Annotated in this window: 57 protein-coding genes; 14 read left to right on the top strand and 43 right to left on the bottom strand. The window is 59.6% G+C overall.

Features of this window, described 5'->3' with window-relative positions:
* Window positions 1–89: 89 nt before the first annotated feature.
* The 10 genes from AC4FIA_RS11555 to uxaC form a co-directional block, all read right to left on the bottom strand.
* Complete coding sequence (locus AC4FIA_RS11555; RefSeq protein WP_490365968.1) at window positions 90–1613, bottom strand: UxaA family hydrolase; 1524 nt, start codon at window positions 1611–1613, stop codon at window positions 90–92.
* Window positions 1606–2793, bottom strand: coding sequence for a mannonate dehydratase (gene uxuA, locus AC4FIA_RS11550; protein WP_490365967.1), 1188 nt, complete (start codon window positions 2791–2793; stop codon window positions 1606–1608). The genes AC4FIA_RS11555 and uxuA overlap by 8 nt, the downstream gene beginning before the upstream one ends.
* A complete protein-coding gene (locus AC4FIA_RS11545) occupies window positions 2790–4241 on the bottom strand; it encodes a mannitol dehydrogenase family protein (protein WP_490366058.1) in 1452 nt (483 codons plus the stop codon). The genes uxuA and AC4FIA_RS11545 overlap by 4 nt, the downstream gene beginning before the upstream one ends.
* Entirely contained in the window at window positions 4219–4965 is a 747-nt protein-coding gene (kduD, locus tag AC4FIA_RS11540; RefSeq protein ID WP_490365966.1) for a 2-dehydro-3-deoxy-D-gluconate 5-dehydrogenase KduD, read from the bottom strand. Before kduD ends, AC4FIA_RS11545 begins: the two co-directional genes overlap by 23 nt.
* Complete coding sequence (kduI, locus tag AC4FIA_RS11535) at window positions 4962–5786, bottom strand: 5-dehydro-4-deoxy-D-glucuronate isomerase (protein WP_490365965.1); 825 nt, start codon at window positions 5784–5786, stop codon at window positions 4962–4964. Before kduI ends, kduD begins: the two co-directional genes overlap by 4 nt.
* Before the next feature lie 15 nt (window positions 5787–5801).
* Complete coding sequence (locus AC4FIA_RS11530) at window positions 5802–6113, bottom strand: cupin domain-containing protein (RefSeq protein ID WP_490365964.1); 312 nt, start codon at window positions 6111–6113, stop codon at window positions 5802–5804.
* A 12-nt stretch (window positions 6114–6125) separates the two neighbouring features.
* Window positions 6126–7406: a TRAP transporter large permease gene (locus tag AC4FIA_RS11525; protein ID WP_490365963.1), complete on the bottom strand. Its 1281-nt coding sequence runs from the start codon at window positions 7404–7406 to the stop codon at window positions 6126–6128.
* Between the two features lie 3 nt (window positions 7407–7409).
* Window positions 7410–7916 (bottom strand): TRAP transporter small permease, encoded by a 507-nt coding sequence (locus AC4FIA_RS11520; RefSeq protein ID WP_234994823.1) that lies wholly within the window; start codon window positions 7914–7916, stop codon window positions 7410–7412.
* A 67-nt stretch (window positions 7917–7983) separates the two neighbouring features.
* Window positions 7984–8958: a TRAP transporter substrate-binding protein gene (locus tag AC4FIA_RS11515; protein ID WP_103911724.1), complete on the bottom strand. Its 975-nt coding sequence runs from the start codon at window positions 8956–8958 to the stop codon at window positions 7984–7986.
* A gap of 29 nt (window positions 8959–8987) precedes the next feature.
* Window positions 8988–10394 (bottom strand): glucuronate isomerase, encoded by a 1407-nt coding sequence (gene uxaC, locus AC4FIA_RS11510; protein ID WP_490365962.1) that lies wholly within the window; start codon window positions 10392–10394, stop codon window positions 8988–8990.
* A gap of 121 nt (window positions 10395–10515) precedes the next feature.
* Between uxaC and AC4FIA_RS11505 the strand changes: the two genes are divergently transcribed.
* Together AC4FIA_RS11505 and AC4FIA_RS11500 are read left to right on the top strand one after the other, a co-directional pair.
* Window positions 10516–11214: a GntR family transcriptional regulator gene (locus tag AC4FIA_RS11505; RefSeq protein ID WP_103911785.1), complete on the top strand. Its 699-nt coding sequence runs from the start codon at window positions 10516–10518 to the stop codon at window positions 11212–11214.
* The gene (locus AC4FIA_RS11500) at window positions 11211–12107 is read left to right on the top strand and encodes a sugar kinase (RefSeq protein ID WP_490365961.1); all 897 of its coding nucleotides are present in this window, start codon (window positions 11211–11213) and stop codon (window positions 12105–12107) included. Before AC4FIA_RS11505 ends, AC4FIA_RS11500 begins: the two co-directional genes overlap by 4 nt.
* Before the next feature lie 6 nt (window positions 12108–12113).
* Here AC4FIA_RS11500 and AC4FIA_RS11495 read toward each other — a convergent pair whose 3' ends face one another.
* The 8 genes from AC4FIA_RS11495 to AC4FIA_RS11460 form a co-directional block, all read right to left on the bottom strand.
* Window positions 12114–12839: a hypothetical protein gene (locus AC4FIA_RS11495; protein WP_490365960.1), complete on the bottom strand. Its 726-nt coding sequence runs from the start codon at window positions 12837–12839 to the stop codon at window positions 12114–12116.
* A 134-nt stretch (window positions 12840–12973) separates the two neighbouring features.
* Window positions 12974–14119: an iron-containing alcohol dehydrogenase gene (locus AC4FIA_RS11490; protein ID WP_490365959.1), complete on the bottom strand. Its 1146-nt coding sequence runs from the start codon at window positions 14117–14119 to the stop codon at window positions 12974–12976.
* Window positions 14116–15492, bottom strand: a complete 1377-nt coding sequence (locus tag AC4FIA_RS11485; RefSeq protein WP_490365958.1) for an aldehyde dehydrogenase family protein — start codon at window positions 15490–15492, stop codon at window positions 14116–14118. The genes AC4FIA_RS11490 and AC4FIA_RS11485 overlap by 4 nt, the downstream gene beginning before the upstream one ends.
* 52 nt (window positions 15493–15544) lie before the next feature.
* Window positions 15545–16897 (bottom strand): glutamine synthetase family protein, encoded by a 1353-nt coding sequence (locus AC4FIA_RS11480; protein WP_490365957.1) that lies wholly within the window; start codon window positions 16895–16897, stop codon window positions 15545–15547.
* Between the two features lie 68 nt (window positions 16898–16965).
* The gene (locus tag AC4FIA_RS11475) at window positions 16966–17994 is read right to left on the bottom strand and encodes a TRAP transporter substrate-binding protein (RefSeq protein WP_490365956.1); all 1029 of its coding nucleotides are present in this window, start codon (window positions 17992–17994) and stop codon (window positions 16966–16968) included.
* 57 nt (window positions 17995–18051) lie between these two features.
* Window positions 18052–19377: a TRAP transporter large permease gene (locus AC4FIA_RS11470; protein WP_490365955.1), complete on the bottom strand. Its 1326-nt coding sequence runs from the start codon at window positions 19375–19377 to the stop codon at window positions 18052–18054.
* Window positions 19367–19888, bottom strand: a complete 522-nt coding sequence (locus AC4FIA_RS11465) for a TRAP transporter small permease subunit (RefSeq protein WP_287477064.1) — start codon at window positions 19886–19888, stop codon at window positions 19367–19369. Before AC4FIA_RS11465 ends, AC4FIA_RS11470 begins: the two co-directional genes overlap by 11 nt.
* Window positions 19885–20661 (bottom strand): N-formylglutamate amidohydrolase, encoded by a 777-nt coding sequence (locus AC4FIA_RS11460; protein WP_490365954.1) that lies wholly within the window; start codon window positions 20659–20661, stop codon window positions 19885–19887. The genes AC4FIA_RS11465 and AC4FIA_RS11460 overlap by 4 nt, the downstream gene beginning before the upstream one ends.
* Window positions 20662–20777: 116 nt before the next feature.
* On the opposite strand from AC4FIA_RS11460, the gene AC4FIA_RS11455 reads away from it, so the two are divergent.
* The gene (locus tag AC4FIA_RS11455) at window positions 20778–21641 is read left to right on the top strand and encodes a MurR/RpiR family transcriptional regulator (RefSeq protein WP_490365953.1); all 864 of its coding nucleotides are present in this window, start codon (window positions 20778–20780) and stop codon (window positions 21639–21641) included.
* 6 nt (window positions 21642–21647) lie between these two features.
* Here AC4FIA_RS11455 and AC4FIA_RS11450 read toward each other — a convergent pair whose 3' ends face one another.
* Both AC4FIA_RS11450 and AC4FIA_RS11445 read right to left on the bottom strand, forming a co-directional pair.
* Entirely contained in the window at window positions 21648–22340 is a 693-nt protein-coding gene (locus tag AC4FIA_RS11450; protein WP_490365952.1) for a transglutaminase-like domain-containing protein, read from the bottom strand.
* 76 nt (window positions 22341–22416) lie between these two features.
* On the bottom strand, window positions 22417–23823 hold the full coding sequence (locus tag AC4FIA_RS11445; protein ID WP_490365951.1) for an alkaline phosphatase D family protein: 1407 nt from the start codon (window positions 23821–23823) through the stop codon (window positions 22417–22419).
* Window positions 23824–24024: 201 nt separating this feature from the next.
* On the opposite strand from AC4FIA_RS11445, the gene AC4FIA_RS11440 reads away from it, so the two are divergent.
* The gene (locus tag AC4FIA_RS11440; protein ID WP_490365950.1) at window positions 24025–24657 is read left to right on the top strand and encodes a TetR/AcrR family transcriptional regulator; all 633 of its coding nucleotides are present in this window, start codon (window positions 24025–24027) and stop codon (window positions 24655–24657) included.
* 2 nt (window positions 24658–24659) lie between these two features.
* On the opposite strand, the gene AC4FIA_RS11435 is transcribed toward AC4FIA_RS11440, so the two are convergent.
* Window positions 24660–25589 (bottom strand): lysylphosphatidylglycerol synthase transmembrane domain-containing protein, encoded by a 930-nt coding sequence (locus AC4FIA_RS11435; protein ID WP_490365949.1) that lies wholly within the window; start codon window positions 25587–25589, stop codon window positions 24660–24662.
* 223 nt (window positions 25590–25812) lie between these two features.
* On the opposite strand from AC4FIA_RS11435, the gene AC4FIA_RS11430 reads away from it, so the two are divergent.
* The 6 genes from AC4FIA_RS11430 (at window position 25813) to AC4FIA_RS11405 (ending at window position 31250) form a co-directional block, all read left to right on the top strand.
* On the top strand, window positions 25813–26424 hold the full coding sequence (locus AC4FIA_RS11430) for a CDP-alcohol phosphatidyltransferase family protein (RefSeq protein WP_490365948.1): 612 nt from the start codon (window positions 25813–25815) through the stop codon (window positions 26422–26424).
* Between the two features lie 9 nt (window positions 26425–26433).
* A complete protein-coding gene (locus AC4FIA_RS11425) occupies window positions 26434–27645 on the top strand; it encodes an ABC transporter substrate-binding protein (protein WP_490365947.1) in 1212 nt (403 codons plus the stop codon).
* Between the two features lie 15 nt (window positions 27646–27660).
* A complete protein-coding gene (locus tag AC4FIA_RS11420) occupies window positions 27661–29385 on the top strand; it encodes an ABC transporter permease (RefSeq protein ID WP_490365946.1) in 1725 nt (574 codons plus the stop codon).
* The gene (locus AC4FIA_RS11415; protein ID WP_490365945.1) at window positions 29378–30010 is read left to right on the top strand and encodes an ATP-binding cassette domain-containing protein; all 633 of its coding nucleotides are present in this window, start codon (window positions 29378–29380) and stop codon (window positions 30008–30010) included. The genes AC4FIA_RS11420 and AC4FIA_RS11415 overlap by 8 nt, the downstream gene beginning before the upstream one ends.
* Window positions 30011–30187: 177 nt before the next feature.
* Window positions 30188–30541, top strand: a complete 354-nt coding sequence (locus AC4FIA_RS11410) for a CidA/LrgA family protein (protein WP_103911789.1) — start codon at window positions 30188–30190, stop codon at window positions 30539–30541.
* Window positions 30534–31250: an LrgB family protein gene (locus AC4FIA_RS11405; protein WP_490365944.1), complete on the top strand. Its 717-nt coding sequence runs from the start codon at window positions 30534–30536 to the stop codon at window positions 31248–31250. The genes AC4FIA_RS11410 and AC4FIA_RS11405 overlap by 8 nt, the downstream gene beginning before the upstream one ends.
* Window positions 31251–31253: 3 nt before the next feature.
* On the opposite strand, the gene AC4FIA_RS11400 is transcribed toward AC4FIA_RS11405, so the two are convergent.
* From AC4FIA_RS11400 to AC4FIA_RS11370, 7 genes are read right to left on the bottom strand one after another with little or no spacing between them, the layout of a single operon-like run.
* Entirely contained in the window at window positions 31254–31688 is a 435-nt protein-coding gene (locus tag AC4FIA_RS11400; RefSeq protein WP_490365943.1) for a hypothetical protein, read from the bottom strand.
* Window positions 31685–32305, bottom strand: a complete 621-nt coding sequence (locus AC4FIA_RS11395; protein ID WP_490365942.1) for an ABC transporter ATP-binding protein — start codon at window positions 32303–32305, stop codon at window positions 31685–31687. The genes AC4FIA_RS11400 and AC4FIA_RS11395 overlap by 4 nt, the downstream gene beginning before the upstream one ends.
* Window positions 32302–33051: an ABC transporter permease gene (locus tag AC4FIA_RS11390; protein WP_490365941.1), complete on the bottom strand. Its 750-nt coding sequence runs from the start codon at window positions 33049–33051 to the stop codon at window positions 32302–32304. Before AC4FIA_RS11390 ends, AC4FIA_RS11395 begins: the two co-directional genes overlap by 4 nt.
* A gap of 9 nt (window positions 33052–33060) precedes the next feature.
* Window positions 33061–34035, bottom strand: a complete 975-nt coding sequence (locus AC4FIA_RS11385) for an ABC transporter substrate-binding protein (RefSeq protein WP_490365940.1) — start codon at window positions 34033–34035, stop codon at window positions 33061–33063.
* 39 nt (window positions 34036–34074) lie between these two features.
* A complete protein-coding gene (locus tag AC4FIA_RS11380; protein ID WP_490365939.1) occupies window positions 34075–34335 on the bottom strand; it encodes a PepSY domain-containing protein in 261 nt (86 codons plus the stop codon).
* 22 nt (window positions 34336–34357) lie between these two features.
* Window positions 34358–35332, bottom strand: coding sequence for a YVTN family beta-propeller repeat protein (locus AC4FIA_RS11375; RefSeq protein WP_490365938.1), 975 nt, complete (start codon window positions 35330–35332; stop codon window positions 34358–34360).
* Between the two features lie 15 nt (window positions 35333–35347).
* A complete protein-coding gene (locus tag AC4FIA_RS11370) occupies window positions 35348–36520 on the bottom strand; it encodes an ABC transporter substrate-binding protein (protein WP_490366057.1) in 1173 nt (390 codons plus the stop codon).
* Window positions 36521–36644: 124 nt separating this feature from the next.
* Between AC4FIA_RS11370 and AC4FIA_RS11365 the strand changes: the two genes are divergently transcribed.
* The 4 genes from AC4FIA_RS11365 to AC4FIA_RS11350 are packed head-to-tail and all read left to right on the top strand — an operon-like array spanning window position 36645 to window position 39456.
* Window positions 36645–37163 carry a DUF3280 domain-containing protein gene (locus tag AC4FIA_RS11365; protein WP_488049159.1) on the top strand — a complete coding sequence of 173 codons (519 nt, stop codon included), beginning with the start codon at window positions 36645–36647 and terminating at the stop codon, window positions 37161–37163.
* Between the two features lie 20 nt (window positions 37164–37183).
* Entirely contained in the window at window positions 37184–37726 is a 543-nt protein-coding gene (locus AC4FIA_RS11360) for an SRPBCC family protein (protein ID WP_490365937.1), read from the top strand.
* A gap of 58 nt (window positions 37727–37784) precedes the next feature.
* Entirely contained in the window at window positions 37785–38648 is an 864-nt protein-coding gene (locus AC4FIA_RS11355; RefSeq protein ID WP_490365936.1) for a YncE family protein, read from the top strand.
* Between the two features lies 1 nt (window position 38649).
* On the top strand, window positions 38650–39456 hold the full coding sequence (locus tag AC4FIA_RS11350) for a quinoprotein dehydrogenase-associated SoxYZ-like carrier (protein ID WP_490365935.1): 807 nt from the start codon (window positions 38650–38652) through the stop codon (window positions 39454–39456).
* Here AC4FIA_RS11350 and AC4FIA_RS11345 read toward each other — a convergent pair.
* The 15 genes from AC4FIA_RS11345 to fghA form a co-directional block, all read right to left on the bottom strand.
* A complete protein-coding gene (locus tag AC4FIA_RS11345; RefSeq protein WP_490365934.1) occupies window positions 39453–40961 on the bottom strand; it encodes a class I adenylate-forming enzyme family protein in 1509 nt (502 codons plus the stop codon). The two genes, AC4FIA_RS11350 and AC4FIA_RS11345, sit on opposite strands and share 4 nt — an antisense overlap.
* A 30-nt stretch (window positions 40962–40991) precedes the next feature.
* Window positions 40992–42125 (bottom strand): acyl-CoA dehydrogenase family protein, encoded by a 1134-nt coding sequence (locus AC4FIA_RS11340; RefSeq protein ID WP_490365933.1) that lies wholly within the window; start codon window positions 42123–42125, stop codon window positions 40992–40994.
* A gap of 3 nt (window positions 42126–42128) precedes the next feature.
* Entirely contained in the window at window positions 42129–43325 is a 1197-nt protein-coding gene (locus AC4FIA_RS11335; protein WP_490365932.1) for an acyl-CoA dehydrogenase family protein, read from the bottom strand.
* Window positions 43326–43341: 16 nt separating this feature from the next.
* The gene (locus AC4FIA_RS11330; RefSeq protein WP_490365931.1) at window positions 43342–44517 is read right to left on the bottom strand and encodes an acetyl-CoA C-acyltransferase; all 1176 of its coding nucleotides are present in this window, start codon (window positions 44515–44517) and stop codon (window positions 43342–43344) included.
* Window positions 44518–44520: 3 nt separating this feature from the next.
* Window positions 44521–46623 (bottom strand): 3-hydroxyacyl-CoA dehydrogenase NAD-binding domain-containing protein, encoded by a 2103-nt coding sequence (locus tag AC4FIA_RS11325; RefSeq protein WP_490365930.1) that lies wholly within the window; start codon window positions 46621–46623, stop codon window positions 44521–44523.
* A gap of 55 nt (window positions 46624–46678) precedes the next feature.
* Window positions 46679–47527, bottom strand: coding sequence for an IclR family transcriptional regulator (locus AC4FIA_RS11320; RefSeq protein ID WP_490365929.1), 849 nt, complete (start codon window positions 47525–47527; stop codon window positions 46679–46681).
* Between the two features lie 10 nt (window positions 47528–47537).
* Window positions 47538–48875 (bottom strand): TRAP transporter large permease, encoded by a 1338-nt coding sequence (locus AC4FIA_RS11315; RefSeq protein ID WP_490365928.1) that lies wholly within the window; start codon window positions 48873–48875, stop codon window positions 47538–47540.
* 2 nt (window positions 48876–48877) lie between these two features.
* Window positions 48878–49387 carry a TRAP transporter small permease gene (locus AC4FIA_RS11310; RefSeq protein WP_490365927.1) on the bottom strand — a complete coding sequence of 170 codons (510 nt, stop codon included), beginning with the start codon at window positions 49385–49387 and terminating at the stop codon, window positions 48878–48880.
* A 60-nt stretch (window positions 49388–49447) separates the two neighbouring features.
* Entirely contained in the window at window positions 49448–50494 is a 1047-nt protein-coding gene (locus AC4FIA_RS11305) for a C4-dicarboxylate TRAP transporter substrate-binding protein (protein WP_490365926.1), read from the bottom strand.
* Window positions 50495–50667: 173 nt separating this feature from the next.
* Complete coding sequence (locus AC4FIA_RS11300) at window positions 50668–51207, bottom strand: PQQ-dependent catabolism-associated CXXCW motif protein (protein WP_490365925.1); 540 nt, start codon at window positions 51205–51207, stop codon at window positions 50668–50670.
* The gene (locus AC4FIA_RS11295) at window positions 51204–52052 is read right to left on the bottom strand and encodes a quinoprotein dehydrogenase-associated putative ABC transporter substrate-binding protein (protein ID WP_490365924.1); all 849 of its coding nucleotides are present in this window, start codon (window positions 52050–52052) and stop codon (window positions 51204–51206) included. The genes AC4FIA_RS11300 and AC4FIA_RS11295 overlap by 4 nt, the downstream gene beginning before the upstream one ends.
* Window positions 52033–52578 (bottom strand): c-type cytochrome, methanol metabolism-related, encoded by a 546-nt coding sequence (locus tag AC4FIA_RS11290; protein WP_287476915.1) that lies wholly within the window; start codon window positions 52576–52578, stop codon window positions 52033–52035. The genes AC4FIA_RS11295 and AC4FIA_RS11290 overlap by 20 nt, the downstream gene beginning before the upstream one ends.
* Window positions 52579–52660: 82 nt before the next feature.
* Window positions 52661–54460 carry a methanol/ethanol family PQQ-dependent dehydrogenase gene (locus AC4FIA_RS11285; protein WP_490365923.1) on the bottom strand — a complete coding sequence of 600 codons (1800 nt, stop codon included), beginning with the start codon at window positions 54458–54460 and terminating at the stop codon, window positions 52661–52663.
* 145 nt (window positions 54461–54605) lie between these two features.
* Window positions 54606–54986, bottom strand: a complete 381-nt coding sequence (locus tag AC4FIA_RS11280; protein WP_103911764.1) for a c-type cytochrome — start codon at window positions 54984–54986, stop codon at window positions 54606–54608.
* Between the two features lie 20 nt (window positions 54987–55006).
* Window positions 55007–55831: an S-formylglutathione hydrolase gene (gene fghA / locus AC4FIA_RS11275; protein WP_103911794.1), complete on the bottom strand. Its 825-nt coding sequence runs from the start codon at window positions 55829–55831 to the stop codon at window positions 55007–55009.
* Between the last annotated feature and the right edge of the window lie 57 nt (window positions 55832–55888).

Below are 55888 nucleotides of genomic sequence, written 5' to 3'. Positions count from 1 at the left end.
TCCTGATTGATTTAGTAGGATTTGTCAAGGCGGGATTCCCGATGCCCCCAAAACAGACAAACGCGAAGGTTTCCCTTCGCGTTTCGATCCTACATCACAGCGCCGATTTGCCATGGCACGGTTTCGTTGTCGCCCAGCCCCAGCTCTTCGCTTTTGCTGGGCTGGCCCGAGGCGACGGCAAGGAAATGCTCTAACATCTCGCGGCCCTTATCCGGGATCGACACACCTTGGCTCAGGATATCGCCGCAGTTGATATCCATGTCCTCGGACATCGACTGATACAGCCGGTCATTTGTGGCGACCTTGATCGTCGGCGCAGGTTTCGATCCGAACGCCGATCCACGCCCCGTGGTAAACACAATCAACTGCGCCCCACCGGCGATCTGGCCCGTCACAGACACAGGATCATATCCGGGCGTGTCCATAAAGATCAGACCTTTGCTGTCGATCTTCTCGCCATAGTGCAGCACGTCCGACAGCGGCGCAGACCCCGCCTTGGCCACAGCGCCCAAGGATTTCTCAAGGATCGTGGTCAACCCGCCTGCTTTGTTGCCGGGGCTCGGGTTGTTGTCCATCGAACCGCCGTTCATCTGCGTGTACTCTTCCCACCAGCGGATACGTTCGATCAGCTTGTCGGCCACATCGCCATTCACGGCACGCCGCAGCAACAACTGCTCGGCCCCGTAAATCTCAGGCGTCTCCGACAGTACGGTCGTGCCCCCTTGTGCCACCAGCAAATCCGACGCGGCCCCCAAAGCAGGGTTCGCAGTGATACCGGAATAGCCATCAGAACCACCACATTGCAGCCCGATCACCAGATCAGAGGCTGGACAGGTCGTACGCTCAGCCTTGGCCACCTCGGGCAGCAGTTCTGCCACCTTGGCAACAATCGCCTCAATCGTGGCGCGCGTGCCGCCTGTGTCCTGAATGGTCAGGCCGTGAAACCGTTCGCTCCCCTCGGCCCCGAACAGGGTCTTCATCCGTGCGATCTGCATCACCTCACAGCCAAGGCCCACAAACACCGCCGCGCCCACATTGGGGTGCGTCGCATGCCCCCAAAGGACACGCTGAAGGTTGTCCCATCCCGCGCCCTCCGACGCCATGCCACAGCCCGTCCCATGGGCCAGCGCAAAGATGCCATCCACGTTGGGATAGGGCGCGAGCAGGCCACGACGCACAACCTCATCCGCCGCTTTCCGGATGACGGTGGCTGAACAATTCACAGTGGCACACAGCGCGATATAGTTCCGGGTTCCCACACGTCCGTCTTCACGGCGGTATCCCTGAAATGTCATCGGCTTCTGCGGGGCAACAGCCGCCTTGGCGGCCTCCAGATCCGCACCGATCTCATAGCCCCGATCGTGATCCCCGATGGCACAGTTGTGGCTGTGTACATGCTCGCCCGCAGCAATGTCTGCCGTGGCATAGCCGATGATCTGCCCGAACTTCCGGATCGCCGCGCCCTTCACCAAAGCATGCCGCGCAACCTTATGACCCTGCGCAACAGGCGCGTCCAAAGGCGCACCCAGCCCCAAAGGATCATCCCCCGCACCGGCCTTAGCCGTCAGAATGGCCACGTCATCTTTCGGGTCCAGAACAATCGGCTCAGCCATGTGTTGCATCCGCATAGGTCAAACCGGCGATCACACCGCGCAATTCAGCCAATCCGCGCAAACGCCCGATCAGCGGATAGCCCGGATGGGTATTGCGCCCTTCATCAGTCAACAGGGCATGACCATGATCCGGACGGAACGGAATATCCGCATCCCTGCGCGCGTCCTTCCGGCGACGCTTCTCTTCCGCCAGCAAAACCGCAACCAAGGCCGGCATATCCGTGTCCCCATCCAGATGCGCAGCTTCCTCAAACGACCCATCCGGTTCCTTCCGGACATTCCGCAGATGGGCAAAATGAATCCGATCCGCAAACTCCGCCGCGATGGCAGGCACGTCATTGACCGGATTGGCCCCCAGCGAACCAGCACACAGCGTCAGACCGTTGGCCACATCATCCACCATTGCCATGATCGCCGCGATATGATCGCGCGATGAAACGATGCGCGGCAATCCGAGCAACGGACGCGGCGGATCATCGGGATGGATACACATCCGCATCCCCAACTCTGACGCCGTCGGGATAACCTCTTCCAGAAACCGCTTAAGGTTCGCCTGCAAATCTTCGGTGGTAAACCCCTGCCAAGGCGCAAGCGCCGCTCGCAGACCCTCCACATCATACCGCGCATAGGCCCCCGGCAATCCGGACATGATCGCCGTCAACAACCGCTGCCGCTCTGCCTCATCCGCGCCGTCGGCCCACTCGGTGGCCTGATCTAGTATATCCTGAGTATACTCGGCCTCAGCACCTTCGCGCCCCAGCATATGAACCTCGAACCCGGCCATCTCGACCTGCGAAAACCGCAGCGATGTGCCACCATCCGGCAAAGCAGCATCCAAACGGGTCCGCGTCCAATCCAGAAGCGGCATGAAGTTATAGCAAACGGTCGTCACGCCCTGCGACGCAAGGTTCGCCAGCGACTGGCGGTAGTTCTCGAACAACCCATCCAGATCCCCCTGCCCCAGCTTGATATCCTCATGCACCGGCAGACTTTCCACCACAGCCCAATGCGCGCCTGACGCCTCAATCATCGCCTTGCGCTCGGCAATCGCCTCAACCGGCCAGACCTCGCCATAGGGAATGTCGTGCAAGGCTGTCACAATGCCCCGCGCACCCGTCTGCGCAATCTCGGAGAGATCAATCGCGTCCAACGGACCAAACCAGCGCCACGTCTCGATCATGCCACCAACTCCTGCACCATGGCGCGCGCGCCTTTGGCGACCAGCCCCTCATAGCCCCCCGTCACCGCAGCCCGAAAACCGTCATGCGCCGCCAGCTCAGGCGCGAACACGTCCTCAACCCCCAACAGGGCGGCCACCTTCGCAGCGGGCGTTGCCGCGCCTTCCGACAGCTCGCGCAAACGCGCCGCCAAAGGATCACGCACATCAATCATCGCACCGGCTTCATCCACGCCCCCCACGTAACGCATCCACCCCGCCACAGCGAGCGCAAGTCCAGGCACAGACCGACCCGCAGCCAAAGCATCACTTACCGTTCCCAAAATCCGCTGGGGCAGCTTTTGCGACCCGTCCATAGCAATCTGCCACGTCCGGTGACGAATGGCCGGATTGCGATACCGCTCCAACAAAGCCGCCGCATATGCCGCCAAATCCTCACCTTCGGGCTGGGGCACTGTGGGTATGATTTCGTCTGTCCACAAATACTCACATAGCCCAGCGAATGCCGCATCGGACACCGTGTCGGAAATCGTCTCATACCCCGCCAAGTAGCCCAGATAGGCCAGCGTCGAATGGGTGCCGTTCAGACAGCGCAGTTTCATCGTCTCGTGGGCATCCACATCCCGCACGAATTGCGCACCGCCCACGTGCCAGTCAGGCCGCGCGCCGTCGACGAAGTCATCTTCGATGACCCACTGACGGAAGGGTTCATGCTGGACACAGGCCGGATCATAATAGCCCTGCGCCTCTTCCAGCGCGGCTATGTCCGCCTCGGTCGTCGCGGGCGTGATCCGGTCCACCATGGTGGCCGGAAAACGGCCCTCGGACGCGATCCAGTCGCGGAGACCGGCGTCCACTTGCCCCGCAAACTCCAACACCATGCCGCGCGCCAGATGGCCGTTCGACGGCAGGTTATCGCAGCTTAACACCGTGAAGGGCGCAATGCCCGCAGACCGACGCCGCGCCAAAGCACCCACGATAAACCCGAGCGCCGATTGCGGCGCATCCAAATGCGCCAGATCATGCACGATGTCGGCATGATCCAACCGCAGCCGCCCCGTAGACGGCTCGTGGCAGTACCCTTTTTCGGTGATGGTCAATGACACGATCTTCACCGCCGGATCAGCCATCACATCCAGAACCGCAGACGGGCTTTCCGGTGCGACCAGCACCTTATTGATCGACCCGATCACGGTATGCGTAACGCCCTCGGCCCCCAAGGACACGGATGTATAAACACCCCCCTGCGGTTCAAGCTGGTCACGCGCCGTGGGGCTGCGCAGGCTTACAGCCGTGATACCCCAATCGCCGCCCGAGGCCGCCATCGCCTCTTGCGTATAGATAGCATTGAACGCGCGAAAGAACGCGCCGGGGCCAAGGTGGACGATACCAGTTTTCGGCGCGTCGCCTTGTCGGGTCAGTCTCGGGTTAGCGGGCAAGCCAGCCTCCATCCACATTCAGAACCGCACCTGTCACGTATTTCGCAGCAGGCGTGCACAGGAAGGTCACCGCACCAGCGATATCCTCCGCATCGCCCCAGCGACCCGCCGGAATACGATCCAAAATCGCCTGATTGCGCGCCGCGTCGTTGCGCAGCGCTTCGGTGTTGTTGGTTGCGATATAGCCAGGTGCCACGGCATTCACATTGATGCCCTTCGCGGCCCATTCATTGGCGAAAATCTTGGTCAGACCAGCCACACCATGTTTCGACGCGGTATAGGCAGGCACGCGGATGCCGCCCTGAAAGCTGAGCAGCGATGCGATGTTCACAATGCGACCCTCGGCCCCACGCGCAATCGCGGCCTTGGCAAAGGCCTGACACAGCAGGAACACGGCCTTCAGGTTCACATCCATCACATCGTCCCAATCGGCCTCGGAATAATCAACCGAGTCCTCGCGCCGGATGATGCCTGCGTTGTTCACCAGAATGTCCAGATCACCGGCCTTGGCCAGCTGGGACGCGCCTTTGACCGGATCGGACAGGTCCAGCGTCAGCGCCTCGGCACTGCCACCTGCGGCAGTGATCTGCGCGACGGTGTCATCACAGGACGACCTGCCAGCGGCGATCACATGGGCACCGGCAGCGGCCAGACCAATGGCAATCGCCTGACCGATCCCTGTGTTCGCCCCCGTCACCAGCGCGCGCTTGCCTTCGATGCTGAAGGGGTTGCTCATCGCAGGTCCTCCATCGCGACCATGTCCATGTCGGTGAAGTCTACGTTGTCACCGGCCATCGCCCAGCAGAAGGTGTAAGAGCCGGTGCCCGCGCCCGAGTGGATGGACCACGGCGGGGAAATCACGGCCTCTTCGTTGGCCACAACGATGTGCCGCGTCTCGCTCGGCTGGCCCATGAAGTGGAACACGCGCTGGTCTGCCGTCATGTCGAAATACAGATAGGCTTCCATCCGGCGGTCATGCAGGTGGGCGGGCATTGTGTTCCAGACCGAGCCTTCTTTGAACTGAGTGTAGCCCATCAGCAGTTGGCAGCTTTCGCAGACATCGGGGTGAAGCAGCTGAATGATCACCCGCTCGTTGGCCGTCGCGATGGAACCCAACTCGACCCGCTTCGCCTCGGCCAGTGTGATCAGCTTGGTCGGGCATGTGCGGTGCGCAGGGGCGGACAGGATGTAGTAGCGCCCTGCCCCGCTGAAGGTGATCGCGCCTGCGCCCATGCCGATGTACAGCACTTCGCCGTTGGCAATTTCATAGGTTTCGCCACCAACAGACACGGTGCCTGTGTCGCCGATATTCAGAATGCCCATTTCGCGTCGTTCCAGAATGGTGGCGGTGCCCGTTTCCGGAACATGATCCAGCGTCAGGTCCTTGCCCGCAGGCACAGCCGAGCCAAGGATCAGACGATCGTAATGGGAATACACCAGCTTGATCTCGCCCTCGGCGAACAGGCCGCCCACGTGGAAATGATCGCGCAGACCTTGGGTATCCAGCGTCTTGGAGGTTGCGGGATCAATGGCGTAGCGGGTTTCAGCGGTGGTCATGGAAATGGCTCCTGTTCAAAGAAAATCGTCGCGGCGAGGGGTGAAGGTGTCGATCAGCTCGCCCGGCTCAAGGCAGGTGCAACCGTGCTCGGCACCCGACGGGATGACAAAGCTGTCGCCAGGTTTGACGTCAAAGCTGTTGCCAGCCACGGAAAAGCGGAACTTGCCGGTCTTCACATAGGTCGACTGGACATGCGGGTGGCTGTGCAACGCGCCCTTCGCGCCCTCTTCGAAAGCGAAGGACACAACCATCAGTTCAGGACTGTCGGACAACACCTGACGGGCCACGCCCTGATCAGGGTGAACAACCGGAAACGTGCGGATCATCGAAAACTCCAATCAGCGGAAAAGAGAGGGCAGCCAAAGCGACAACGCGGGCACATAGGTAACCAGCAGCAGCACGCCAAAGGCCGCAAAGTAGAAAGGCCAGATCGTGCGCATGGCCTGCCCGATCCCGATCTTGCCCACAGCACAGCCGACGAACAGCACAGCACCCACAGGCGGTGTGCACAGGCCGATGCCAAGGTTCAGGATCAGGATGATGCCGAACTGCACCGGATCGACGCCAAAGGCGGTGGCGACCGGCAGGAAGATCGGCGTGGTGATCACGATCAGCGGGCTCATGTCCATGAAGGTGCCCAGAACCAGCAGGCTGATGTTGATCAGCAGCAGGATCACAATGGGGTTGTCCGACACGCCCTTCAGGAAGGTCACCATTTCGGAAGGCACCTTAAGGAAGGCCAGAAGCCATCCGAAGGCCGCCGCCATGCCGATGACCAGCAGAACCATCGCCGTTGTGCGCACGGCGGCAAAGGTTGCTTCACAGAACTCGGTCCAGTTCAGGCTGCGATAGGCGAAGACTGTCACTAGGAAGGCATAGACCACGGCAATACAGGAACTTTCAGATGCGGTGAAAATGCCCGAACGCACGCCCCCAAAGATGATCGCCACAAGGATCAGGCCCGGAATGGCCGAGGCCAGCAAAACACCCAACATCCGCACACCGGGGAAAGGTTCGGTCGGGTAACCACGCTTGCGCGCCACCAGCCATGCAGCCACCATTAGTGCGAACGCCAGCAGTAGGCCCGGGATGATACCGGCGGTGAACAGATCGGCGATAGACAGACGTCCGCCCGCCGAAATCGAATAGATGATCAGGTTGTGGGACGGCGGCAGCATCAGCGCGATGATCGACGACACGACCGTTACGTTCACCGCATAGTCGGTGTCATAACCCTTCTTCTCCATCTGCGGGATCATCAGGCCCCCGATGGCCGACGCATCCGCCGCAGCCGAGCCGGAGATGCCGCCAAACAACACAGACGCCGTGATGTTCACTTGGCCCAGACCACCGCGTAAGTGGCCGACAAGTCCCCCCGCCAAGGCAACCAGCCGTCGGGCGATATCGCCCCTGACCATCAGCTCGCCCGCGTAGATAAAGAAGGGGATCGCCATAAGCGCAAAGACGGACACGCCCGAGTTCAGACGCTGGAACACCACCACCGGCGGCAGGCCCATGTACAGAACGGTCGCAAAGCTGGACACGCCCAGACAGAAGGCGACCGGCGTGCCGATCAGCAAAAGAAAGGTGAAGGTTCCGAAAAGAATCCAGAGTTCCATAGGTCAGTCGTCCAGTTCTTCGCCAAAGCGGGCGGTCGGCAATCCGGCAGCGCGGCGCGCCAGCCGTTCCAGTGAAAACAGCACCACAAGGACGCCGCCCACCACGATGGGAAGGAAATCATAAGCGCCGGAAATCCCCAGCGACGGGATCTTGTTGCCGGCAGTTTTCATGGCCAGCAGCGTGCCGTACCAAACCATGCCAAAGCCGAAGGCCGTCACAACAATGTCAGAGATCGAATAAAGGATCAGCTTCAGCCGGTCCGGTGCAAAGTGCAAAAATACCTCGAACGACAGGTGATAGCCTTCGCGGATACCGACAGCGGCCCCCAGCAGAATGAACCAGCCCATCACCATGACGGATGCGGGTTCGGTCCAGATGATGCTGTCGTTCAGAACATACCGCCACCAGACCTGCGCCGCGATCATGACGGTCATGGCAACAAGCCCCGCCCCCGCGATCCACAGCCCGATACGGGCAAGTTTCCCTGTGATGATCGCAATCGTTTCCACGGCGCGTCTTTCTGTTAGGAGGGGCGCGCGCGGTAAGAGGACACCGCGCGCACCGATCAGGGTCAGATTACTCTGTCGCCTGAATACGTGTGACGAGGTCTTTCAGCTTGTCGGATGTAACGTGCTTTTCATAGACCGGCTTCATCGCTTCGATGAACGGGGTTTTGTCGATGTCGGTGATCACCTCGACGCCCGCGTCACGGACCTTTTGCTCGGACACTTTTTCACGCTCGGCCCACAGGGCGCGCATGACCGGAACGGCGTCTTTGGCCGCCTGACGGACAATCGCCTGATCGTCGGCGCTCAGCTTGTCAAAGCTGGCTTTGGACATGACCAGAACTTCGGGAACGATCAGGTGCTGGTCCAGCGTGTAGTAGCCAGCAACTTCGAAGTGACCCGAGGATTCATAAGACGGCCAGTTGTTTTCCGCGCCATCGATAACGCCGGTCTGGATAGAGGAGTATACCTCGCCGTAAGGCATCGGTGTCGCGTTCGCGCCAAGGGCGCCAACCATGTCGACAAAGATATCCGACTGCATCACGCGGAACTTCATGCCCGCCAGATCTTCCATCGATGTGATGGGTTTCTGCGAGTTGTAGAAGCTGCGCGAACCGCCGTCGAAGTATGCCAGACCAACCAGATCATGCTGTTCGAACGCCGCAAGGATTTCGTCGCCAATCGGACCGTCCATGACGTTGTGCATATGTTCGACCGAACGGAAAACGTAAGGCAGCGATACGACCTGTGTTTCTTCGATGATGTTGTTGAACGGGCCCATCGAGACGCGGTTCATGTCGATCACGCCGAACTGTGTCTGTTCGATGGTGTCTTTTTCCTGACCCAGCTGCGCCGAGTGGAACACTTCGATGCACAGGCGACCATTGGTGCGCTCTTCCAGCATCTTGCCCATTTCCTGAACGGCAACCACGGTGGGGTAGCCTTCGGGGTGCGTGTCAGACGACCGCAGGGTGACTTCGCAGGCGCTGGCCGCTGTGGCCATCGCGGATGTGGCAAGCAGCGCTGCCATCAGGTGACGTTTCATTCGTAATCCTCCCTTGGATTTTTGGCCTGTCACAGCCGGTATGCCTCTTTGGCGAGGCGATAGGTCAGGTCCTGTGCCACCTCGAACGCCTCGTCCTCTCTCAGGCGTCCAGTCGCGACCAGAGTCGCGAGGTAGGCACAGTCCGACCGCCGCGCGACGTCGTGGCGCGCGGGGATCGAACAGAAAGCACGGGTGTCGTCGTTGAACCCGGCTGTATTGTAGAAACCGCAGGTTTCGGTCGTGGCTTCGCGGAATTTCCGGATGCCCTCGTAGCTGTCAAAGAACCACCACGGCGGGCCCAGACGCAGGGCCGGATAAGCCCCCGCCATCGGCGCCAGTTCGCGGCCATAGGTTGTTTCATCCAGCGTAAACAGGATGACCGTCAGGTCACGCTCCATCCCCACCGCATCCAGCAGCGGGCGCAGCGCGCCGACGTAATCGGTGCGGCCCGGAATATCGAAACCCTTGTCGCGGCCATGGGCGGCAAAGACCGGTGCCGAATGGTTGCGCCGCGCACCCGGATGGATTTGCAGCGTCAGCCCGTCTTCAAGGCTCATCCGCGCCATTTCTGTCAGCATGTGACCACGGAAGGCGTCCGCCTCGTCCGCAGTGCAGGTGCCTTTCAACGCCTTCTGGAACAGCGCATTGGCATCCGCCGCAGACAGGTCTTCGGTCCGCGCGGTGGCGTGGCCGTGATCTGATGCGGTTGCGCCGAATTCCTTGAAATAGGCGCGGCGTGCGCGATGGGCATTCAGATAGCCATCCCACGTTGCGGTATCTTCACCAGTGATCGCGCCCAGTTCGGCGACATTGTCTGCGAACCCTTCGAATTCCGGATCAACCACAGCATCGGGGCGGTAGGTGGTGATCACCCTGCCCTGCCAACCGCTTTCGCGGATTTGGCGGTGCCATTTCAGATCGTCCAGCGCGCCTTCGGTCGTGGCCAGTGCCTCGATCTTGAAGCGGTCAAACAATGCCCGGGGGCGGAAATCATCCTGCGCCAGTTTCGCGTCGATATGGTCGTAATACATATCCGCCGTTTCGGCAGAGAGCGGCACATCCAGACCGAAAACATGTTCAAACGAATGGTTCAGCCACATCGCCGAAGGCGTGCCGCGCAGCAGGTAGTAATGCTCGGCAAAGCGTTTCCAGATCAGGCGCGGATCGGTTTCGGTCGGGCCGCCGTCAACTCGGGGCACACCCAGATCGGTCAGGGGCACACCCTGCGACACCAGCATGCGGAAGACGTAGTGATCGGGGATCACGAACAACTCGGCGGGGTTCGGGAAACGTTTGTTTTCCGCAAACCACTGCGGATCGCAGTGACCGTGAGGCGAAATAATCGGCTGGTCTGCCACGCTTTCATACAGCGCGCGCGTCAAACCACGCAAGCCTGTTTCGACCGGAAATAGGCGATCCGGATCAACCAAAGCCATAATGTCCCCCCACTTTGCGACTCGTCATTTCTCCAAACTAATATGCTAGTTGATTAGTTGTGTCAAAAAAGATTTCGTCTATACTGTCCAAAGCTTGGAAAAACGGGACGACGCCTTGCCTATGAATGACCTTTCCATTGCGCCCCTGTCGGCGATCCAGACTGTCACCACGACAGATCAGGTTTTTGAATCGCTCTACCACGCGCTCATCACGTTCAAGCTGGCCCCCGGCACCAAGGTTTCCGAAATCGAGATCGCCAAAGCGCTCGGCGTTTCGCGCCAACCCGTGCGCGACGCGTTCTTTCGCCTGTCGCAGGTAGGCTTTCTTCTGATCCGCCCGCAACGCGCGACACTGATCACAAAGATTTCCTCGCAAGCCGTGCTTCAGGCCAGCTTTATCCGGACCGCGCTGGAAACCGCCTGCTTCCTTGATGCGGTCAACACCATGACCGAGGATGACTTCGACGAAATCCGCAGTCTGCTCGCACAACAGAAAACCGCCATCGCCGCAGATGAACGATCCAAGTTCCACGAACTGGATGACCGCATGCACCAGCGCATCTGCGAAATGTCCGGTCACGGCTATGCCTGGGCGCTGATCCAGGAACAAAAGGCCCATATGGACCGCGTGCGGTTTCTGTCCTTGTCGTTCGGCCAGCAAACCGCCTTTGACCAGCACCTGTCGATCACCGACGCGCTGTTTGCCCGCGATGCCGATGCCGTTCAAAAACACCTCGAGGAACATCTAGGCCGGATCAAATACATCCTGCCCCAGATCCGAGAAGAACATCCCCAATATTTCGAAGATAGCGACACATGACGCAGACAGTTCTCGCCATTGGCGAATGTATGGTCGAAATGGCCCCGACGGGCGACGGCCATTACACGATGGGCTTTGCCGGCGATACGTTCAACACCGCTTGGTACCTGCGCAAACTGGCAGGCGATGACCTGACCGTGTCCTATTTCAGCGCCGTGGGCGATGACGCGGCCTCGGCCCAGATGACGGCGTTCATGCAAGGTGCGGGCGTGACCCCTGAACTGCGGGTGATCCCGGGCGCGTCGGTCGGCCTTTATATGATTTCGCTGAAAGACGGAGAGCGCAGCTTTTCCTACTGGCGCAGCGCCTCTGCCGCGCGGCAGATGGCGGATGGGCTGAGCGAACTGCCAAACCTGAAGGCAGGCGATGTGGCATTTTTCTCCGGCATCACCCTGGCGATCCTGCCGGTTGAGGGGCGCGAGACATTGCTGTCCGTTCTGGCCAAGGCCCGTGCCGGAGGCGTGCGCATCGTGTTCGACCCGAACCTGCGCCCGCGCCTCTGGGCTTCGGATCAAGAAATGTGTGATTGGATCATGCGCGGCGCGGCAGTGGCGGACATCGCCCTGCCCTCGTTCGAGGATGAAGCCACCTACTTCAACGATGCCGACAAAGCGGCGACAGCCAAACGCTATGCCGACGCGGGCGTAACCCTGTCTATCGTCAAAGACGGCGCAGATGCCGTTCTGATCGACGCCGCAGGCCAACCGCAGGAAACCGTGACCCCGATGAAAGTAACCCAAGTGGTCGACACAACGGCGGCGGGGGATTCCTTTAACGCAGGCTTCTTAAGCGGCTTGATGTCGGGCCAGTCCAACGCCGATGCTGTGCGCGCCGGATGTGCCCTAGCGGCGCAGGTCGTGGGCAAACGTGGTGCGTTGGTCGATCTGGACTAAAGCGCGTTAGTCCTCGACCGAGAACTTGGCGCAATCGCTGCCGAAGGGCATCGAGATGTCGCTGCCTGTAACCCCGCGCAGCAATTCACCCAGTTCGACCTTGGACTTGGCCAAGCGGACCTTGGCGCTCATGATGTTGGTGAAATCGAATTCGTAATCGGAATCCGGCAAACCGGTTTCAAGGAAGGCCTCATTGCAAACCGGCTCTAACAAAGCGGCGGCAGGGTCCGACGCATAAAGGTCGTAACAGACCTTCATGGTCATTTGCTCGGCCTCTTGCGTGCGGGCCAATTTGAAGTTGTCATACTCTGCCTCAAGGCTTTTGACCGACTCTTGCGCAGCAGAGATTTCGCATTCAAGCCGCGCCCGTTCGTTCTGATAATCGATCTGGTTCGAGGCCTTTTTGTTCATCGCCTTGTCGATATAGTCCTGCTCCATATCCGCCTCCATTCCGGTCAGGAAACGGCTTTTGGTGGTGAAATATGTCCACTCGCCCCCTTTGGCGGCTTCAAGACAGGATTTCGCGTCAGCAATGACTTGTGTCGCGAACAAGGCCCGCCAATCGATGATTTCATCCGCCAGACGTTCAGCAGTATCCATGTCATCAGCGCGGACAGCTTCCAGACAGGCAGCGACCGTTTCCTTGTGGGTGTCCGCCTGCGCGCCCGGACCGACAGCATAGGTTACACCAGACAAAACCGCCAAAGGCGCAAATCGGATAATGCCATTCATCGAAAAATCCCCGCAGGTCTTAAAGCGTAAATTCGCGTAAGGCCGCAGATCAATAATGAAACAGCAAAAGCATTACCTGAACGGCCATGCAGTTTAACGAAACAGGGCGGGGATTGTTCCCCGCCCTGAGTGTTTTAGATCACCGCTTCGAACAGCGCCGTGACGTTTTCGGTGGTCAGTTCCACCGGATTGCCACCACAGGACGGATCGGACAGCGCCATGGGCACCAGCACATCCATCTTATCCCCCGTCACGCCGATCTCGGACAGTTTGCGCGGGATGTTGAAGCTGTCGTTGAAGGTCTGAACAAAAGCGCGGAAGCCGTCATAGCCACCATCAATGCCCAGATATCCCGCCGCGCGATCAAACCGGTCGCGGATCATGGGTTCGTTCAGGTCCAGAACCGCAGGCATACAGACCGCGTTGGTGGTGCCGTGGTGCGTGTTGAACACCGCGCCAATCGGGTGGGACAGCGCGTGGATCGCCCCCAGACCTTTCTGGAACGCCGTCGCCCCCATCGCCGCCGCCGACATCATCTGTGCGCGGGCCTCAATATCCGTGCCGTCCTGATAGGCGCGGGGCAGATAATCGATGACCAACCGCATGCCTTCCAGCGCGATGCCTTGGCTCATGGGATGGTAGAACGGAGACGAGAACGCCTCGACACAGTGGGCAAAGGCATCAAGGCCCGTGCCCGCCGTGATCATCGGCGGCATGCCGACGGTCAGCTCAGGGTCACAGATCACCACCGACGGCAGAACCTTGGGGTGGAAGATGATCTTTTTCTCGTGCGTGACCGAATTGGTGATGACGCTGGCTCGGCCCACTTCGGATCCTGTGCCAGCGGTCGTGGGCACAGCCACGATCGGCGCGATGGCGTCGGCATCCGCACGGGTCCACCAATTGCCGATATCTTCAAAATCCCAAACTGGGCGTGTCTGACCGGCCATAAAGGCGACCATTTTCCCAAGGTCGAGACCCGAGCCACCACCGAAAGCGATCACACCGTCATGGCCGCCTTCTTTAAAGGCGGCCACACCAGCGGCCAGATTGATCTCGGACGGGTTCGGATCGACGTCCGAGAAAATGCCACGGCCAAGTCCCGCAGCCTCCATGATGTCCAGCGTCGCGGCTGTGATCGGCAGCGGCGCAAGGCCCTTGTCCGTCACAAGAAGCGGGCGCTTGATGCCAGCGGCTTCGCACGCGGCGGGCAGTTCGGCGATGCGCCCTGCCCCGAATTTCACTGCGGTCGGATAGGACCAGTTTCCAACAAGGCTCATTTCGTCACCTTCTTAAGATGGTAGGATTTCGGACGGGTCAGGTTCTGATAGCCAATCACCGACAATCCCCCGCCACGTCCTGTGTTTTTGCACCCCGTCCAGCACAGACCGGGGTCAAGGTAATCGGCGCGGTTCATGAACACCGTGCCGGTTTCGATCTGGTCGCCCACGCGCTGCGCACGGTCCACATCCGCCGTCCAAAGGCTGGCGGTCAGGCCGAATTCGCTGTCGTTCATCAGCGCAATCGCCTCTTCGTCGCTTTTGACGGACATGATGCCGACCACGGGGCCAAAGCTTTCGTCGCGCATCACGCGCATGTCATGGGTGACATTGGTCAGGATTTGCGGTGTCAAATAGGCACCGCCATCATCCTCGGGGAAGGTGTCGATATGGGTTTTTGCGCCCATCTCGACCGCCTCGGCAATCTGCGCGCGCACCTCTTTCGCAAAGCGGATGTTGGCCATCGGGCCAATCGTGGTTTCCGCATCCAAGGGGTTGCCCAGCTTGTAGCCATTGACCACCGAAACTGCCTTTTCAACAAAGGCGTCAAACAGGCTTTCGTGCACGTAAATCCGTTCGATCCCGCAGCAGCACTGACCCGAGTTGAACATGGCTCCATCGATCAGCGTAGCAACAGCCGCGTCCAGATCAGCGTCTTCCATGACATAGCCGGGATCCTTGCCGCCCAGTTCGGTGCCCACGCCAGTAAACGTGCCCGCCGCCGCGCGCTCCATCGCCTGACCACCGCCAACGGATCCTGTGAAGTTCACAAAGTCGAAGGCCTTTTCCGAAATCAGAGCCGAGGTCGTGTCGTGATCTAGGAACACGTTCTGGAACACATCCGCAGGCACGCCCGCATCGTGGAACGCCTTGGCCATGCGTTCGCCCACTAACAGTGTCTGCGCCGCGTGTTTCAGCACCACGGTGTTCCCCGCGATCAGCGCAGGTGCGACCGTGTTGATCGCAGTCATGTAGGGGTAGTTCCAAGGCGCCACGACAAAGACGACGCCGTGGGGAATGCGTTTGATATAGCGTTTGAAAGTCGCGTCTTCGCCGACCTGAATATCGGCCAGCGCCTCGGACGCGATGTCCGCCATATAAGACGCACGTTCATTAAAGCCGCCGAATTCGCCACCGTAGCGCACGGGACGGCCCATCATATGGGCCAGCTCCGGCACGATTTCTTGGTTCATCGCGCCCACAGCGGCCACGCCAGCCATGACCAGATCGATGCGTTCCTGAAGCGGGCGCGCGGCCCAAGCCGGTTGCGCCGCGCGGGTCGCGCTGACCACATCGCGTGCGGCCTCAAGCGTCAGGGTTGGACGTTCTGCATAAACCGATCCGTCGATCGGCGAGATACAAGTGACGGTCATGCGACCTCTCCATAGTGATTTCGGTTCGCTGGAACCGACGTGTTTGTAAAACTCAGGCCCGTTCGAAATTCCGGCGGATTTCGTAGTCGGTGACGATGCGGTCATAGTCTTCGATCTCGACCTCGGCAGCGCGGGCGTAGTGGGTGATGACCTCAGGCCCGAACGCCTCTTTCAGCATGTCAGAGGCCAAGAGCGCATCACGCGCGTCGCGCAGGGTCGACGGGATTTCACCGGCATCGGCCATTTCATAGGCATCGCCCTTCAGCGCGTCCGACAGGGTCAGCTTTTCCTCGATCCCTTTCAGGCCAGCCGCCAGCATCGCCGCCTGCGCCAGATAGGGGTTCATATCCGCGCCGGGGATACGGCATTCGACGCGCACGCCTTTGGTGCCATCGCCGCACAGACGGAAGGCAGCGGTGCGGTTATCGACCGACCAGACGGTGCGCGTGGGGGCAAAGGTGCCTTTGGCAAAGCGTTTGTAGCTGTTGATGTAAGGCGCCATGAAATAGGTGTAATCGCTGGCATAAGCGATCAGACCCGCCATGTAGTGATCCATCAGTTCGGACTTCGCCAAGGGGCGATCCGCATCATAAAACGCGTTCGAACCGTCCTTCCAAAGCGACTGGTGTACGTGCGCGGCACTGCCGACGCGATCATGATGCCACTTGGACATGAAGGTCGCCGCAGCACCGTTCTGATGCGCGATTTCCTTGACCGCGTGCTTGGCAATCGTGTGGTGATCCGCGCAGGCCAGCGCCTCGGCGTATTTGATGTTCAGCTCTTCCTGACCGGCTTCGGCCTCGCCCTTGGACCCTTCCACCGGCACACCCATCGCGCGCAGGTGGTTCCGGATCGGGCGCATGATGTGCTCTTCTTTAGAGGTCTGGAAGATGTGGTAATCTTCGTTGTAGCGCGAGATCGTCTTCATCTCGCGGAAGCCACCGGCACCGATCTGGTCATGCGTGCCTTGGAACAGGAAGAACTCCAGCTCCGTCGCCATAACCGGTGTCAGACCCAAGGCTGTCGCCCGCGCGATCTGGTTCTTCAGCATCTGACGGGGCGCATGCGCGACAGGCTTATGGGTGTGGTGATCAATGATATCGCACAGCACCATCGCGGTGCCGTCCAACCACGGTGTGGGCCGGATCGTTGTCAGATCAGGCTTCATGACATAATCGCCATAGCCCTGTTCCCAGCTGGTCGATTTGTACCCTTCAGGCGTCGACATCACCAGATCGGTCGCCAGCAGGTAATTACAGCAATGGGTTTCATCCTCGGCTATATCCAGAAACGCCTCGGCGTGGAAACGTTTGCCCATCAGACGGCCCTGCATATCGACCATGCAGGTCAGAACTGTGTCGATGGCACCACTGGCGATCTGGGTTTTCAGGTCTTCGAATGTCATGTCAGCCTCGGAATTAAAGCGCGGGACAGACAGGCACTATGGGCCTGCCCGTCCCGCAAGTGTCAGGATCAGCCGTAGCGGTACGGACGGCCCGCCTTGGTCATGTCGGCGTTGTACTTCTTGAATATCTCGACGACTTTCGCCTTTGTCTCGGACTCAGCCGCGATCTCGTCCCAGAATTTGACGGCCGCTTCTTCGACTGTGGCCCATTCTTCATCAGGAATCGAGGTCAGTTGCAGCTTGTCACCGTTGACACGCAGCGATGCTTCGCCACCCCAATACCACCACTGACGATAGTAGTGCGACTGGTCACAGCAGACGCGGAACAGTGTCTGCAGGTCTTCCGGCAGTTCGTTCCAGCGATCCATGTTAGCAAAGAACGACCCTGCCCATGCGCCCGAGATGTTGTTGGTCAGGAAGTAGTTGGTCACATCCGCCCAGCCGACTGTGTAGTCTTCTGTGATGCCGGACCATGCGATGCCGTCCAGTTCGCCTGTCTGAACCGCGACCTCGATGTCTTCCCACGGCAGTGTGACCGGCACGACGCCGAACTGCGACAGGAAGCGGCCCGCTGTCGGGAAGGTAAAGACACGCTTGCCTTTCAGGTCTTCCAGCGAACGGATCGGGTCTTTGGTGGCAAAGTGGCACGGGTCCCAGGAACCGGCCGAGATATGTTTGACGCCAACCTTGGAATATTCCTCATCCCAGATTTCGTTCAGGCCGTACTGGTTGAACAGCACCGGCACATCCAGCGAATAGCGCGAACCGAACGGGAAGTAGCCGCCGAACACGGTGACTTCTGTCGGCGACGCCATGGAGTCATCGTCAGACTGAACCGCATCGATGGTGCCGCGCTGCATAGCGCGGAACAACTCGCCCGTGGGCACAAGCTGGTCTGCATAGAACAGTTCGATCTGCATGCGGTCGCCAGCAATCTTGTTGAACATCTCAATCGCGGGGTCGATCACGTGGGCGGCCAGTGCGGGGCCCGCGTATGTCTGCATCCGCCATTTGATGGTGCTTTGTGCCAGCGCCGGTGTGGCCAATGCCGCCGGAGCTGTGGCCGCGCCGGCCAGAAACTTACGTCTTGAAGTCATGTCTTCTCTCCTACTGTTGGGTGGACGGGCCAGTTTTCCCAGCCTCTTGGTGATGAATTATTTTCCGTAAACAAGGTCCGGCAGCCAAAGCGCGATCTGCGGGAAGATCATCACAAGCGCGAGCGCGACAATCATCACGGCCACAAATGGCACGATAGAGCGGTAGATATCTTTGATGGTGATTTCCGGCGGGGCCATGGCCCGCATCAGGAACAGGTTATAGCCGAACGGCGGCGTCATATACGCGATCTGGCAGGTGATGGTGTAAAGCACGCCGTACCACACCAGATCAAAGCCAAGCGCACCGACCAAAGGCACATACAGCGGCGCCACGATAACCAGCATCGCCGTGTCGTCCAGAAACGTGCCCATAACGATGAACGACAGCTGCATCAGGATCAGAATGACCCACGGGTTCAGGCCAAGACGTTCGGTAAACAGGTTTTCAATCGCGCGCACAGCGCCCAGCCCATCAAACACCGCGCCAAAGGCCAGCGCCGCAAGGATGATCCACATGAACATGCAGGTGATCGCCAGCGTCTGACGAACCGATGTTTCAAACACCTCGCGCGTCATCCTCCCCTTCAGCACCGCCGCCACAAAGGCTGCAATCGCCCCGATGGCCGAGCTTTCGACAAGGCTGGTCCAGCCGTTCACAAACGGCACCATCATGACGGCGAAAATCCCAACAGGCAGCAGACCCGCGCGCAGCAGGCGCAGCTTTTCGGCCATGCCGATATCGCGTTCCTCGGGCGGAAGCGCCGGACCCAGTTCAGGGTTCAGGCGACACCGGATCGCAATGTAGATGATGAACATCGCAGCCATCATCAGCCCCGGAATGGCCCCCGCCAGCCACAGTTGACCCACCGGTTGCCGCGCGATCATCGCGTACAAAACCAAGACAACAGAGGGCGGCACAAGAATGCCCAGACTGGACCCCGCCTGAATGACCCCTGTCACCATCAGCTTGTCATAATTCCGCTTCAACAGTTCGGGCAGCGCGATGGTCGCACCAATCGCCATACCTGCCACCGACAGGCCGTTCATCGCAGAAATCAGCACCATCAAACCAATCGTCCCGATGGCCAGACCGCCGCGCAAACCGCCCATCCAGACGTGGAACATTTTGTACAGATCGTCGGCAATTTTGGATTCCGACAGCACGTAGCCCATGAAGATAAACATCGGCAGCGTCAGCAGTGGATACCATTTCATCAGCTTCATCGCGGCGGAAAACCCGATGTCATAGCCGCCACGGTCGCCCCACAGGAACAACGCCGCCATCACCGCCACAAAGCCAATCGCCGCAAAGACGCGCTGACCCGTAAACAGCATCAGCATCATGGTCGAGAACATGAGGATGGCGATCAATTCATACGGCATCGCGCATCTCCTCGCCTGTTTTCAGGAACAGGATGTCTTTCGCCAGTTCAGACAGGCTTTGCAGCAGCATCAGAACTATGCCGAACACCATTGTTACCTTGATCGGCCACAGATACGGGCGCCACGCGGTCGGGCTACGTTCGCCACCGTATTGGAAGGAATACATGGTTGAATCGATCCCGCCCCACAGCAGGACGCCCAAGTAGGCGATCAGGAACAGCACCGTGATACAGTCCACCTGCGCCTTCTTTTGCGGGGTGAATTCGCCATAGAACAAATCCATCCGCACATTCGCGCCCATCTGCATCGCGTAAGGCCCGCCAAGGATGTAGTAGCCCACCATCACGAATTGGGCCATTTCCAGCGTCCAGAGCGACGGGGTGAAAAACGCCTTGCTGATCGACGACCACAACAGAATGCCCATCAGAACGAACAGCCCGTACATGACGAACCGCCCGATGGTGCGGTTAAATCGGTCCACGATGCGGATGTATGACCGCAGAAAATTCATCCTGCCTGCCCCTCTGTTTCGGTGATCTGCGCCACGGCTTGGGTCAGCACCTCTTGCAGATGCGCGGCGACGCTGGCGGCGGTTTTGGATGTATCGATCAGATCATTGCGGACCTCGACCATCACATTCTCGCGCCCCTGACTGTCGCCATGCAGAACCAAAGTGTGGGTCACGCCGTCCTTGGGCGCATAGGGTTCGTTCAGCGCCGCCTTGAACTGCCCTGCCCCCTGCTCGGCCGTCAATGCGGCCTCGGCCAGCGCGGGGCGACTGTCGAACAGATAACCGATGTCCAGATCCCGCCGAACGCCGTTATAGACGGGCGTAAAGCTGTGCACGGTCACAAGGATGGGCGGACGCGCCATTGCCTGTTCTTGTGCAAAAAGGATGTTGGCCACCGCCGCATGAAACGGCTGATGGATCAGGTCATAGCGGCGCTGACGTTCCTCATCCGACAGGCCCACGTTCCCCGGCACATCATAGATTTCGCTCTTGGCAGGGATAGCGCCTGCAGATTCCAACGGGCGGTTACAGTCGTAAACCAACCGCGACACGCGGCCCGCGACAAGCGGGGCGCCAAGGCCAGATGACAGGAATTTGGCAACATCCAGCGCCCCGATGTCCCATGCCGCATGGGAACTTGCTGCGTCACGGGTTAAACCCAGCCCACCGAATTCTTCGGGAATGAAAGCCGACGCATGTTCACAGACCAGCACAATCGGGCTCTGCCCAATCGGTCCTGTCACATCGACAGCGATCCAGTCGTCTGTGTCCATTCGTCTTCAATCCCCTTCGGTGTGTGTAAACATCACTACAAAAATTCTTGGAGCGTCAAGGAATTTTCTGTATCTTTTTTTACAACGCTCCAAATTTTGTAACGAATGGAACGAAAATGGACAGGAAGCGGCTGGTCAAAGACCTGATCAAAGACAAGCAATCGGACCTTACCGCGTCCGAGCGAAAAGTGACCGCCCTGCTTCAGGACGATTCGATGGTCGCCGGTCTGCAATCCATCACAAAACTGGCCGAAGACGCCGGTGTGTCCACGCCAACTATCATCCGTCTGGCTCGCAAACTGGGGTTCGAAGGCTTCCCCGATCTGCAAAACGCCATCCGCGATGAGGTCGCCGCACGCATGCGCGAACCTTTGGCCAAACTGGAAATGGCCGAACGTGCGGACCATCAGGATCACATCGTCAGCCGCTTTGCCGTCGCCATGGCACACAACATCAACCGCACCATCGACCGCCTTGATCTGACCGAGTTCGACGAGGTCGCAGCCCTGCTCTCCGATCCCGCGCGCACCCTGTTTCTATTGGGCGGCCGCATCACCCGTTCGAACGCGCATTACTTCTACAACCACCTGCAAATCATCCGCTCGGGCGTGTCTGCACTGGATTCATCGCCCAGCGTATGGCCTCAGTCGCTATTGGATATGACCGACCAATCGGTGCTGATCATCTTCGACATCCGCCGTTACGAAAAAGAACTGGAACGCCTTGCAGAACTGGCCGTCGAACAGGGCGCAACCATCGTGCTGTTCACCGATCAATGGGGATCGCCCATCGAAAAACACGCGCGCTACAGCTTCCGCGCGATGGTCGAGGCCCCGTCGAGCTGGGACTCGACCCTAGCCATCAACTTCCTGATCGAAGCGATGGTGGCCGACATCCAAAGCCTGCGGTCCGATTCCAGTTCAGAGCGTATTTCTGCGTTGGAAAAGATGCTCGGCCAAAGCCGGATTTTCCGGTCGTAACGCACCTCAGGCCAGAACACCCGCGCGCAGGTCTTCTACCCTGCGGTTGATCCCGCCGATCAAGCGCCGATAGGCCCAAAGTCGCAGCGCATCGGGCCGGTTTTCATAGCGCGGGCTTGCGTAATAGTCAGCCGGATCGTCCCAGACCCCGTGGTCATCCGTGACAGCCGCCATTTGCTGGTACGTTTCGCCATCAAGGTTAAGCGACGCGCTGGCATCGCCGTTTTTCAGCGCCACGGAATACCCGGTTTTCCACCCCAACGCCTTCACACGGTCCCGCGCGGCGATAAACAGATCGATGTCGTTGATGAACGTATCGATTTTGTGCCACTGCCCATCAAGATACACCTCGACCCACGAATGCGACAGCTTCGGTGGCAACAGCCAATAGGCCAGACCGGTGAAAAACCCCTTCTGGATTTCTTTGGAAATCAGCGAAAAATGGATGCGTGCGGTCAGGCCAGCCGCCCGACACAGCGCCAGAAGCAACGTCGCCTTGGTGTTGCACTGCCCGTACCCGAGCTTCACCGTATCCGACGCTTTGACAAAGTCACCGTTTGCCGGAAAGGCAAAGGCCACGGAATCGCGGACGTAGAAAAAGCATCTTTCCAGCTTTTCACAGGGCGTCTGTGCCGTTGCGGTCAACCGCTGGGCCAAGGCCTGAATTTCAGGATGCATATGGTTGGCGAGGGGTTCCATACCAAAACCGTACCACCAGAACGTGAACCCCCGCCTTGATCCACGTCAACCCTTCACGGGTCGACTGAACCGACGATCAAAGAGTAAGCCACGGGGTGTTTCCGCTGTCCTCCAGCGCCCACTGTGCTTCCCAAAGGCCGTCCATCCGGCGGAAATTCAGATAGTTCCGTTCGGCGGAATAGTTGTGGTGCTGACCGGGCAACGGCGCGATCTTGATCGGGTGGCCCGCCAAGGGAGCCTCACCCAGCCGCGCGAAGGTCCCCAGTGACAGGGCGTAAAGCTTGGGTGGTGCAGGATGCGAAATGCCCGAGGCCACCAGCTGCTGAACACCGCCCTTGGGGCTGTCCATGACGGCACGGGTCGCCAGATGGATTTCGCCCGAAACGGCCGTCACCGTCGCGCCCTGATCCTCAAGGTTCAGGACCGTCTGCAACATCCGCTGCCATTCCGCCCGATGGGCACGGCTTTGCCACTGGTCACGCAGGTCATCGTGGTATTTTTTGACGATGTGGAAAGTGTTGAAAATCCACTCCAGCACCGACAATCGCGGCCCAAGAAGCGGAACAGAGGACACAAGGATCACCCGTTCCTGCACATCCAGCGCCGCCTTTTCCATCGCGGCCCAGCCATTTTCGCCCATGATCCGGTCGCGCGTGCGCTCAGATCGCAGATCAGGCGCGATGATGCTGACGCCGGGCAGATCATAACGCCATGCCAACGACCGCCCCGTCTGATCCAGAAAAAGCTGAGGCACATCCGCGTCGGTCGCGGCGTGTTGGAACAGCAAAAACGCCTCACGCGCAGCGCGGAACAGGGTTTGTGCGATGGGATGATCGACGATTTCGGGTTTCAACGACCCCCAGCCATCGCAAATGTCATGATCGTCCCACATCATCAGGGACGGCGTCCGCGCCATCACGCGGGCGAAAGGTGCCGCGCTATAGACCTGCCCGTAACGGTGCAGATAGGCCGCGCGCAATGACTGGAACAGGTCCTCAAGCTCTGTTTCGGTGAAATCATCGCTCAGATCGTCCGGCCAGTGGCGGGTCAGTTTGTGCGCGTTCGTCACCTCGTCGGCATAAACCTGATCCCCACCGTGCAGCATCAGATGATAGGGCGTCGCATCGGCTCGCGCCGCGAGATCGTTCCACATCAGGTTGCGTTCGTCCGGATCCCTTTCCAGATCACCGTTTTCCTGCCCGTTGCACGACACAAAACCGATGTTCAGATCCCCGTCGTAACGGGTGTCGACCGGAAACGTCTGTTCACCATAAGCGTATTCGGCAACCTGCCCCACAGGCAGGGCAAAATCGAACCGCCAGATCGTGTGCCCGTCAACCTCGGCCAGCCGTTTCGGACTGACCGGCGTTTTTGCCACAGAAACCGCCAAAGGTGCGTTTTCCGACCTGACTGACACCACCGCGGCCAATGACACATTGTCGCTGTCTGCGCCGCGCCAGATCAAAATCGGTCCGAATTCCACACCAAAGCCCTTTTATCGTTGCCTGATTTTGCATTTGGGAACGCTATGCCGCAAAAACCAGTCAGCAGATCGAATTTGCTGACTTATAGGCCCTTTGTGTTAGGTACAAACCCACGTAGAAAGGTTTATCAACGGTTTTATGACGCGAACTTACCGGTTTTTGAAAAGATCAGTAGTGCCCAACACGAAAGCACACAGAGCATGACAACCATGGCAACGAACAAACCCCGCCGCGGTCGTCCTCCGGTGTGCGATCCGGCAGACCGTCGGGATCAGATCCTTGATGCAATGCAGGCCGTGTACAATCAGGACGGTATGGCCGGACTGACGATGTCCGCCGTTGCCAAGGCGGCCGGCATGTCGAAACGCACGCTTTATACCGTGTTCGAAGACCGCGCCGATATGCTCGAGGCCTATACCGAACGCCGCGTGAACAGGATCGTCAGCAACCTGACCCCTGCCGAAACCGAACTGCCCTTGGCCGAACGTCTGCGCCTGTTGCTGACGCCTGACGAAAGCAGCCTGTCGCTGCCCATCGCGATCTTGCGGACCATCATCATCGACGCCGTCGACCAGCCCGAAATGGCCGAGCGTATCTTTTCCCGCTCGCTTCCCGTGATCCGGACCCGCATCAAGGCCGAACTGGACCGAGCCAACGAACGCGGCGAGGCGCAAATCGACGACACGCAACAAATGGCCGAGCTTCTGGCAGATATGGTGCGCCCGTCGCCTATGGATGCGCTGATCCTGCAGAAAAACCGAGACCCGTCGGAAATCATGGCGCGGTTTGAACTGGGTCTGGATATTTTCCTGAAGGGACTGAACCTGAAATAGGCCTAATGCTTGCGCTTCAGGATCGCGATCACACCGGGAAGCACGGCGGCCAGAAACACCAGACCAAAGGCAATCGACGCGGCCAGTCCTGCGGATGCGGTCGCGCCTGTGATCGGGAACAGGGCCGCCGCCACCCCTTCGCGCACGCCCCAGCCTGAGACCGTCACCGGCACCAGCATCATAAACAGGATCAACGGCACCAACCCGAAGGTCGCGGCCATGGGCAAATCCGTCCCTGTCGCCAAGGCACACAGGTAAAACGCCCCGATATTGCAAAGCGCCGTCAACAGGCTCAGCACCACCTGCACCGGCAATGCCTTGCCCTTCAACATCGACGCAATCACAGCCTGCCACATGCTATCAAGCGCGCGTTTCTGCGGGCCGGGCAACTGCCAGCCCAGCCAGAACAGCACCGGCAAACCAAGGCTGATCAAAACCGCTGGCGTCACGATCGAATTCAGCCACAAAGGCCATGAAAGCCCGCCAGGCAGGATCGTTGTGATGATGAAGGCCGCAAGGAAGAAAAAGAAAATACCCGCCTGTTGTGCCGCGCGTTCGAAAAACACCGCCTGCCCTGCTTTGACCAGCCCCGCATGGTGACGCGCACGATAGGCGCGGCCCGCATCCCCGATCATCCCGCCGGGCAGCGACTGGTTGATGAACTGGCTCAGGTAATACTCCGACACGGCGGTTTTCCACGTGAACCGCTGGCCCAGCTTGAACGCGATCAGCTTCCACCGCACCGCAGACAGCACCGTTTGCAGCCCCATGATCAGCCACGCCAAGGCCAAAAGACCCAGATCTGCGCGGCGCAGAATGCGCATTGCCTCGGCCCCGTCGACAGCATGAAACAGAATGAACAGCAGGCCGAAACTGACGGCCAATTGCACAATCCGCATCTGAGCGCGCGTGAGGCGCGGAAGCCATGCCATTCTGGAGTGTGCCTTTTCCGTCCCTTTGGTCGTCCCGCATATACGGGCCTGCAAGGCCATGAGCAACACGAACCAAAGGCGGCCGGAACATGCCCGCCCTCCTTGCCAAGCGGCGAAACCGCCCAACCTCCTATAATTGCAGAATGTTCACGTTCTCGTATGAACAATTGCAACACGCAATCTCCTTGTGTCTTTATGCCTGAAACCGTCCCAGAGACCCCAAATGCTTGACGCCCGCGCCCGCCAGATCATCGACCCGCCGCTGAATGCCCTTGGCCGCACCTTGGCCAGAACCGGCGTCAGTGCAAACGCCGTCACGCTGATCGGCTTGGTGCTGGGTCTGCTGTCTGCTGTCATGATCGCACAAGGCGCGCCGTTTGCCGCCTTGATCCCCCTTCTGGCCAGCCGTCTGGCCGACGGGCTGGACGGGGCCATTGCGCGGGCCACCCATAAAACCGACTTTGGCGGTTACCTCGATATCGCCAGCGATTTCCTGTTCTACGGCGCGGTGCCTGTGGGCTTTGTGGTGTTGAACCCCACCGACAACGCGATTGCAGGCGCGGTCCTGCTGTTGTCGTTCTACTTCAACGCCGCCAGCTTTCTGGGCTTTGCCATCCTCGCTGAAAAACGCGGGATGGAAACCTCGGCCCAAGGATCGAAATCGCTTTATTATTCGAATGGCCTGCTGGAAGGGACAGAAACCATCCTGTTCTTTGTGGCCCTTTGCCTGATGCCATGGGCCTTTGCCCCCTTGGCGTGGGTCTTTGCCATTCTCTGCTTTGCCACCGCAGCGCTGCGCATCTGGGCCGCGCGCGAGATTTTCCAAGACGTTTAAGGAGTGCTTATGAAAACCCTTCTGACCGCCCTGCCCCTGCTGGCCTCGCTTGGCCTGCCAATGGCGGCGCTTGCCGAAACCGATCCCGCCGACTGGGACGCCGTCACCAGCGCCGCCAAGGGCCAGACCGTGTATTGGCACGCATGGGGCGGTTCGACCGCCACAAACGATTTCATCGCATGGGTCGGTGATCGAGTGTCCGAGGATTACGGCGTCACGCTGGAACATGTGAAACTGACCGACACCGCCGACGCGGTCACCCGTGTTCTGACAGAAAAGCAGGCCGGTCAGGATGACGACAGCGCCGTCGACATGATCTGGATTAACGGTGCCAACTTCGCCTCGATGAAAGAGGCCGATCTGCTGTTCGGCCCCTTCGCCGAAGACCTGCCCAACTGGCAGTATGTCGATGTGGACGGCAAAACCGTTCAGACCGATTTCACCGTTCCGGTCGAAGGCTATGAAAGCCCTTGGGCCATGGCGCAGGTGGTATTCATGTACGACACCGCCGACATGGACGCGACGCTTCCCACAGCCGAGGCGATGCTGGAATGGGCGCAGGCCAATCCCGGTCGTTTCACCTACCCCCAGCCGCCGGATTTCCTTGGCGCGACGTTCCTGAAACAGGTTCTGATCGAACTGACAGATGACAACGACGTGCTGGCCAAGCCGGTGGACGAGGCCGACTTTGCCGCCGTCACCGCCCCGCTTTGGGACTATCTGGATGCTTTGACGCCTGTCCTTTGGCGGCAGGGTCAGGCCTATCCGGCGACCGGCCCTGCGCAACTGCAACTGATGGCCGATAACGAGATCGATCTGGCGATTTCCTTCAGCCCGGGCGAGGCATCGACCGCAATCGCCAACAACCAACTACCCGACACCGTGCGCACCTTTGTTCTTGAGGCCGGCACATTGGGCAACGCATCCTTCGTGGCCGTGCCCTACAACTCCGGCTCCAAAGAAGGCGCGATGGTTGTCGCCAACTTCCTGATGTCGCCCGAGGCACAGCTTCGTGCGCAAGACCCCAGCATCCTTGGCTACGGCACCGTTCTCGATATGGCCAAACTGTCCGAGGCCGAGCGCACCGCCTTTGCCAACCTTGATCTGGGCATCGCCACCCTCAGCCCTGCCGAGCTTGGCACGGTTCAGCCTGAACCCCACGGGTCTTGGATGACGCGCATCACGCAGGAATGGACCGAACGCTACGGCGCGGGCCAGTAAGCGTGGGCCACTAACATGACAGACCGCGCCGTCAGGCGCCCCGCAAAGGCGGCGCGGTCTTTCTGGGGCGCGCTGCCCCTTCTGACCCTGATCATCATGATCGGCCCCGTTCTTGCGGGGCTTTTAGGTACAGTAATGCCCGCCTTCGGCTATCTACCTGCCGCTGGTCTGGGCGCGTTTTCCGTCGCTCCCTTCACCGAACTTTTCGCGTGGAACGGCATTTGGGCGGCCACGCGCCTGTCGGTCACAACAGGCTTTGCCGCAACCTTTTTGTCCTTGGCTATCGTCACGCTTCTGATGGCCGGTTGGTCCGGCACCCGCGCATTCCGCTGGTTGGAAACACTGCTCTCCCCACTGCTGTCTGTCCCCCATGCCGCAACCGCCTTCGGCATCGCCTTCCTGATCGCCCCCTCGGGCTGGATCGCCCGCATGATCTCACCTTGGCTGACAGGCTGGGACAGGCCGCCTGACGTGCTGATCACCCAAGATCCTTTGGGCATTGCGCTGACCTTGGGCCTTGTGACCAAAGAGGTCCCGTTTCTGCTGCTCATGGCGTTGGCCGCCAAAGGCCAAAGCGCCAGCACCCAACGGATGCGCGTCGCGCAGTCACTCGGGTACGGCCGTGTCAGCGGATGGCTGAAATCGGTCTTTCCGGTGATCTACGCCCAGATCCGCCTGCCGGTGCTGGTCGTGCTTGCCTACTCCATGTCGGTCGTAGATGTCGCCATGATCCTCGGCCCCACAACACCCCCGCCCTTGTCGGTTCAGGTGGTGAAATGGATGTCCGATCCCGACCTGTCCAAACGCCTGATCGCCAGCGCCGCAGCGCTCTGGCAACTGGCGCTGGTGATCGCCGCGCTCGGGGTCTGGTGGATCGGCGAACGCATCATCGCCCGCTTGGGTCTGGCGTGGGTGGAACGCGGCGCACGCAACCTGCACCTTGATAAAACAGCGCGGCCCCTTGGCATCACCTTGGGCACACTCTCTGCACTCTCGGTGCTGCTCGGCCTGCTCTGCCTTGGCGTCTGGAGCTTTGCAGGCTTCTGGGGCTACCCCGATACGCTCCCCCAATCCCTGACAGCCAAAAACTGGGCCCGCCACTGGCCGGATATCAGCGACAGCCTGATCACCACATTCCAGATCGCAGGTCTATCAGTGCTCGTCGCCGTAACGCTGGTGATCGCCTGCCTAGAGGCCGAACACCGCACAGGACGCAGCCTGTCACAAAAGGGCCTCTGGCTGATCTACGCGCCTCTGCTGATCCCCCAGATAGCCTTCTTGCCGGGCGTACAAACAGCGCTGTTAATCTCAGGCGCGACCTCGGGTTTCTGGCCCGTAACGTTGATGCATGTGGTCTTTGTCCTGCCTTACGTGTTCCTGTCCCTCACCGACCCGTGGCGCAACTGGGACCCGCGCATCGACACCATCGCCCGCAGCCTCGGCACCTCGCCCACACGCGTCCTGTTCACACTTCGCTTGCCCATGCTCCTGCGCCCGATCCTGACTGCCGCCGCCGTCGGCTTTGCCGTCAGCGTCGGGCAATACCTGCCCACCCTTCTGGCAGGGGGTGGCAGGGTCGCAACACTGACGACCGAAGCCGTCGCGCTCAGCTCGGGCGGCGACCGCCGTGCAATTGGGGCCTTTGGCGTCGCGCAAACCTTGGCCGTGATTGCGCCCTTTGCCATCGCAACGCTTCTGCCCTACTGGATGTGGCGGAACAGAAAGGGGCTTCATGGATAACGGACTGCACCTGAAAGCTGTCGAAATCCGCCGAGGCGGACAGCCCCTGCTGCAAATCGATGCGCAGATAGCCCCGGGCGAAATCCTGACGGTCATGGGCCCTTCGGGGTCCGGAAAGTCGACGCTTCTGTCGTTCGTGACCGGTCACCTTCCCCCCGTTTTCACGGCAACGGGACAGGTAATTCTGGATGGCTCCGACATCACGACCCAACCGCCGCAACATCGCAAAATCGGCATCCTCTTTCAGGACGACCTGCTTTTCCCTCACCTGAGTGTCGGCGCAAATCTGGCGTTCGGCCTGCGTGGCGACACAAAGTCCGCGCGACAGAAGACCATTGAAACCGCGCTAACCGACGTCGGGCTACAAGGTTTTGAAACCCGCGATCCCGCAACACTTTCTGGCGGTCAAAAGGCACGTGTCGCGTTGATGCGGGTTCTCCTGTCCGACCCAAAGGCACTGCTGCTGGACGAGGCGTTCTCCGGCCTCGACACAGATCGCCGCGCCCAGATCCGCGACCTGACCTTCGATCACGCGCGAAAGAAAAACCTGCCGGTCGTTATGGTGACCCACGATATCGACGACGCCAGAGCAGCGGGCGGACAAGTGATCCAGTTGGGCGCATAGGGGCTTTGCCCCCTTGGCCTTCGGCCAATTCCCCCAAGGTATTTATGGAAAGAAAATACATCTGTTCTAGGCGCCAAACCCGAGGACGCGGGCCGAAGGCCCAAGGACGAGATGGCCTGTGCGGCGCAGCCGCGCATTTGGATTGCGTTCCGCGCGAAAATAGGGACTGATCCCCATATGATCCGCGCCATTTGCATATTGCTGCTGTTCCAGCTTGCGGGCGAAAGCCTGTCGCGGGGCTTTGATCTGTTTGTTCCGGGTCCTGTGATCGGTCTGGCCGCGCTTTTCATCGCTCTGCTGATTTTCCCCAAACTGGCCGAGGTCATCCGCGTTGCCGCCAATGGCCTTTTGGCGCATCTGTCGCTGCTCTTTGTGCCTGCGGGCGTGGGCGTCATCGCGCATCTGGGCACGTTTGGCACCAACGGGATTGGCCTGATCGTGGCACTCATCGTCAGCACCGCGCTGGCCATTCTGGCCGCTGTGTTGACCTTCGTCCTTTTCGCGCGGCTCATGGGGCAACGCCATGAATGACGCGGTTCTGCTCTGGTCCTATCTCGCGCAGGAGCCATTGCTGTGGCTGACCACGACGCTGGTCGCCTACACCATCTCGGACTGGGCGGCGGGCAAAGCCGGACGGCATGCGTTGGCCAATCCGGTTCTGATGGCGGTGATTCTGATCGCCTTGGTTCTCTGGGTCACCAGCACACCCTATGCGACCTATTTCGAGGGCGCTCAGTTTGTGCATTTTATGTTGGGGCCGGCCACTGTCGCGCTGGCGCTACCGCTTTATGACAATCTGCCCAAGGTCAAAGCCGCCCTGGTCCCGATGATTGCCGCGCTGTTTGCCGGATCGCTCACCGCAATCATCACCGCCCTAGGCATTGCCAAAGCCATGGGCATCACCGGCGAAACGCTTATGTCGCTTGCCCCGAAATCGGCTACCGCCCCCGTGGCGCTTGGTGTATCCGAGGCCATTGGCGGGCAGCCTACGCTGACAGCAGTCTTGGTGATCCTGACCGGTATTTCCGGCGCGATCATTGCCACGCCCATGTTGAACGCTTTGAAAATCACCGACTGGCGCGCGCGGGGCTTTGCGGTTGGCGTCGCCGCCCACGGGATCGCGACGGCGCATGCCTTTCGCATCAATTCCACAGCGGGCGCGTTTTCAGGGATCGGCATGGGGCTTAACGCGGTCCTCACCGCCCTTCTCGCCCCGCTGATCGCACGCCTGTTTCTGTAGCGCTTACTGAATGTTGATATCCACCCGCTGGCTTTCACCGTTCGAGCCCGGGATTTTCAGGAAATAACGACCCGGTTTGATCGCCAGAAACTCGATCTCCATCGTGCCTTCTTCGTCGAATTCCACGGATTCCAGACCGAAGGGGCGGATTTCCAGACCATTCACCACGACCTCATTGACCCAGATCGCACGGAAAAAGCCCGACCCTTCCAGCGCCAGTTCGCCAGAGCCGTCCGCGTAAATCTCCAACTCGTACACCATGCCCGAATTCAGCGTGATCGGACCGTCCGCCAGCGGCTTGCCCAAGGCCAGAGTTATCCCCGGCATCTCGCCTTTGTTTGTGTTCGACAGAACGCCCGCAAAACCGAAATCATGCGCGGCCGCCATACCCGCCGCGCCCATCGCCAAAGCCGTCACAGCTGCAAAAATCTTCTTCATGGTATCTCTCCCGTTTCTACCAAATGAGGCGCCAACACTGCCGGTTGGCCGCGCAATTCCAGAATTCTATCGGCCAGTCGCGTGGCCTCTTCCCGTGCATGGGTCACAAACAAAACCGCAGGTCCGGTTTCCGCGATCAGCGTTTCGGTCAGGCCCAGCATCGTGTCTGCGGTTTCCGGATCAAGCGACACGAAAGGCTCGTCCATGATCAGAAAATCCGGCTGACCGGCAAAGGCGCGCGCCAGTGCCAGACGACGTTGCTGGCCCAGCGAAGTCTGACCCGGAAACAGATGGGCCTTATCGGCAATGCCCACCTTTTTCAGCATCCGCATGGCCGCGTTTTCGGACAGATCAGGGTGCACCAGCGTGATGTTCTGCAACACCGTCCGCCACGGCAAAAGCGTGGGTTCCTGAAACACGATCGCCATTTTGTCCGGCCGCGCAACGGTGCCCTGATAATCGGGATCAATGCCGGCCACGATCCGCAACAGCGTTGATTTTCCCACGCCCGATGGCCCCAGTATGGCGACCGTTTCGCCCTTGGGGATCTGGAACGCAACGCGGCCCAAAATCTGGGTATCGCCATAGGATTTCTGCTGGATGTCGACGCTGATCATGCGGCCCTCCAGCGGCGCACGCGCCGTTCCCATGGTTGCAGCAACAGCCATTCGACCGCCAACATCACAAAGATGAACGAGAACGCATAGACCAGCACCATCGCCACATCGAACAGTTGGAAATACAGGTGGATCTGAAAGCCGACGCCAGACGAGCGACCCAGAAATTCGACCACCAGAACGATCTTCCAGATCACGGCCACCCCGTTGCGCGCCGCGCCCGCGATGAAAGGTGCCATCTGCGGCAGGGTCACATGGCGCAGCTTGGTCCAGCGCGACATGCGATAGACCTGCGCCATGGCATCCAGATCACGCGAGGTCGCACGCGCCCCTTCTCGGATCACCGTTGTCACGTTCGGAATTTTATTCAACGTCACCGCCGCGATCGCCGCCGTTTCGTTCAGCCCGATCCACAGATAGCACAGCACGATCAGGACCAGCGCAGGCAGGTTCAGAAACACCACCAACCACGGGTCCAGCCAGCGGTTGATCCGTTCGGACCGCCCCATGATCAGGCCAAGCGCTATCCCCACGCCCATAGCCAGTGCAAAGGCCCAAAGGACGCGGATCAGCGTTTGGAACAGATGATATGGCAGCTCGCCCGACGCGACCTCTTGCGTGAAAGGTGTGATCAACGCCCAAGGCTGGGGAAGGACCGTGGGATCGCCGGAAATAGCGGCGGCCACGATCCAAAGACCCAATAGCGCAATCAGCGAAAACGCCGGAACAAGCCTGCTTTCAGTCATCCAGAGGGATCATTCTACGGCTGCAAAAAGACCCTCGGGCACAGTGGATGCACCACCGACCAGATCGGCACCACCCAGATCGAACATAACATTCAGGAACGCCTCCGCGCCTTCGGCATCTACCGGACCACGCGCAGGCACACCGGCCAGCCAGTCATTCTTAAGCTGTTCGAACTGCGCGTCTGTCTTGGCGTTCATACGCGGACGCACGGCCTCCCATGCGGCAGGGTCAGAGGCCAGCAAATCCTTGGCGTCGCGGCTTGCGTTATAGAACGCCTGCGCCAGACCCGGGTTCGCATCCAGATAGCTTTGCTTAAAGAAGTAGCCCAACAAAGGCGTATCGGTGTTCAGGCCCAATTCCGTGGCAGCGGTCTGAACCGACAATAGCTCTTTCATGCCGGCGGCTTTCATCTTGGCAAGGAAGTGCCAAAAGTTGATCGCGCCGCTCAATTCACCACCCAGACCGGATTTGAAAATCAGCGGCGGGGCACCGAACACCTGTTCGGTGTCTGCCTTCAGATCCATACCGTATTCCTGCTGCGCATAGGCGCGCAGGATCAGCCAGCTTTTGTCCAGCGGACCACCGGCAATACCGATCTTGCCGCCTTCCAGATCCTTCAGGCTTGTGGCTGTGCTGTCCTTGGGCACCACGATACCGCCCACGGCCTTGGAGTACGGCACAACGACGTAATCCTTGCCATCGGCGTTCTGACGCGCGACCCAGATCCAGTCGGCGACGGCCATATCGGCTTCGTCGCCTTCTACGGCGACACGGGTCGCGCCGTTGTCTGCGTAGGGCATCACCTCGAGCTTGAAGCCGTGCTTTTCGTCCAGACCGTTTTCGACAATCGTCGCCAGTTCCCAGTTGACCGTTCCGATCTTAAGGACCGCTGCACGAACTGTCGGCAGATCCTGCGCGAACGCCGCGCCTGCCATGGCCACAGCAACCGCCGTTGCGCCCAGTCTTGTCAGAAAATGTTTCATCACGTTTCCTCCCACGGGTGATGGTGCCTGCGCGTCAGATTATTCCTGACGGCGGCTCACTTCATTCAGGTCCAGATCAAGCTTGATGTCCTGCTGACCACTGCCTGCGCAGATCACATCATCCAGATCGTAACCATCTTCTTCAACCTCGATATCATCGGGGTCCATTTCGCACTGCTGTTCCGCCAGAAGCGCCATGATCTGTGCAACCACCTCTTCGGATGCTTCCTCTTCATGAGAGGCTGCAAAGACCGGTGCTGCAATCATCAGGCACAGGGCGGATGTCATCAGTTTCGTCATGTCACTAACTCCTGAAACGAAATCAATTCGGCGTCACGACAACGCCCCAAGGCTGTTGTCCGACTTGTACAGATTTGATGGCCTTTTCCTTTTCGACATCGATAACAGTGATGTCGTTGGAATTGCCATTGGTCGTTAGTAGGTACTTCTGGTCAGGGGTGAATCCCAACTGCCAGACTCGCTGACCCACAATGATGTAATCCTTCACCTCAAGCGTCGCGCCATCCACAACCGCCACGCGGTTCGCCGGCCCGAGCGCGATGAAAATCTTGGACCCGTCCGCCGTCACCTTCAGGCCCACAGGCTGCAGCCATTCCGGCAAAACGCCCGGCACCTCAAAGCTGATCTTGCCCGCAACGGTCGGCGCGCCGGTGTCATCGATATCCATCACCGTGACCGTGCCGCCGATTTCAGAGGTCACAAACAGGCGCTTGCCGTCATCGGTGTACTGCGCATAGCGCGGGCGCTGATCGACCAGCACGTTGTGCTTGATCTTATAGTCTTCGGTCGAAATGAAATGCGCCATGTTGGTGGTTTCAGAGGTGTTCACCACAAACTTGGTATCCGGCGAAATGCCCATGCCTTCAGGTTCCACGCCCACCGGCACCTCGGCCAGAATGGTGCGCGTTTCGGTATCCGTCACAGTCACAAGGTTGTCGTCCTCATTCGCGATATAAAGCGGGTTGCCGCTGGGATGCAGCACGAACAATTCGGGGTCCGGACCAGACGGAAGGGTGTAGATTTCCTTGTAGGTATCAGTGTCGAACACCCGCACCGTGTCATCGTCGGATGCCGCCACATACAGCTTGGTGCCATCGGGGCTGATGGTGATGCCGCGGGGGCGGTTGCCTGCATCAAACTCTGCCAGCACTTCCCAGGTGTCGGTGTCGACCACGGTAACCGTGTTGCCCTTTTCGTTCGACACGAACGCCTTGTTCGCCATCGCGGGCATCGCCACCACGGATGCCAACGCCGCAGACAAAAACAACGATTTCATCACGGTAATCTCCAATCAGTTAAATGCGGTGCAAGAAGATTCAGGCTTATCCAACCCGAGCGTATCGAGCGGCGAAACCTGATGCAGGAACCCGTCCTGCGGCGACACGCTGACTGTTATCCGCCCGTCATAGAGCAGAATTGGCTGGCGCAACTGGCCGTTCCACGGCCGGAACGTCACTGGCACGCCCTTGAAGGCCGCCAGTTCGAATTCATCACTGATCGCATAGTCCAGAATGGTCTGCGGATCGTTCGACGAGGTGCGGATCACCGCCTCGCCCAACACGCGCAGGGACAGCCAGACCTGATAATCCTCTTCACGGATATAGCGCCCTGTCAGTTCCTCGAACCGGCGCTGGAACTGGGTCGCGCCCCAAGCCTCGTGTGCGCCGTGGATCGTCACAGGCCGCAGACCCGCCGCCCCCATCACGGGGCGCGGTGTCCACAGATGGAATGGCAGGTAAGGCGCGAACACATCGGATTCATCAGCGGCGATCACCACCTCGTGGTCGTCGGCATCTTGGGTAAAGACCGGCAACTGACGCTGGACCAGCACGTGGCCCGTATCGGTACGGCGCGATCCGCCGGTGTCTTCGAACTCACGCTCTTCTGCGATACGCCCGCCAAACTTCTTGGCCGCACGGCGATAGGCATCGGCCAAAGCCTGATCTTCAGGGTTCGATCCGTGGATCAGGAACCAGCGCGGCCAGCGTTTCCACAAGGCAAACTGCGCCACTGCATCGGCCCGCATCGCGCGGGACGGTACAACATGCAGAACGTTGGCGCGGCATTCATTGTCGCGCAACGCAACACCCTCGGCCTGTGCGTTGAACACCACCGCCCCGTCCTGTGCGGCACGGTCCGCCAGACGGGCAAGATCCGCATCATCGGCCATCAGAATGATAAACCTGATCCCGTCGGCCAGGATCGCATCCAGCGCGGCATCGGCCTCTTCTGGCGGCACGGCAACTGTCGTGGTTTCATAGGTGTGGCCAAGGAACGTGCCCGTGGTACCGTTGTCTTCATCCGCTAGCTGCGCACCGGCAAAGCCATTGTCTTCTGGGAATTTTTCGTATCGCGAAATCGGTGCCAGACGCGGGGGATCAATCCGCAGCACAGCTGCCTTGATTTCCAAAGCCGCCAAATCCACCGACATGCCGCCCCACATTAAGGCCGCAAGAAACACCATCAGGATGCGTTGCAAATTTTCCTCCCTTGCCGTTCTAACGACGGCTGCGTTGACTGTGCCACACACCACGCATACGTGAACCGATACTTTTGGAGCATTGAAGCCCAAGGCCCCGAGTTTCACCATGACCGATATGAAGTGGATCGCGGCCTTTTTCCTGACCTGTCTGGCACCCATTGTGGCGGCGCAACAGCCCGCCCAGCCCGACTTTGATCACAGTGCAAAGGTTGCGTTCTTCGGCATCACTTATCTGGATGAATCGCTGCAAACCCAAACATATGGCCCTGATCCGGCGGAATTCGCGCGGATCGAGATGCTGGAAGACATGGTGCGCGACTGGTTTTCCGAGGCAGGTCTGACCTTTGTTGATCTCACACCTGCCGAGGAAGACATCAATCGCGTCGTCAATCTGGCGAAATGCTACGGCTGTGATTCGCGGATCGCGGTCAAACTGGGGGCCCAGTATTCACTTGTCGGTGAGGTGCAGAAGGTGTCGAACCTGATCCTTTCCATGAACCTGCAGTTGCGCGATGCCGCAACAGGGAACATGGTAAGGGGACGGGTTGTCGATATCCGCGCCAACAACGACGAGGCATGGGCACGGGGCATGCGCTACATCCTGAAAAATGCATTCTTCAACTGACGAGGAGACAGAGAAGAACAATGAAACGGTTTTCAATTCTCATGGCGGTTATGGGCTTTCTGCTGCCCGCCATGGCCATGGCCCACGGGCCCACACGGCAAAAGGTGACGCTGACCACAGAAGTGGCCGCCGAACCCGCCGAGGTCTGGGCCGCAATCGGCAACTTTCAGGACATGTCCTGGCACCCCGCTGTCGCCGCCACCAACGGTGAAGGCGGCAATGAACTTGAGGCGAAACGTGTCCTGAGCCTTGGCGCTGCGGACGGCCCGACCATCGCGGAAGAGCTCTATAAGTTCAGCGATGAAAAGATGTCGTATTCTTACCGGATCACCGACGTCGCGGTCGAAGTGCTGCCGGTCACCAACTATTCGTCGCACCTGACGGTCAAACCCCGCGATGGCGGTGGCTCGATCGTGGAATGGCGTGGCGCGTTCTATCGCGGCTACCCGAACAACGATCCGCCGCCCGAACTGAGCGATGAGGCCGCGATCAACGCCGTCACAGGCGTATACCAGCAAGGTCTTGATGCATTGGTCGAGAAATTCGGTGCCCCGAATTCCTAAGGCCCTCTGCCTGATACTGTCCCTCGCGGCCCTACCGGCTGCGGGGGACATTGCCTTTGTGACGAACCAAAATGGCGAGGAACTCAGCGTTCTGGACCTGAGCGCAGGCACAGAAATCAACCGCATCCCCCTGCCCGGCCAACCGGCAGGCGTGGCGGTTCACGGAACCCATATCTTTACCGTTTCACCCGAGGCCAAGACTGTACGCCGCTTTGACCGCGCCACCATGACCGAACAGGCCAGTGTCACGCTGGATGGTGGCCCGACCGGCATCGCCTACGATCCGAAGCGCGACCGGTTGTTTATCTCGGACTGGTTCAACACGCGGCTTTGGGCGCTGGACGGCGCAACGCTGACAGTGCAGGCGGAACTGGCGACCGGCGTATCGCCCTCGGGCATCGCAGTGTCTGATGATGGCCGCTGGATGGCCTCGGCCGACAGGGATTCAGACCAAGTGTCGATCTTTAACGCCGACACGCTGGACCTGCACAAAGTCGTGCCTGTGGGCGTCCGGCCCTACGGCCTGCGCTTTGATGATCAGCACCGCCTCTTTGTCGGCAACGTCGGCACCAACGATGTGTCGGTCATCATCCCCGACACAGGCGACATCATCGCAACCGTACCCGTGGGCGACCGCCCCTATGGCGTTGCCTTTGCCAAAGGCCGCGCCTTTGTCACCAACCAATATGAAAACACCATCACCGTCATCGACCTGACCACCTTGGAACCGATCAAGACCATCGAAGGCGGCGAATATCCCGAAGGCATTGACGCCACAGAAGACGAAGCCACCATTGTTGTGGCAAACTGGTTTGAAAATACCGTCACCTTGATCGACGCCGAAACCCTAGAGATTACCGGCGACATAGAAACGGGGGACGGTCCACGCGCCTTTGGCGTGTTCATTTTAGGGGAGGACTAGAATGAAGGGATTTCTACTAACCACCGCATTCACCGCGCTCGCGCTGCCCGCCGTGGCGGGCGAAAGCTGGGACAATATCCGCGCGCAGCTTTACGGCGATAAGGCGCTATTGGACGGCACGCAGGTGATCGCGCTGGATGTGCCTTACCGAACGCCAGACGATGGCCGCACCCAGATCGCCGCCCACGTCGCGGCCCCTGCGGGCAAACGGCTGGGCGAAATCACTGTGGTCTTGGATGAAAACCCGATGCCCGTGTCTGCCGTGTTCGAAATGGATCAGCCGCAAGAACGCTTCTTTTTCGACGTCACTATGCGCGTCAACGGCCCCACCCCGCTGCATGTCGTGGCCGAAACCACTGACGGCGCGCTTTATGTGATCGAGGGGTTTGTGAAGACCTCCGGCCAAGGCGCCTGCGCCGCGCCTCCGGGAACCGATATGGAAGAGGCGCTGGCCACGCTCGGCAATATGACCATCGGCGTAGACTCCCTGAAATTAGGCGGTGCGCTTGATAAGCTGACCGCGCTCAGCCAACGGCAACGGCAGCTTGATCTGGATATCTCGCACCCGTCGAATTCTGGCATGCAGATGGATCAGATCACCCTGTTGTTTGTTCCCATGCGCTATGTCGAAGACGTCCAGATCGATTTGGACGGCGGTGGCTACGTGGGCATTACGGGATCGATTTCCCTTTCGGAAAACCCGCGCGTCAGCCTGTCGGTGCCTGCGCAAACCCAATCGGTGGATGTCACCATGACAGACACCGACGGGTTCACCAGCCACGCGCATAAGGACCTTGCCGGCTTCTAGGCCTCGACCTGCGCCAGTTCCGCTGCAAAGTGATCCAGCAGACGATGTTTCAGGATCTTGCCCGTCGCCGTCGCGGGCAAGACATCGGTCAGGATGATCCGGTTGGGGCGTTTGTAAGCCGACAGCGTCGTCTTGACGAATGCGGTCAGATCATCCGGCGTGACATGGGCCGTCGGACCCACCTGCACAAAGGCCAGCACCTCTTCGTTGCCCTCAACCGTCCGGCCAATCACAGCCGATTGCACCACCTGCGGATGGTCGTTAAGCGCAGCTTCGACCTCGGGCGGATAGACGTTGAAACCGCCACGAATGATCAGTTCCTTGCTACGCCCCACGATGTGCAAACGGCCCTCTTCATCAATGCGGCCCAGATCGCCGGTGCGCATATAGCCGTCCTCGGTGATCGCCGCCGTCGTCAGATCAGGCGCGCGGAAATAGCCCTTCATCACCTGCGGTCCTTTGACCTGCACCTCGCCCACTCCGGCCTCGGAGCCGACAGTTTCGTCCAGCCTGACCAGAGTTTCAGGCAACGGTGGCCCCACCGAAATATCGGGGTGCCCGATGGGATGCTGCGTGCCAGACACGCCCGCCGTGGTTTCCGTCATGCCATAGCCGTTCTGAAGCGCGATGCCATAGAACGCCTCGGCCTTGCGCTTCCACGTGGGATCAAGCGGCGCGGCACCGGACGACACATAGCGCAACGTTTTGTTCTGCAACGTGCTGTGCCCATGTTCAGCCGCGAAGGCCATCAACAACGCGTGCATTTGCGGCACAGCAGGCAGCACCGTGACCCCGCCTTCCAATGCCTCATACAACGCCTTGGGCGTGAAGCGCGCGGCCAGTTGGATCGTCGCCCCCACAAGAGTCGAGGCCATCAGCATCGACGCCAACCCGAACACATGGGTCAACGGCAGCGCGCCATAAACGCGATCTTCCGCCACCAATTTGCGCAGCCCGACCGAGGCCTCAGCCGCGTAAATCAGGTTGCCATGGGTCAGCATCACCCCCTTGGGATCGCCCGTTGTACCCGTAGTATACAGAACAACCGCCACATCCGCTTCGCCCTTGGGCAGCGAAGACTGAAGTGTTCTGAAATGCACCTGTCCGGCCAAAAGCGTTTCCAGCGTCGCGGCGGCATCGTCGGCGTGCTTGCCCGCTTCCGCGGATATACCTGAAGTATACAGCACCAGATCGGGATCAGAATGCGCCTCGATCCGTGCAAGCTCGGCCCCCGACATCCGCGCGTTTACCGGAATGATCCACGCGCCGATCCGGCTGGCCGCAAAGATCGCCACGGGCAGCACAGCGGCATTTTCCGCAACCGCCAACAAACGCCCGCCCGCTTCCAGACCATGCTCTCGCAACGCGCCTTCCATCTGGTCGATCATCGCGCCGTACTGGTCCCACGTGATCGGCGTTCCATCCGCGTCGATCATCGCCAGCGCGTCGGCCCGCCCCGACAGATGCGGGGCCAGCAGATCGTCAATCCGTTCGGCTTTTGTCATGGCACCCTCCCCTGATGCGCTGAGCACAACTTACGCTGCAGACAGACGGATGAACCGTTCCAAATGGAAATCCGTATCGCCAAAGCGGTGGTCGACCATGGTCAGACGTTTGGCGAAATGGGACAGCGCATATTCCTGCGTCATGCCAATCCCGCCATGCATCTGGATCGATTCCTCAACCACCTGACGCGCAACACGCCCGATCAGGTTTTTCGTGGCCGAGACATGCCGTTCTCGTTCCACACGATCACCGTCCAGATTGCCCGCAAGGTTGATCACAGCTGACCGTGCCTGTTCGATTTCGATCAGCACATCTGCCATCCGGTGTTGCAGCACCTGGAATTTGCCAATCGGCTGGCCGAACTGTTTGCGCTGGCTCAGATAGTCGGTGGTCAGGGTCTTGATGGTTTCCATCAGCCCCAACGCCTCTGCCGCGATGGCGCAGGTGGCGCGCGCATTGGCATCTTCCAACGCGGCAAATGCCTTCCCTTCGGCGCCCAAAAGGGCATCGCCCCCGACAGTCACATCCGTCAACGTCACCTCCGCCGCGCGCCCGCCGCCGTTCAACGGATAGCTGCGCATCTCAACGCCGTCCTGACCCGCAGGCACAAGGAACAAAGAAATCCCGTCCTGATCCATCGCTTGACCCGAGGTCCGCGCGGACACGATCAGCATCTGTGCCGACGGCGCACCGACGACCACAGCCTTGCGTCCGTTCAGGACATAGCCATCGCCTTGCGCCTTGGCACTCGTCTCGACCCGCGACAGGTCATAACGGCTGTTCGGTTCGCCATGGGCAAAAGCCACCTGCACCGCACCGCCGATGATCTCATCCACCAACCCGCGCTGCGTGTCGTTACCCAAGGCGGCGATCAGACCACCGGACAGCACACCCACATCCAGCAATGGCTCGACCAGACCCGCGCGGCCCGTTTCCTCGAACACCAAGCTCAGGTCGAACCCCGCGCCGCCAAAGCCGCCGTCTTCTTCGGAAAACAGCGCGCCGATGACACCCATTTCCGCCAAACCACCCCAAAGGCCCGCATCATGGCCAGCCTCGCTTTCGGTCGCAGCCGCCAGCCCTTCGTGCGTCACGCTTTCAGACAGATAGCGCCGCAGGCCGTCCTGAAGCATCTGCCGTTCTTCGGTAAGTTCAAAGTTCATGGATCACAGCCCCAGAATTGCTTTGCTGATGATCTGGCGCTGCACTTCGTTCGAGCCGCCATAGATCGACAGTTTTCGGTTATTGAAATAGGCCTGCGTGCCCGCCATCGCATACTCCGGCCCGACCGGATCGGCATTGCTGCCGGCCTCCAGTTCCTCGGACACAAACGGCGCGGCATAGGGGCCAATCGCCTGCCGGGTGAGCGCGTTGATCTCTTGCCGGATGATCGTGCCTTTGACCTTCAGCATCGAACTTTCCGCACCGGGCGCATTGCCTGCCGCAGCCGCCGCGATCACGCGCAGGTTGGTCGTGGCCATCGCCATCAGGTCAATTTCAACCTGCGCCAAACGCCCTGCAAAAAACGGGTTCTGGATCAGCGGCTGACCACCGGATTGTTCCAGCCCCGCAATGCGCCGCAGGTTCGCCAGCCCCTGACGGGCAAAGCCCACGCCAGCGATGTTTGTACGTTCATGGGTCAGCAGGTATTTGGCATAGGTCCAGCCCTTGTTTTCCTCGCCCACAAGGTTTTCGACCGGCACGCGCACATTGTCGAACCAGACCTCGTTCACCTCGGCCTCACCATCCAGCAGAACGATTGGGCGCACTTCGACGCCGGGCGTGTCCATGTCGACCAGAAGGAAGGAAATGCCTTCCTGCGGCTTGCCCTCTTTCGAGGTGCGCACAAGGCAGAAGATCATGTTGGCGTATTGGCCCAGCGTGGTCCACGTCTTCTGACCATTCACCACGTAATGATCGCCATCGCGCACCGCCGTGGTTTTCACACTAGCAAGGTCCGATCCCGCCCCCGGTTCGGAATAGCCCTGACACCACCAGTCATCCCCGTTCAGAATACGCGGCAGCCAATAGTCCTTTTGTTGCTGGTTGCCAAATTTCTGAAGAACCGGCCCCAGCATATGCAGACCGAACGGCACGATGCGCGGGGCACCAGCGGCGGTTGTTTCCATCTCGAAGATATGGCGCTGCACGGCATCCCATCCGGTACCGCCATATTCAGGCGCCCACGTTGCGGCCAGCCAACCCCGTTCGTTCAGTATGGCGTGCCATTCTTCATAGTCGGCCTTGCCCAGACGTTTGCCGCCTTTGACCTTATCGGACAGATGCGCAGGCAGTTTTTCCTGCAGGAAACTCCGCACCTCGTCCTGAAAGGCAAGTTGTTCCGGCGTATAGCTTAGGTCCATGGATCCATGTTCCTTCTTAGAAAATTTCGAACAGGCCAGCGGCCCCCTGACCGCCCCCGATACACATAGTGACAACACCCAGCTTGGCACCGCGGCGTTTGCCTTCGATCATCAAATGCCCCGTCATCCGCGCGCCGGTCATGCCAAAGGGATGGCCCACGGAAATTGACCCGCCGTTGACGTTCAGCTTGTCGTTGTCGATGCCCAGACGATCGCGGCAATAGATCAGCTGGCTGGCGAAGGCCTCGTTCAGCTCCCACAGGTCGATATCATCGACACTCAGGCCATGACGCTCCAACAGGCGCGGCACGGCAAAGACGGGGCCGATCCCCATTTCATCCGGCGCACAACCCGCAACGGCAAATCCAAGGTAACGCCCCAGCGGCTCTAACCCCGCTTTGGCGGCCTCAGACTCATCCATCATAACCAGCGCGGCAGCGCCGTCGGACAGTTGCGAGGCATTGCCAGCCGTCACGAACTGGCCCTCGCCCCGAACCGGTGTCAGGCCTTGCAACGCGTCCAAAGTCGTCGAGGGCCGGTTGCATTCATCCTGCTTGAACCGCGCCTCGACCATGGATGTGTCTCCGGTCGCCTTGTCGGTCACCGCCTTGATCACATCCATCGGCGCGATCTCGGCGTCAAAGCGCCCCGCCTCTTGCGCCGCTGCGGTGCGCTGCTGGCTTTGCAAGGCCAGCGCATCCTGCGCGTCGCGGCTGACACCATAGCGGTCCGCCACGATATCGGCGGTTTCGATCATGGTCATATACAGATCGGGCCGGTGTTCGGTGATCCAGTCATCCGCCACCGATTTCGCAGGCGGCTGCACCAGCGAGATGGACTCAAGCCCCCCCACCAGAACCGCACGCGCCCCTTCGCCGGCGATCATCTGGCCACCCATGGCGACCGCCTGAAGGCCCGAGGCGCAGAAGCGGTTCACGGTCGTGGCCGCGATGGTATCCGGCAGACCCGCACGGATCACCGCCTGCCGCGCGATGTTGCGGCCTGTTTCGGCCTCGGGATAGCCACAGCCCCAAATGCTGTCTTCGATCAGTGCGGGGTCAATACCCGACCGTTCCACGGCAGCGGCGGCAACGTGCCCCGCCATGGTAGCGCCGTGCGTCGCGTTCAGCGCCCCGCGCTTGGCCTTGCCGATGGGTGTACGGGCGATGGAAACCAGAACTGCGTTTGTCATGGATCAGGCCCCCTCGCCCGTGTTCAAACTGTCGAAATCGCGGCCTTCACTGACCAACTGGCGCAGCAACGGCGCGGGTGCCCAGAAGTCCGGATCGCTTTCAGCAAACCGTTCCAGATCGGCCAACACGGTGGGCAACCCTGTCAGATCGGCCCACTTCATCGGGCCACCCCTGAACCGCGGGAATCCATAGCCCGCGATTAAAGTCACATCGATGTCCAAGGGCCGCGCGGCGATACCGTCGTCCAGCACCTTGGCCCCTTCATTGACCATCGCGCACATGTAGCGGCGCTGGATCTCGTCATCGGTAAAGCTGCACGCGGCAACACCCGCCTTTTCGCGTTCTGCCGCGATCAGCGCATCCACTTCCGGATCCGGCGTGCCTTTGCGCGCGTCGTCATAGACGTAATAGCCGCGCCCGCTTTTCTGCCCGATCCGCCCCATGTGATAAAGCTCATCCGCCCACGTGGGCTGCACGCTGTCTGCCTTGCCCTCGGCAGCTTTGCGCTGGCGCGTCATGTACCCGATATCTAGACCCGCCAGATCGGCCACCTGATAAGGACCCATGGCAAAGCCGAAGTCACGGATTGCGGCATCGACCTGATAGGGGCTGGCCCCTGCCAGAACCATCCGGTCCGCCGCCGCGCGGAAGGTCGACAGGATACGGTTGCCGATAAATCCGTCGCAGACCCCCGCCCGCACCGGCGTTTTGCGCAGCAGCTTGGCCAGCGCAAACCCCGTCGCGGTCACATCCGCAGCGGTCTGATCGGCCACAACAATCTCAAGCAGTTTCATGATATGCGCGGGCGAAAAGAAGTGCAGGCCGATCACATCAAACGGGCGAGAAGTGCTGGCCGCGATTTCGTTGATATCCAGATAGGACGTGTTCGTCGCCATCACCGCACCGGGCTTCATCACGCGGTCAAGCTCGGCAAAGACGGACTTCTTGACGCCCATATCCTCGAACACCGCCTCGATCGCCAGATCAACATCCGACAGCGCATCGTAACCTACGGCACAGGTCAGCCCGTGTTCCAGCAATTGATCCCGCTGGCCTTCGGTCATCTTCCCGCGTTTGACGGCAGAGCTCAGGTTCTTGGTGATCGTCGCGCGGGCCTTGTCGGCGGCCTCTTGGTTCTGTTCGACCACCACGACCGGCAAATGGCTTAGCAAAGCCGCCGTCGCGATGCCCGATCCCATCAAGCCACCACCCACGACACCGATTTTGCCCAGATCGCGGGGTTCAACACCCTTCAACTCGGGCAGTTGCGTGACCTTCCGTTCCGAGAAAAACGCATGGATCAGACCGGCGCGCTGCGGCGTGTCGATCATCTTCATGAACAACTCGCGTTCGGTTTTCAGCCCGTCTGCCAGATCGGTCTGGGTCGCGACCTCAATCGCGTCAATCGCGGTCAGTTGCGCCACCTGCCCTTTGGCCTTCTTGGCCCAGAGATCACGGGCCGCTTTAAACGCATCCGCATCAAACTCGGGGCGCGGCATAGCGGCGATGGGGCGTGCGCCCTTGCCATCGGCCAGCAGCGTTTTGGCATAGGCGATGCCCTCGGCCCGCATGTCGTTGGTGTCGCTCAGCGCATCGACCAACCCGTGCTCCAACGCCTTGCCCGCAGGCCAGCGACCCGCCGCTGGGATCATTTCCAACGCGGTTGCGACACCGGCCAAACGCGGCACGCGCTGTGTGCCCCCTGCCCCGGGGATCACACCAAGCGAGACCTCGGGCAAGCCGACCACGGCATCCTTCGCCGCAATGCGATAGTGGGCTGCCAATGCCACCTCGAACCCACCGCCCAAAGCGACGCCATGAATGGCCGCGACCACGGGTTTTTCCTGCGCTTCGATCCGATTCAGCACAGCCGGCAGAAAGGGTTCTTTCGGCGGCTTGCCGAATTCGGAAATATCCGCACCACCGATAAACAGCCGCCCCGCACCGGTGATCACCAACGCCTCTGCATCGGCATCTTTGGCAAAGCGATCAACCGCCACACCCAGCCCCTGACGCACCGCATGCGACAGCGCATTGACCGCGCCGTTGTCGATTGTGATAACGGCGATATCGCCGTCGCGTTCGTACTTCACATGATCGGTCATGTGTCCTCCCTCTAATCCCGCTGGTCCGAATTGGATTCCATCTAGCAGAATTTATTCACCCAGACCGCCGCACGATGGCGGACGGCAATCCCATCAAATTCTCAAGCTCGCGCACCCCTTCGGCCAGCTTCGGACCGACCTCTTCGCGCATCCGTTCCTGCGTCAGATCGACGGGCAGCGCGCCGCAGGTAAAGACCACAGGCTCGCTCAGATCGCGTGACTGGAAAGGCACCGCGACCGCATGGATGTGCGGTGCGAAATAGTCAGTGGGGTCGGCAATCACGTAGCCCTGCGCAATCAGCTGCGAATAGGCATCGCGCCGGACCTCGCGTGCGCGGGTCTCGGCCAGACCGCGGTCCCCGTCGATATCATCCAGCATGCGGGCAAAACCGTCATCCGTGACCGCCGCCAGCATCGCATGCCCCGACGACGAATTGTTCACCGGTACGCGATGTCCGACCTCAAGCCAGAGCGACGACACATTGCGGGGCCGCCATGTCTTGGCGATCAGCAGTTTCTTTCCATCCCGCACCAGCAACAGCGCCAGCGTGCCGGTTTCATCGGCCAACCGCTGCATGATGCTGTTCGACAATTCCACAAAGGAAATCGACGACGCCGCCACGTTGCCCAACGCCAACAGCGCAGGTCCGGGGCGATAGCGGTCGTGGCGGTGCGCGTGGTTCAGATAGCCCAACGATTGCAGCGTAAAGGTCAGGCGCGACACGGTCGCCTTGGGAATGCCCGTGCGCTCTGAGATTTCGGCATTGCCCAGACCGTCATCTGATGGCCGGAACGCCCGCAGCACGGACAGCCCGCGCGCAAGGGTCGTGGCGAAACGGCGGTCATCTTCCAAACGGTCGGATTTGGGGGCGGACATAGGGCGTGTTTCCTGCGGTTCGATCATTTCAGCCACCCTACAACGAACTCGGGATCAGAAGCGACAGGATCGGGAAGGCCATGATCAGCGCCAGCACGATGATATCGACGGTTAGGAACCGCAGGATGCCGCTGAAGATCCGGTCCAGCGGCACCTCTTTGCCGACCACGCCTGCGATGACGAAAACATTCAGACCCACAGGCGGTGTGATCAGCCCGATTTCCAGCAGCTTGATCACCACAACACCGAACCAAATCAGGTTGAAGCCATAGCTTTCGACCAGCGGCACCAGCAGCGGCAGGGTCAGAACCATGATCCCAATCGGATCAAGGAACATGCCGAGCAACAGGTAAATTGCCGCAATCGCCAACAACAGGGCCAGCACCGACAGATCGGCCGAGGTGACAAAGCCGACGATGTCATTGGCCACGCCGGTCAGCGCGATGAAGGCCACGAAAATCTTGGCCCCCGCCGCGATCAGAAAGATCGATGTGGTTTGCAGGCAGGTCTCGCGCACCGACTCCCACAGTGCCTTGAACGTCAGCTTGCGCTGCGCAAAGCCGATGATAACCGCCGCGCTGACACAGACAGCCGCGGCTTCGGTCGGGGTAAAGAAGCCGCCATAGATGCCGCCCACGATGATCACGAACAGCAGAACCGCCGGCCACGCATCCCACGCCGCCTGCATCCGTTCGGCCCGTGTGATCTGGCCTTCGAACCGCGGCGCGGCCGACGGATCGCGCCAGACCCAGACAAAAATCACCAGCAAAAAGCCCAACAGCGAAATTAGGCCCGGAATGATCCCCGCAAGGAACAGCGAGGAAATCGAGGTCTCGGTGAAAATTCCGTAGATGATGAACAGAACCGATGGCGGGATCAGCGACCCCAAGGTACCGCCTGCCGCGACGCTGGCTGTGGCCAGTCGCTTGTCATAGCCCATCGACAGCATTTCCGGCGAACAGATGCGGCCCATGGTCGACGCGCAGGCAATCGACGATCCGGTGATCGCGGAAAACCCGCCACAGCCCATAACGGACGCCATCGCCACCCCACCGGGAACAGACGCCAGCCAGACGCGTGCGGCATGATAAATCTTGGTCGTGATCTCGGCCCGGTAAGCGATGTGACCAAGCGCCACAAAAAGCGGGATCATCGACAAGTCGTAGGAATGGATCAGGTCGAACGAGTTCGAGAAGACCAAGCTTGTCGTGGGCCGGATCGCGCGGTCGGGCATGAACACCCCTGTGCGCATGGCAAAGATCAGAAACGTCCCGATGGTCGCCACACCCGCCAGCGCAAAGGCGATAGGCACGCGCAGACCAAGCAGCAACAGGACCGAGGCAAACGCCACAAGGCCGATCAGAGTACCGTCCATAATCAGCCCCCTGCCCCGTCAGCGTTTTCGATCAGGGTTTCCCCACGGCGCAACCGCGCAATGTCGCCTGCGACCAGAACCAGCAACCGGACCCAGCACACGACAATGCCCAGCAGGAACAGCACCCGCCCCGGCCATTTCGGCAGTTCCAGATCACCAAAGAAATACGCACCCGACGCAAAGGTGTGCGTCATCTCGCGCCAGCCCGCGTAGATCAGAGGGGCGAGCGCGATCAGGCCGAACACCGACCCGAAGACCACCAGCGCGTTCTGAACCCGCAAGGGTAGTTTGTTGGAAATGACCTCGACCACGATATGGGCGCGGTTGGCCGTTGTGGCCGCTGCCGGCAACAACACCGCCGCCACCATCAGTTCGCGCACCATCACGATCGTATCCGGCACGCCGGAATTCATCGTCACCCGCAGTACAACTGTCACCGTGATCAACAGACCCAGCGCAATCACCGCAGCGACAGCAAGGTCCAGCAACCACATCTCAATGCGTCGCAACATCGTCGTCTTCCAAAATCAGGGGGTCAGGTCCGGCCACTGACAGGCCGGACCAAGTGCCGTTTAGCCGCGCAGCCAGGGATAGCCCTTGGTGTCACGCTCTTCGGTGTATTTGTCGATCAGACCACGGTAGGTCTCCAACAGCGCTTCGCCGTCCAGACCAACCGCATTCGCCTTTTCGACCCATTCACCGATAAAGACGTTGCCCTTCTCGACCAGCTTCGAGCGTTCTTCCGCAGCCAGTTCGATCACCTCGACGCCCGCGTCCTTCATGGTCTGCACAGCTTTGTCGTTGTCAGCCGTGATCAGTTCACCCAGCAGATCCGGAACTTCGGCACCAGCGGTCAACAGCGCCTCTTGGGCGGATGCATCCAGCGCATCATAGGCGTCTTTGTTCATGAAGATGCCAAGTGCGCCCACCTGACCCCAGTTCAACAGCGTGTAGCTGTCGATGACTTCCTGCTGCTTCAGCGCAGCGATGGCATAGGAATAGCCCTGCGAACAATCCAGCAGGCCGGTGTCCAGACCCTGATAGGCGTCGTAAATCGACATCGGCACCATGTTCGCACCGAATTCCTTGAACGTGTTGCCGTAGGCACCAACGCCGCGCACTTTCTTGCCCGCGATGTCATCCACAGACCGGATCGCGCCGCCTTTACAGGCGATGTGTACAGCCGAGGTTGTGAACGTGCCGATGTAGACAAGGTTCATATCCGCAAGGTTTGCCTGAATGCTGGCGTCTGTGCGCATCAGTTCATCCGTGGCTTTCATGCCAACCCATGCATCGGGATTTTCCAGCGGAAGGTCTGCGATGCCGTAGGCGACCATTTCCTTCGGGAAGTAGACCGCGATGATCGTGCCCAGATCGGCCACGCCATCGGCAATACCTGCCAGCGCCGCGTTCGCTTTGAACAGCGCACCGCCCCATTGGATATCCATTGTTACGGAACCGCCCGATGCCTCGGCCGCCGCATCGGCAAAGCCCTGCAACGCCGCAGCGCGCGCGCCACGGTTCGGCCCGGCTTCACCAACAAACAGGGTTTGCGCTTGCGAGATACCCGCAGCAAACATCCCGAGGCCCATTACGGCCCCGCCCAGCAATCTTTTCATAGTCTCCTCCCAATTTTACTATGTGGAATTGCATTTCACATAATAGGCTAAGCGAGACTCGGTCGACGGTTCAACAGTTAATTTCGCACCTGCCGTCGAACAGGCGGACAAGCGCACGAAAAACGCCGCCCTGATCTCAAGGCGGCGGCACGGAAATCGACGATGATTTGCGGTTAAGGCTGCGGCTCTTCCGGTGTGATCTGTTCCAGCGGATAATCCCACAAAGACCAACCATCCGTGCCTTCTGGCAGCCAATAGACGGTGGTGTAGCCGTATTCCAAAGCACGCTTGGCGGCGTTCCAGCTCATCCAGCATTCTTCCAGACAGAACATCAGAACAGGGTGCGTTTTGTCCCCATCCGTCACTTTTGCAAGACCGCGTTTGAAATAGTCGTGGGTCACATCCGCCAGCGCGCCATAGCCCACATTCGGCAACCAGATCGCGCCTGGGATGCTGTTGCGCGGCTTATCGCGCCAGATCGTTCCGGGTGGCAGGTTTGCGGGTTTGGGGGCTTGGGGCAACACGTCGATAAAGGCTGTTGCACCCTCTTCCCACAAACGGTGCGCCTCTTCGGGGCCGACAACCGTGCCGCCTGCCAATGTGGTAGGCACCGGACCACGATAGTGGTCCATCCGGTAATCGCTGGGTTCGTCCTGCGCGGTTGCGCAGATGGGCAGCGCGGTCAGTACCAACGCTGCCCAGATCCGTTTCATTGACCGACCTCGATCACGGCATTGCCCATGTCATTGACCAAAGGCACGCCCGCGTCGGACAGAATGGCGTTGATTTCGTCTTGATGGCGGCGGATCAGCGAATTCAGCTTACGCTCCCACACCTTCTCACCCTGACGAACACCCATGGTGATCCGGAAAAACAGCCGTGGCGGCAGCGTTTCCTTTACCAAAGGCACAACCATCAGATCGGGGTAGTTTTCCTTGACCAAAGGACCAGCCAGCGGCCCCCACAGGATCGCCGCATCCGTTTCACCGGTGTTGACGTCGTTCAACATCGTTTCGACCGGGTTTTCATAGCGCCGGTCCACGACCAGATCATAGGGCTTGGCCATAGCCAGCAACCGGTTGCGCGCCATGTGATCCGCAGGCGGGCTACCCGCAATGATGCCAATCCGTTTGCCCTGCAACGCCGGATCGCCCATCGTATCAACAGCGGCCAACGGCCCGTCCTTGGGCATCACCAACGCGAACACAGACGTCATATAATGGTTGGTGTTCAGAACCAGCTCATGGCCCTGCGCATATCCCATAATGACATCGCATTTGTTGGCTTTCAGCGTATTGCGCACAAAGCCTGTCGCCATCGGATACCATTCATAGGCCACCGGCAGTTCCAGCTTGGACGCAATCAGATCGGCCAGCTTGTTTTCGTATCCCGTCTCTTCCTTGGTCGACATGGGATAGTTGGCCGGATCGGCACAGACGCGGAACGATGTCTTGGACACCAGATCGGATGTTTGTGCGGCACCGGGCCCCACCTGCGCCAGCAGGAGGGCCACAGCACCAATCAATGTCGTGACAGAGTTACGAACCCATGCAGGCATCTTCGGCCTCGCGGATCATATCAGACTTCGCCTCTTTCTTGGCGGGCCGTCCACGGGGAATTGCCTCCATGCCGCGTGCCTTCAGGTACGTATAGATATCGTCCAGATAGCACATGACGTTGGCGTTATCGCCAAAGTGCGGCATGACCGAGTTGCCGTTCATACGGCCGTTCACAACCACATCGACGAAATCATAGTAGTCCATGTTCACGGCCGAGTTCTTGATCTTCGGCGCGTAGGTCGATCCTTCGCCATCAGGGCCATGGCATACATGGCATTCCGAATGATAACGGCGGAAACCCGAGAATGTCAGCCAGTCGACAGCGCCATCGTCATTGATGTTGAACGTCGGGATGTCGTCTTCGGTGTAGTAGCGGCCATCTTCATCATACGAGACGGCGATATTCGGATCGTCTGCAGCAGCCTCGACAGGCTGGTCGCTCCAGGAAGCAGATTGTGCGAACGCAGCGAACGGTAGTCCAACCACAAATGCCGCAGCGACGAAAAGGGGAGATGCTGTACGCATGTCAGCGCAGACCTTTCAATTTGTGAGAAAATGCGGGCCGGCACACCGGTGAGGCGTACCGGCCCTATTCATGTGGTTTCGCTTAGTTCGGCAGCGAGAACACTGTCAGCTGACCACCCAGAGCGGTGTAGTCGCTCAGAGCAGCGTAGCCGCCCACAGCACCCAGACCGTCGTTCGGGTTTGTCAGACCAGCCGCCAGGCCGATGCCTGCCCAACCACCGATACCGGACAAGATGCCGATGTACTGCTTGTCATCATGCATGTAGGTCATCACGTTGCCGATGATGCCGGACGGTGTTTTGAAGCGATACAGCTCTGTGCCGTCTGTTGTGGACACGGCTTTCAGGTAGCCTTCCAGCGTGCCGTAGAACACGACGTCACCCGCGGTAGCCAGAGCGCCGGACCATACCGAGAACTGCTCGGGGATGGACCATTCGATCTCACCGTTGATGTTGTCCCAAGCGATGAAGTTACCCATACCGCCGTGGCTGTCAGGTGCCGGATACATCGCCAGTGTCGCGCCAACGTAGGGCTGACCAGCTGTGTAGGACACGCGGAACGGTTCGTAGTCCATGCAAACGTGGTTTGTCGGAACGTAGAACAGTTCTGTTTCGGGCGAGTACGCAGCAGGCTGCTGGTCTTTTGTACCAAGAGCCGCAGGACAGATGCCTGTCGAGTTCACGTCTTCGCCGTTCTGCTCGGTCGAGTACTGAGCAACAACAGCCGGACGGCCATAGTTCTCAGACGCAGGGTCCATGTCGACGCCTGTTGTCCAGTTTACAGCCGGGTCATACTTTTCAGCAACCAGCAGCTCACCGGAAACACGGTCCATGGTGTACGCCAGACCGTTACGGTCGAAGTGAGTCAGAAGCTTGCGCTCAACACCATCAATTTCCTGCTCCGTGAGGATCATTTCGTTGATGCCGTCATAGTCCCATTCATCGTGCGGTGTCATCTGGTAGAACCACTTGGCCATACCTGTGTCGATGTCACGTGCCATGATGGTCATGGACCAACGGTTGTCACCCGGACGCTGTGCAGGGTTCCATGTGGAAGGGTTACCTGTACCGTAGTACATCAGGTTTTCTTCCAGATCCGCGGAATACCAGCCCCATGTGGTGCCGCCACCGATCATCCACTGGTCGCCTTCCCAGGTGTTTGTACCCGAGTCTGCGCCAACCGGCTGGCCGAGGTGTGTTGTATTCTCGGGATCAGCCAGAATGTCGCTGTCCGGACCCATGGAATACGCGCGCCACGCAAGCGAACCGTCTGCGATGTTGTACGCGGTTACAGAACCACGAACACCGAATTCACCACCGGAAATACCGACGATGACTTTGTCTTTCACCGGCAAAACTGTGGCTGTGTTGGTTTCACCGATGGACGGATCGCCGTTTACGACGGACCATTCAACTGCACCTGTGTCCGCGTTCAGCGCAACAACAGTTGTGTCAGCCTGGTGCAGGAAGATTTTGCCTTCTGCGTATGCTACGCCGCGGTTAACGGTGTCACAGCACATGACCGGAATAACGTTCGGGTCCTGCTTGGGCTCATACTTCCACTTGATCTTGCCTTCGTTGGCCAGGTCCAGAGCATAAACAATGTTCGGGAACGGCGTGTGCAGATACATTGTATCGCCAACAACCAGCGGCGAACCTTCGTGACCGCGCAGAACGCCGGTCGAGAATGTCCATGCAACCTGCAGGTCGCCCACGTTTTCCGCATTGATCTGGTCCAGCTGCGAGAAGCGCTGGTTTTTATAATCGCCGGTTTGGATGGCCCACTGGTTGGGGTTTGCCATATCAGCGACGAGACCGTCATTTGCTGCCGCCATAGACGCGCAAAGTGCAATCCCGGATGTCAAAAGCGCTAGCTTTTTCATTTCCAACTCCCTTGTTGAGACTTCAGTTATCAGCGAAACCCACCGGTTGATCCGGCCGAAGTACTGGTCCCGCCCGTATGCGCCCGGTTCGTTCTCCTCCCCCCGGGCACACACATTCTTATGTTCGCGTCAGCCGATCAGCGGCTCACTGGAACGTCGCCAGATAGGCGATCAGGTTGTCACGGTCTTTTTCCTTACGGAGACCTGCGAACGACATCTTTGTTCCCGGTGCCCAGTCGCGCGGCTTTTCAAGGAACGCGGCCAGCGTGTCTTCATCCCAGACAACGCCTTCTGCGCCTTTAGCGGCCAGAGCATCAGAGTATTCAAAACCTTCGCCCGCTGCGACAGCGCGGCCCATCAGACCGTTCAGCACCGGGCCAACTTTGTTTTCTGCACCTTCACCAACGGCGTGGCACGCCTGGCATTTGCGGAAAACTTTCTCACCTTTTGCAGCATCGCCATCGGCAGCCGCGATACCTGCGGATGTTGCTACCATCAGTGCCGATGCGAGAATGTTCTTGAACATGTTTGTCCTTCCTTAGTCTGTCAGAGCAACCGCTCTGCGTGCCACTCTACGTGGTCTGCCGCGAACGTGCTGACAAAATAGTACGAGTGGTCATAGCCCTTTTGCATCCGGACCTGACCGGGTTGACGTCTTTTGGCCATGGCGGCTGCCAAAGCCTCTGGTTTCAGAAGATCCAGGAACTGGTCGCTGGCCCCCTGGTCGACAAGAATATCATTTTTCCAGCCGAGCTCATCTAATAATAAAGTGCTATCGTGCTGCGACCAGTTACCCTCATCGTCGCCCAGATAGGCAGACAGTTGCTTACGCCCCCAGTCCGATTGCGTCGGATGGGTGATTGGCGCGAAAGCGGACACAGAATCATAGCGTTCGGGGTTCCGAAGCGCGATCGTCAGCGCCCCGTGGCCACCCATCGAATGGCCGGTGATTCCGTGACGGTCTTCCAACGGCAGGTGATCCATCACCAAAGACGGCAATTCCTGTGTGATATAGTCGTACATCCGGAAGTGCGGCTTCCACGGATCGCGGGTCGCGTTCACATAAAAACCGGCGCCCTGCCCCAGATCATAGGCATCGTCATCCGCAACGCCTTCGCCACGCGGCGATGTGTCGGGGAAAATGATCGCAATGCCGTTGCGGGCCGCATGTTCCTGAAAGCCGCCTTTGGTCATGGCGTTTTCATGGGTGCAGGTCAGACCCGACAAGTACCACAGAACCGGAACCTTTCCGTCTTCCGCTTCGGGCGGAAGATAGACGGCAAAGGTCATCTCGCAGCCCGTCGTGTTCGACGGGTGTTTGAAGACAAGTTGTTTGCCGTCAAAGCTTCTGTTTTCCGAAACCAGTTCCATCAGGCTCAAAACTCCACGACGGCGCGGATTGATTTGCCTTCGTGCATGAGATCGAAG

It is taken from the genome of Thalassococcus sp., from assembly GCF_982780845.1.
This window is presented reverse-complemented; position numbering and strand designations above follow the sequence as displayed.

Excerpts from the sequence above, each read along its gene's own strand:
- AC4FIA_RS11555 (WP_490365968.1), bottom strand. The coding sequence starts at position 1,613 with ATGGCTGAGCCGATTGTTCTGGACCCGAAAGATGACGTGGCCATTCTG.
- uxuA (WP_490365967.1), bottom strand. The coding sequence starts at position 2,793 with ATGATCGAGACGTGGCGCTGGTTTGGTCCGTTGGACGCGATTGATCTC.
- AC4FIA_RS11545 (WP_490366058.1), bottom strand. The coding sequence starts at position 4,241 with ATGGAGGCTGGCTTGCCCGCTAACCCGAGACTGACCCGACAAGGCGAC.
- kduD (WP_490365966.1), bottom strand. The coding sequence starts at position 4,965 with ATGAGCAACCCCTTCAGCATCGAAGGCAAGCGCGCGCTGGTGACGGGG.
- kduI (WP_490365965.1), bottom strand. The coding sequence starts at position 5,786 with ATGACCACCGCTGAAACCCGCTACGCCATTGATCCCGCAACCTCCAAG.
- AC4FIA_RS11530 (WP_490365964.1), bottom strand. The coding sequence starts at position 6,113 with ATGATCCGCACGTTTCCGGTTGTTCACCCTGATCAGGGCGTGGCCCGT.
- AC4FIA_RS11525 (WP_490365963.1), bottom strand. The coding sequence starts at position 7,406 with ATGGAACTCTGGATTCTTTTCGGAACCTTCACCTTTCTTTTGCTGATC.
- AC4FIA_RS11515 (WP_103911724.1), bottom strand. The coding sequence starts at position 8,958 with ATGAAACGTCACCTGATGGCAGCGCTGCTTGCCACATCCGCGATGGCC.
- uxaC (WP_490365962.1), bottom strand. The coding sequence starts at position 10,394 with ATGGCTTTGGTTGATCCGGATCGCCTATTTCCGGTCGAAACAGGCTTG.
- AC4FIA_RS11505 (WP_103911785.1), top strand. The coding sequence starts at position 10,516 with ATGAATGACCTTTCCATTGCGCCCCTGTCGGCGATCCAGACTGTCACC.
- AC4FIA_RS11500 (WP_490365961.1), top strand. The coding sequence starts at position 11,211 with ATGACGCAGACAGTTCTCGCCATTGGCGAATGTATGGTCGAAATGGCC.
- AC4FIA_RS11495 (WP_490365960.1), bottom strand. The coding sequence starts at position 12,839 with ATGAATGGCATTATCCGATTTGCGCCTTTGGCGGTTTTGTCTGGTGTA.
- AC4FIA_RS11490 (WP_490365959.1), bottom strand. The coding sequence starts at position 14,119 with ATGAGCCTTGTTGGAAACTGGTCCTATCCGACCGCAGTGAAATTCGGG.
- AC4FIA_RS11485 (WP_490365958.1), bottom strand. The coding sequence starts at position 15,492 with ATGACCGTCACTTGTATCTCGCCGATCGACGGATCGGTTTATGCAGAA.
- AC4FIA_RS11480 (WP_490365957.1), bottom strand. The coding sequence starts at position 16,897 with ATGACATTCGAAGACCTGAAAACCCAGATCGCCAGTGGTGCCATCGAC.
- AC4FIA_RS11475 (WP_490365956.1), bottom strand. The coding sequence starts at position 17,994 with ATGACTTCAAGACGTAAGTTTCTGGCCGGCGCGGCCACAGCTCCGGCG.
- AC4FIA_RS11470 (WP_490365955.1), bottom strand. The coding sequence starts at position 19,377 with ATGCCGTATGAATTGATCGCCATCCTCATGTTCTCGACCATGATGCTG.
- AC4FIA_RS11465 (WP_287477064.1), bottom strand. The coding sequence starts at position 19,888 with ATGAATTTTCTGCGGTCATACATCCGCATCGTGGACCGATTTAACCGC.
- AC4FIA_RS11460 (WP_490365954.1), bottom strand. The coding sequence starts at position 20,661 with ATGGACACAGACGACTGGATCGCTGTCGATGTGACAGGACCGATTGGG.
- AC4FIA_RS11455 (WP_490365953.1), top strand. The coding sequence starts at position 20,778 with ATGGACAGGAAGCGGCTGGTCAAAGACCTGATCAAAGACAAGCAATCG.
- AC4FIA_RS11450 (WP_490365952.1), bottom strand. The coding sequence starts at position 22,340 with ATGGAACCCCTCGCCAACCATATGCATCCTGAAATTCAGGCCTTGGCC.
- AC4FIA_RS11440 (WP_490365950.1), top strand. The coding sequence starts at position 24,025 with ATGACAACCATGGCAACGAACAAACCCCGCCGCGGTCGTCCTCCGGTG.
- AC4FIA_RS11435 (WP_490365949.1), bottom strand. The coding sequence starts at position 25,589 with ATGGCATGGCTTCCGCGCCTCACGCGCGCTCAGATGCGGATTGTGCAA.
- AC4FIA_RS11430 (WP_490365948.1), top strand. The coding sequence starts at position 25,813 with ATGCTTGACGCCCGCGCCCGCCAGATCATCGACCCGCCGCTGAATGCC.
- AC4FIA_RS11425 (WP_490365947.1), top strand. The coding sequence starts at position 26,434 with ATGAAAACCCTTCTGACCGCCCTGCCCCTGCTGGCCTCGCTTGGCCTG.
- AC4FIA_RS11420 (WP_490365946.1), top strand. The coding sequence starts at position 27,661 with ATGACAGACCGCGCCGTCAGGCGCCCCGCAAAGGCGGCGCGGTCTTTC.
- AC4FIA_RS11415 (WP_490365945.1), top strand. The coding sequence starts at position 29,378 with ATGGATAACGGACTGCACCTGAAAGCTGTCGAAATCCGCCGAGGCGGA.
- AC4FIA_RS11410 (WP_103911789.1), top strand. The coding sequence starts at position 30,188 with ATGATCCGCGCCATTTGCATATTGCTGCTGTTCCAGCTTGCGGGCGAA.
- AC4FIA_RS11405 (WP_490365944.1), top strand. The coding sequence starts at position 30,534 with ATGAATGACGCGGTTCTGCTCTGGTCCTATCTCGCGCAGGAGCCATTG.
- AC4FIA_RS11400 (WP_490365943.1), bottom strand. The coding sequence starts at position 31,688 with ATGAAGAAGATTTTTGCAGCTGTGACGGCTTTGGCGATGGGCGCGGCG.
- AC4FIA_RS11395 (WP_490365942.1), bottom strand. The coding sequence starts at position 32,305 with ATGATCAGCGTCGACATCCAGCAGAAATCCTATGGCGATACCCAGATT.
- AC4FIA_RS11390 (WP_490365941.1), bottom strand. The coding sequence starts at position 33,051 with ATGACTGAAAGCAGGCTTGTTCCGGCGTTTTCGCTGATTGCGCTATTG.
- AC4FIA_RS11385 (WP_490365940.1), bottom strand. The coding sequence starts at position 34,035 with ATGAAACATTTTCTGACAAGACTGGGCGCAACGGCGGTTGCTGTGGCC.
- AC4FIA_RS11380 (WP_490365939.1), bottom strand. The coding sequence starts at position 34,335 with ATGACGAAACTGATGACATCCGCCCTGTGCCTGATGATTGCAGCACCG.
- AC4FIA_RS11375 (WP_490365938.1), bottom strand. The coding sequence starts at position 35,332 with ATGAAATCGTTGTTTTTGTCTGCGGCGTTGGCATCCGTGGTGGCGATG.
- AC4FIA_RS11370 (WP_490366057.1), bottom strand. The coding sequence starts at position 36,520 with ATGGTGTTTCTTGCGGCCTTAATGTGGGGCGGCATGTCGGTGGATTTG.
- AC4FIA_RS11365 (WP_488049159.1), top strand. The coding sequence starts at position 36,645 with ATGACCGATATGAAGTGGATCGCGGCCTTTTTCCTGACCTGTCTGGCA.
- AC4FIA_RS11360 (WP_490365937.1), top strand. The coding sequence starts at position 37,184 with ATGAAACGGTTTTCAATTCTCATGGCGGTTATGGGCTTTCTGCTGCCC.
- AC4FIA_RS11350 (WP_490365935.1), top strand. The coding sequence starts at position 38,650 with ATGAAGGGATTTCTACTAACCACCGCATTCACCGCGCTCGCGCTGCCC.
- AC4FIA_RS11345 (WP_490365934.1), bottom strand. The coding sequence starts at position 40,961 with ATGACAAAAGCCGAACGGATTGACGATCTGCTGGCCCCGCATCTGTCG.
- AC4FIA_RS11340 (WP_490365933.1), bottom strand. The coding sequence starts at position 42,125 with ATGAACTTTGAACTTACCGAAGAACGGCAGATGCTTCAGGACGGCCTG.
- AC4FIA_RS11335 (WP_490365932.1), bottom strand. The coding sequence starts at position 43,325 with ATGGACCTAAGCTATACGCCGGAACAACTTGCCTTTCAGGACGAGGTG.
- AC4FIA_RS11330 (WP_490365931.1), bottom strand. The coding sequence starts at position 44,517 with ATGACAAACGCAGTTCTGGTTTCCATCGCCCGTACACCCATCGGCAAG.
- AC4FIA_RS11325 (WP_490365930.1), bottom strand. The coding sequence starts at position 46,623 with ATGACCGATCATGTGAAGTACGAACGCGACGGCGATATCGCCGTTATC.
- AC4FIA_RS11320 (WP_490365929.1), bottom strand. The coding sequence starts at position 47,527 with ATGATCGAACCGCAGGAAACACGCCCTATGTCCGCCCCCAAATCCGAC.
- AC4FIA_RS11315 (WP_490365928.1), bottom strand. The coding sequence starts at position 48,875 with ATGGACGGTACTCTGATCGGCCTTGTGGCGTTTGCCTCGGTCCTGTTG.
- AC4FIA_RS11310 (WP_490365927.1), bottom strand. The coding sequence starts at position 49,387 with ATGTTGCGACGCATTGAGATGTGGTTGCTGGACCTTGCTGTCGCTGCG.
- AC4FIA_RS11305 (WP_490365926.1), bottom strand. The coding sequence starts at position 50,494 with ATGAAAAGATTGCTGGGCGGGGCCGTAATGGGCCTCGGGATGTTTGCT.
- AC4FIA_RS11300 (WP_490365925.1), bottom strand. The coding sequence starts at position 51,207 with ATGAAACGGATCTGGGCAGCGTTGGTACTGACCGCGCTGCCCATCTGC.
- AC4FIA_RS11295 (WP_490365924.1), bottom strand. The coding sequence starts at position 52,052 with ATGCCTGCATGGGTTCGTAACTCTGTCACGACATTGATTGGTGCTGTG.
- AC4FIA_RS11290 (WP_287476915.1), bottom strand. The coding sequence starts at position 52,578 with ATGCGTACAGCATCTCCCCTTTTCGTCGCTGCGGCATTTGTGGTTGGA.
- AC4FIA_RS11285 (WP_490365923.1), bottom strand. The coding sequence starts at position 54,460 with ATGAAAAAGCTAGCGCTTTTGACATCCGGGATTGCACTTTGCGCGTCT.
- AC4FIA_RS11280 (WP_103911764.1), bottom strand. The coding sequence starts at position 54,986 with ATGTTCAAGAACATTCTCGCATCGGCACTGATGGTAGCAACATCCGCA.
- fghA (WP_103911794.1), bottom strand. The coding sequence starts at position 55,831 with ATGGAACTGGTTTCGGAAAACAGAAGCTTTGACGGCAAACAACTTGTC.